The organism is Paenibacillus sp. CMM36, assembly GCF_053570945.1.
In genome coordinates this window covers 1-57,671 of sequence record NZ_JBSEDY010000007.1, presented here as the reverse complement: position 1 = coordinate 57,671, position 57,671 = coordinate 1, and the positions used below count along the sequence as shown (strand labels likewise).

Annotated in this window: 35 protein-coding genes, 11 tRNA genes, 2 rRNA genes and 1 pseudogene (1 of these 49 running past the window's edge); 3 read left to right on the top strand and 46 right to left on the bottom strand. The window is 43.6% G+C overall.

Annotated elements, in window-relative coordinates; translation table 11 throughout:
• The 17 genes and pseudogenes from ACWA2B_RS15480 to ACWA2B_RS15400 form a co-directional block, all read right to left on the bottom strand.
• Positions 1-4,648, bottom strand: partial view of an SDR family NAD(P)-dependent oxidoreductase gene (locus ACWA2B_RS15480; RefSeq protein WP_449292370.1) — the 5' end (the start) only. The gene continues 5,804 nt to the left of window position 1, outside the view; only the first 4,648 of its 10,452 coding nucleotides appear in the window; the start codon lies at positions 4,646-4,648; the stop codon falls past the left edge of the window.
• A 42-nt stretch (positions 4,649-4,690) separates the two neighbouring features.
• Complete coding sequence (locus ACWA2B_RS15475) at positions 4,691-9,322, bottom strand: type I polyketide synthase (RefSeq protein ID WP_342434394.1); 4,632 nt, start codon at positions 9,320-9,322, stop codon at positions 4,691-4,693.
• On the bottom strand, positions 9,298-12,318 hold the full coding sequence (locus ACWA2B_RS15470; RefSeq protein ID WP_449292369.1) for a type I polyketide synthase: 3,021 nt from the start codon (positions 12,316-12,318) through the stop codon (positions 9,298-9,300). Before ACWA2B_RS15470 ends, ACWA2B_RS15475 begins: the two co-directional genes overlap by 25 nt.
• The gene (gene fabD, locus ACWA2B_RS15465) at positions 12,299-14,599 is read right to left on the bottom strand and encodes an ACP S-malonyltransferase (protein ID WP_029514837.1); all 2,301 of its coding nucleotides are present in this window, start codon (positions 14,597-14,599) and stop codon (positions 12,299-12,301) included. Before fabD ends, ACWA2B_RS15470 begins: the two co-directional genes overlap by 20 nt.
• A complete protein-coding gene (locus tag ACWA2B_RS15460; protein WP_029514835.1) occupies positions 14,593-15,573 on the bottom strand; it encodes an acyltransferase domain-containing protein in 981 nt (326 codons plus the stop codon). Before ACWA2B_RS15460 ends, fabD begins: the two co-directional genes overlap by 7 nt.
• 104 nt (positions 15,574-15,677) lie before the next feature.
• Entirely contained in the window at positions 15,678-16,724 is a 1,047-nt protein-coding gene (locus ACWA2B_RS15455) for a methyltransferase (RefSeq protein ID WP_029514834.1), read from the bottom strand.
• Positions 16,706-17,440: an aspartate/glutamate racemase family protein gene (locus ACWA2B_RS15450; protein WP_029514833.1), complete on the bottom strand. Its 735-nt coding sequence runs from the start codon at positions 17,438-17,440 to the stop codon at positions 16,706-16,708. The genes ACWA2B_RS15455 and ACWA2B_RS15450 overlap by 19 nt, the downstream gene beginning before the upstream one ends.
• 87 nt (positions 17,441-17,527) lie before the next feature.
• Positions 17,528-21,316 (bottom strand): non-ribosomal peptide synthetase family protein, encoded by a 3,789-nt coding sequence (locus ACWA2B_RS15445; protein WP_449292368.1) that lies wholly within the window; start codon positions 21,314-21,316, stop codon positions 17,528-17,530.
• A 37-nt stretch (positions 21,317-21,353) separates the two neighbouring features.
• Positions 21,354-24,725 (bottom strand): condensation domain-containing protein, encoded by a 3,372-nt coding sequence (locus tag ACWA2B_RS15440; RefSeq protein WP_318627547.1) that lies wholly within the window; start codon positions 24,723-24,725, stop codon positions 21,354-21,356.
• A gap of 240 nt (positions 24,726-24,965) precedes the next feature.
• Positions 24,966-25,586 (bottom strand): antiterminator LoaP, encoded by a 621-nt coding sequence (gene loaP, locus ACWA2B_RS15435; protein ID WP_029514827.1) that lies wholly within the window; start codon positions 25,584-25,586, stop codon positions 24,966-24,968.
• 465 nt (positions 25,587-26,051) lie between these two features.
• Complete coding sequence (locus tag ACWA2B_RS15430; protein ID WP_029514826.1) at positions 26,052-26,651, bottom strand: acyl-CoA-like ligand-binding transcription factor; 600 nt, start codon at positions 26,649-26,651, stop codon at positions 26,052-26,054.
• Between the two features lie 294 nt (positions 26,652-26,945).
• On the bottom strand, positions 26,946-29,303 hold the full coding sequence (locus tag ACWA2B_RS15425) for a PEP/pyruvate-binding domain-containing protein (RefSeq protein WP_449292367.1): 2,358 nt from the start codon (positions 29,301-29,303) through the stop codon (positions 26,946-26,948).
• A 392-nt stretch (positions 29,304-29,695) separates the two neighbouring features.
• Entirely contained in the window at positions 29,696-30,166 is a 471-nt protein-coding gene (locus ACWA2B_RS15420) for a hypothetical protein (protein ID WP_069012463.1), read from the bottom strand.
• A gap of 59 nt (positions 30,167-30,225) precedes the next feature.
• Positions 30,226-30,732: a type 1 glutamine amidotransferase domain-containing protein gene (locus ACWA2B_RS15415; protein ID WP_342434397.1), complete on the bottom strand. Its 507-nt coding sequence runs from the start codon at positions 30,730-30,732 to the stop codon at positions 30,226-30,228.
• A gap of 224 nt (positions 30,733-30,956) precedes the next feature.
• On the bottom strand, positions 30,957-31,118 hold the full coding sequence (locus ACWA2B_RS15410; RefSeq protein ID WP_165150826.1) for a hypothetical protein: 162 nt from the start codon (positions 31,116-31,118) through the stop codon (positions 30,957-30,959).
• Between the two features lie 118 nt (positions 31,119-31,236).
• Positions 31,237-31,683, bottom strand: coding sequence for a D-aminoacyl-tRNA deacylase (dtd, locus tag ACWA2B_RS15405; protein WP_029514820.1), 447 nt, complete (start codon positions 31,681-31,683; stop codon positions 31,237-31,239).
• Between the two features lie 137 nt (positions 31,684-31,820).
• Positions 31,821-33,999, bottom strand: a pseudogene (locus ACWA2B_RS15400) (RelA/SpoT family protein).
• A gap of 269 nt (positions 34,000-34,268) precedes the next feature.
• Here ACWA2B_RS15400 and uraA point away from each other — a divergent pair.
• On the top strand, positions 34,269-35,579 hold the full coding sequence (gene uraA, locus ACWA2B_RS15395; RefSeq protein ID WP_029514818.1) for a uracil permease: 1,311 nt from the start codon (positions 34,269-34,271) through the stop codon (positions 35,577-35,579).
• Between the two features lie 137 nt (positions 35,580-35,716).
• Here uraA and ACWA2B_RS15390 read toward each other — a convergent pair whose 3' ends face one another.
• The 7 genes from ACWA2B_RS15390 to ACWA2B_RS15360 form a co-directional block, all read right to left on the bottom strand.
• The gene (locus tag ACWA2B_RS15390; RefSeq protein WP_239645112.1) at positions 35,717-37,774 is read right to left on the bottom strand and encodes a methyl-accepting chemotaxis protein; all 2,058 of its coding nucleotides are present in this window, start codon (positions 37,772-37,774) and stop codon (positions 35,717-35,719) included.
• 222 nt (positions 37,775-37,996) lie between these two features.
• Positions 37,997-38,509 (bottom strand): adenine phosphoribosyltransferase, encoded by a 513-nt coding sequence (locus ACWA2B_RS15385; protein ID WP_029514814.1) that lies wholly within the window; start codon positions 38,507-38,509, stop codon positions 37,997-37,999.
• Positions 38,510-38,578: 69 nt separating this feature from the next.
• Positions 38,579-40,975: a single-stranded-DNA-specific exonuclease RecJ gene (gene recJ / locus ACWA2B_RS15380; protein WP_029514812.1), complete on the bottom strand. Its 2,397-nt coding sequence runs from the start codon at positions 40,973-40,975 to the stop codon at positions 38,579-38,581.
• 33 nt (positions 40,976-41,008) lie between these two features.
• Positions 41,009-41,965 (bottom strand): cation diffusion facilitator family transporter, encoded by a 957-nt coding sequence (locus ACWA2B_RS15375; RefSeq protein WP_029514810.1) that lies wholly within the window; start codon positions 41,963-41,965, stop codon positions 41,009-41,011.
• Between the two features lie 199 nt (positions 41,966-42,164).
• Positions 42,165-43,082 (bottom strand): protein translocase subunit SecF, encoded by a 918-nt coding sequence (gene secF, locus ACWA2B_RS15370; protein ID WP_049816863.1) that lies wholly within the window; start codon positions 43,080-43,082, stop codon positions 42,165-42,167.
• Positions 43,072-44,328, bottom strand: coding sequence for a protein translocase subunit SecD (gene secD, locus ACWA2B_RS15365; RefSeq protein WP_039275022.1), 1,257 nt, complete (start codon positions 44,326-44,328; stop codon positions 43,072-43,074). The genes secF and secD overlap by 11 nt, the downstream gene beginning before the upstream one ends.
• Before the next feature lie 90 nt (positions 44,329-44,418).
• Positions 44,419-44,676: a post-transcriptional regulator gene (locus ACWA2B_RS15360; protein WP_013311570.1), complete on the bottom strand. Its 258-nt coding sequence runs from the start codon at positions 44,674-44,676 to the stop codon at positions 44,419-44,421.
• Positions 44,677-44,983: 307 nt separating this feature from the next.
• On the opposite strand from ACWA2B_RS15360, the gene spoVB reads away from it, so the two are divergent.
• Complete coding sequence (spoVB, locus tag ACWA2B_RS15355; RefSeq protein ID WP_029514809.1) at positions 44,984-46,558, top strand: stage V sporulation protein B; 1,575 nt, start codon at positions 44,984-44,986, stop codon at positions 46,556-46,558.
• A 5-nt stretch (positions 46,559-46,563) separates the two neighbouring features.
• Here the strand turns inward: spoVB and ACWA2B_RS15350 are convergent, their stop codons facing one another.
• Entirely contained in the window at positions 46,564-47,340 is a 777-nt protein-coding gene (locus ACWA2B_RS15350) for a DUF421 domain-containing protein (protein WP_029514807.1), read from the bottom strand.
• A 206-nt stretch (positions 47,341-47,546) separates the two neighbouring features.
• On the opposite strand from ACWA2B_RS15350, the gene ACWA2B_RS15345 reads away from it, so the two are divergent.
• Positions 47,547-47,936: a TIGR04086 family membrane protein gene (locus ACWA2B_RS15345; RefSeq protein WP_029514806.1), complete on the top strand. Its 390-nt coding sequence runs from the start codon at positions 47,547-47,549 to the stop codon at positions 47,934-47,936.
• Between the two features lie 87 nt (positions 47,937-48,023).
• On the opposite strand, the gene yajC is transcribed toward ACWA2B_RS15345, so the two are convergent.
• From yajC to ACWA2B_RS15240, 21 genes are all read right to left on the bottom strand, one after another.
• Positions 48,024-48,359 carry a preprotein translocase subunit YajC gene (gene yajC, locus ACWA2B_RS15340; RefSeq protein WP_029514804.1) on the bottom strand — a complete coding sequence of 112 codons (336 nt, stop codon included), beginning with the start codon at positions 48,357-48,359 and terminating at the stop codon, positions 48,024-48,026.
• Between the two features lie 34 nt (positions 48,360-48,393).
• Positions 48,394-49,533, bottom strand: a complete 1,140-nt coding sequence (gene tgt / locus ACWA2B_RS15335) for a tRNA guanosine(34) transglycosylase Tgt (protein WP_029514803.1) — start codon at positions 49,531-49,533, stop codon at positions 48,394-48,396.
• 20 nt (positions 49,534-49,553) lie between these two features.
• Positions 49,554-50,582: a tRNA preQ1(34) S-adenosylmethionine ribosyltransferase-isomerase QueA gene (gene queA, locus ACWA2B_RS15330; protein ID WP_029514801.1), complete on the bottom strand. Its 1,029-nt coding sequence runs from the start codon at positions 50,580-50,582 to the stop codon at positions 49,554-49,556.
• Positions 50,583-50,589: 7 nt separating this feature from the next.
• Positions 50,590-52,683 carry a SpoIID/LytB domain-containing protein gene (locus tag ACWA2B_RS15325; protein WP_029514799.1) on the bottom strand — a complete coding sequence of 698 codons (2,094 nt, stop codon included), beginning with the start codon at positions 52,681-52,683 and terminating at the stop codon, positions 50,590-50,592.
• Between the two features lie 229 nt (positions 52,684-52,912).
• Entirely contained in the window at positions 52,913-53,920 is a 1,008-nt protein-coding gene (ruvB, locus tag ACWA2B_RS15320; RefSeq protein ID WP_013372650.1) for a Holliday junction branch migration DNA helicase RuvB, read from the bottom strand.
• Between the two features lie 50 nt (positions 53,921-53,970).
• Positions 53,971-54,585, bottom strand: a complete 615-nt coding sequence (gene ruvA, locus ACWA2B_RS15315; RefSeq protein ID WP_029514798.1) for a Holliday junction branch migration protein RuvA — start codon at positions 54,583-54,585, stop codon at positions 53,971-53,973.
• Positions 54,582-55,085, bottom strand: a complete 504-nt coding sequence (ruvC, locus tag ACWA2B_RS15310; protein WP_029514797.1) for a crossover junction endodeoxyribonuclease RuvC — start codon at positions 55,083-55,085, stop codon at positions 54,582-54,584. Before ruvC ends, ruvA begins: the two co-directional genes overlap by 4 nt.
• A gap of 228 nt (positions 55,086-55,313) precedes the next feature.
• Positions 55,314-56,018, bottom strand: coding sequence for a BofC C-terminal domain-containing protein (locus tag ACWA2B_RS15305; RefSeq protein WP_029514796.1), 705 nt, complete (start codon positions 56,016-56,018; stop codon positions 55,314-55,316).
• Between the two features lie 115 nt (positions 56,019-56,133).
• Positions 56,134-56,207, bottom strand: a tRNA-Pro gene (locus ACWA2B_RS15300).
• Positions 56,208-56,214: 7 nt separating this feature from the next.
• Positions 56,215-56,294 (bottom strand) — tRNA-Leu (locus tag ACWA2B_RS15295).
• 12 nt (positions 56,295-56,306) lie between these two features.
• A tRNA-Arg gene (locus ACWA2B_RS15290) sits at positions 56,307-56,383 on the bottom strand.
• A 5-nt stretch (positions 56,384-56,388) separates the two neighbouring features.
• A tRNA-Gly gene (locus ACWA2B_RS15285) sits at positions 56,389-56,463 on the bottom strand.
• 35 nt (positions 56,464-56,498) lie between these two features.
• A tRNA-Lys gene (locus tag ACWA2B_RS15280) sits at positions 56,499-56,574 on the bottom strand.
• Positions 56,575-56,602: 28 nt separating this feature from the next.
• Positions 56,603-56,679, bottom strand: a tRNA-Asp gene (locus tag ACWA2B_RS15275).
• A gap of 26 nt (positions 56,680-56,705) precedes the next feature.
• Positions 56,706-56,782: transfer RNA gene (locus tag ACWA2B_RS15270), tRNA-Met, on the bottom strand.
• Positions 56,783-56,811: 29 nt separating this feature from the next.
• Positions 56,812-56,887 (bottom strand) — tRNA-Val (locus ACWA2B_RS15265).
• 10 nt (positions 56,888-56,897) lie between these two features.
• Positions 56,898-56,969 (bottom strand) — tRNA-Glu (locus ACWA2B_RS15260).
• A 17-nt stretch (positions 56,970-56,986) separates the two neighbouring features.
• Positions 56,987-57,078, bottom strand: a tRNA-Ser gene (locus ACWA2B_RS15255).
• Positions 57,079-57,081: 3 nt separating this feature from the next.
• Positions 57,082-57,157 (bottom strand) — tRNA-Asn (locus ACWA2B_RS15250).
• Positions 57,158-57,176: 19 nt separating this feature from the next.
• Positions 57,177-57,293: ribosomal RNA gene (rrf, locus tag ACWA2B_RS15245) — 5S ribosomal RNA — on the bottom strand.
• A 150-nt stretch (positions 57,294-57,443) separates the two neighbouring features.
• A 23S ribosomal RNA gene (locus ACWA2B_RS15240) occupies positions 57,444-57,671 on the bottom strand; the annotation flags it as partial.

The window sequence follows — 57,671 nt, the reverse complement described above, 5'->3', positions numbered from 1 at the left end:
GTATTGGTCCTATCCATCTTTCATCAGGTTCACAAAGCAAGACTACGTGCTTGATGCATTCCGTAGTTAGGACTGCCTGTTCAATGGTTTGCTGTTTCCATACAGGTGACAGCATTAATGTAGAAATATCGGGCTTATCCGTTACTTCTTCCTTTAAAATTCTTGAAGTAAGTCCATTCATTCGAATACAGATATTCCCCGCATCATCGCAGATATCGACATCCACTCTTAACAATGAGCTTCCTGCATCATATCCTTCACTGTAACGAATACACGCCCACATGGTAGAAGTGCAGGACTGTAAGATAAGAATTTCTTGTAAGGCAAACGGCAAAAGTGGATTGTTCCCTGTCTGTCGCTGACTAAGCAATCCGATGGTTGCCTGCAATGCTGAATCGACCACACCCGGATGCAGAACATATGCCTTCCCTGAACCACTCGTCACCAGTGGCAGACGCAGTTTCGCTAGAACCTGATCTGTCCCAGCATAGAGCACTTCAATTCCTCGATGTCCTTCACCGTAAGAATAACCCATTTTTTCAAAAGCTTCATAACAAGCTGCCCCCGTCATGCTAGTTTGATTACAGGCTGCTTGTAGACTTGAGATATCCAGTGTTTGTGTTTTGATGTTCGTGCATATTTCGATTCGGCCCTGGCTGTTTACAAAATTATCCGAACCATCCTCAGACTTTCTGTAGATGGTATAACCAATCTCTCCTCCATCCTCCATGTATAATCCGATATGTACTTCAACAGGCAGCGTATCAACCATCACCGGACTGGCCCATACCACATTTTTTAATTTGATGGTAAGTTGATCTGCTGAAGACATGTTTGTCGCCAACTCTGCGGCTTTTCTTGCCATTTCCAAATGTGCCACACCTGGCAGGACTTTATGTCCTCTGATCTGGTGATCAGTCAAAAAGAATTCCTCACCCGTAAATGTGGAGCTGTATCTTTGCTCAGTTAAATCTGATGTATTCCGGTGAAGCAACGGATGAATATAGGCCGATCCTGCCGCTGAAGAATATACGCTGTCCTTTATGTCAGTTCGGGACCGTTCGGATATCCAGTACCGTTCCTTGGCAAACGGATATACTGGAAGACTCATTCTTTTAGGAATGTCCGCTTCGTATATTTGAGTCCAATCGATATCTACTCCCTTTACCCAAAGATCCAGAAGTTTTGTGTACTTTTTCTTCTGAATCCATGCCGATACGGCTTTCTTCATATCCTCATCTGCTAATAGCAACATCACCGACTCTTTATTACGCTTGCTTCTCCCCCTATAAATATCCTTAAAATCTCCTTTTTTCTCATAAAACAACTTGAGTTTTTCTTCCAGTTCCTTGACAGAACCCACCATCAAACCCAAACGTTCCTCCATAGCCTCTCTACCTACTTGAAGGGTATAAGCCACGTTCCGTAAATGATCATCTTGAATTTGCCCTTCTTCTATAAAAGCCAGCAGCTGATGTACCTTTGCAAACAGCCTGTCTTCATTTTTTGCGGATAATACAACGATGGCTTTTTCACCTGAGTTCACATCAAATGAAGCTATGGATTCAACAGGTTCCGTAAATTCCTCCATAATTACATGTGCATTGGCCCCACCCGCTCCAAAAGAGGAGATGCCAGCGATTCTAGGATATTCCTTTCGCTCCCCATCCATCTCCACCACAGGACGGTTCCAATCCGATAATTGCCTTTGAACCACAAATGGAGTGTCTGAAAAAGGAATGTTGGGATTCAATTGTTTCACATGTAAAGTGGGTACAATTTTTCGATATTTCATTTGTAAAATTATCTTAGTCATGCCTGCCATACCAGCAGCCGCTTCCAAATGTCCAATATTACTTTTAACTGAGCCAATTGCACAAAATTGTGATTGCTTCGTAGATGCCCTAAACGCTTGCGTAAGTCCGGTAACTTCAATAGGATCTCCTAGGAGAGTTCCAGTTCCATGAGCTTCGATATAACTGATGGCTCGAGCATCTATACCCGCTCTATCCATAGCAGTCCGAATAAGCTCTGCTTGAGCAGATGGATTAGGGACCGTATATCCATTCGTTTTACCGCCGTGATTTATACTTGTTCCACGGATACAGCCATAAATATGATCTTTATCTGCTGTCGCTCTGGACAACGGCTTTAATATAAATACGCCCACTCCCTCCCCGGGGACAAATCCGTTGGCATCCTGCCCGAAGCTTTTACATTTTCCATCCACCGACAGCATGTGCTGTCCGCATAGCTGTACATAGCTGGAAGGATGCAGGTATAGATTAACGGCTCCTGCAATGGCTACTTCACATTGACCATGACGAAGGTGCTCACAAGCTTCATGTATAGCTGTCAAAGATGATGAACACATTGTATCAATCGGCATGCTAGGTCCATTCAAATTCAACAAATAAGACACCCGATTCGCTAACGAACTGAATGATGTATGCGGAAACAAAGTCTCTCCCTGCCTCCACATATCTGGCCCATACAGATTAAATCCTGTTTTGGTAATTCCCGCAAATACACCCACTCTTCCTTGGTGACGTGTCTTCAGTTGCTCGCGTGTATAAGCTGCATCCTCCAGTGCTTCCCAACAAGCTTGTATAAACAAGCGCTCCTGTGGGTCCATGCTCATAGCTTCCCGAGGAGAGATATTAAAAAACAAAGGATCAAAATCAGCAAATCCTCGGACAAATCCCCCCCATTTGCTATAGCTTTTATTTTGAAGAATTGCTTCTTCACGATCCGGATGATAAAAAGAGTCCAGCTCCCATCGTTCCTCATCCAGTTCTGTTATACAATCTTTTCCACTTACTAAATTGGACCAGAATTCTTGTAGATGATCTGCTTGAGGATAATGACCACTTATACCGATAATGGCAATTGGATCCACCTCTTTTTCAGTTGACGACGGAATTCCAATTCGGGATTTTCGCTTAGCTCCATGACGCGGCACCAGAACCGGTCCTCTCTGCCGGACATCTTTTGCTGTTTTCAAAGATTCCTCTGGAGCTGCATATGAGGAAGTCAATCCTGTCCACAGTATACAAGCTTCCCGAAAATTAGAAATGAAATAAAGGGCTAATTCTTGTAAAGTCCTACATTCATAAAAGATAGTTTTTGAACATTCCCCGAAAATACGCTCCAGCTTCTGATTTAGCTGCAAGATGAGTATAGAATCAATTCCGTAACTTTCTAATGGTTCAAAGATATCAATACGTTCTTCATCCCATTTTATTTCCTCTGCAAGCAACGACTTGAGCTTAGACACTGTTTCTTCCATTAGCCGTTCATGGTCTACTTCCACTGGCTGTTTTATAATTGCAGCTGCAGACTGCCCATCAATACCCCTTTTCAAATAATCACCTATTTTTAACCGATTCCCTTTGACCAACATTATTTGTTCCTGACCCAGACTGAATGCTTTATAGAAAGCTCGAATGCCTGTCTCTGTTGAAATGGGGAACATCCCCGTACGCTCTTCCAATATTTTGGCAATGGATTCATCAATCTGCATGCCGCCTTCTCTCCACAGTGGCCAGTTTATGGATTGCGTCCGACCATGCCGAGATCCAAGCTCCCGCAAATCATTCCGGTAGCCTGCATAGGCGTCCAGAAATGCATTTGCTGCAGCATAATCGACCTGACCGGGGTTTCCAAGCGCACCAGCCACTGATGAAAACAATATAATAAAGTCCAATTGCATGCCTTTGGTTGCCTCGTCCAAACACAATAATCCTGACACTTTGGGCGCAAGGACAGCTCTAAACTCTTCTGAATTTTTATTGACAATGTAATGATCTTGAATGATCCCGGCACTATGAATAATACCGTTAACATGACCATACTCTCTCTCTATGGTATTTATGAATTCAACTACTCCCTCTTTGTCATTCAAATCCTGGTTTTTATAAATAACATGTGCCCCTAACTTCTGAAGCTCACATATCCACTTCTCCTTATGCTCATCCAGAGGAGAACGACCCATAAGAATGATAGTGGAAGATTGTGTATTCTCCGCAATCTCTCTGGCAAAAATCTTTCCTAACCCTCCAGTACCTCCTGTCACTAAATACAGACCACCATCTCGCCATGGTGTAGCCTGTTCCAACCAATCTTGGATACCTTCGTCCTCTAATATAAATTCCCAATGCATAACCTGCCTTTTCCCATTGATATAACGAATATGACTATCTGACGGACTATTCTTATTTTCTGCAAGTTTTTGAATCAAAAGGCCCTCGTCTTCATTCGTATCCACTTCAATCAGCTGCCCAGATAGTTTTGGATATTCAAGCTGCGCCGTTTTCAATATCCCGGCAAGCCCTGTAAAAAGCCTGCCTTCACCTTCACGGCTAACTATAATTTGAACAAGGATATCCTGATAAGTTCGGTCTTGAATTAACTGCTGGATAGTTTCAAATACCTGAACGGTGTAAGCCTGATACCGCTCTTCTACGGAAGTGTGTTCGGACTGTAGAGAAATACAAGTTGTTCCGTTAAGCTGAACATCTATGAGTTCACACATAGATGGATCCATCTCACAAAGCATGACAACATGCCGAAAATGTACTGACAGCGTTCTCTTCTCTGTGATAGCCTGTTCTTTCCATCTCGGCTCAAGCATCATTGTACTTGTCATGGCCAAAACCCTTTCTATAATTGAATTCTTCCAAGAACATAATCAGAATCCGATCTGAATAGCAGGATATTCATTTGACACCGTTACCAGCCCCCTGATACGTATGCATACCTTCCCCTGCTCGTCACACATTTCTACATCCAGTGACGGTATACAATCCTCATTCCCCCTATTGGGAGCATATTGAAGCTTAGCCCACATATTGGATGTGCAGGAATGATAGATGTCAAGTTCTTTTATGGACACAGGATGATAGGATATGTCAGCATGGGAACGTTTATTTTCCATGTGAGTCTGCCATATCGCAGACAATTGGGTAATTGCATGAATCAAATTAGGATGAACCGCATATGACTGTATGGATTCAGACATATTGTGTGGTAATGACAGCCTTACTAGGATCATATCCGCACCTGCGTAAATATCCCCAATTTCCGGCAGGTGATCAACAGACAATAACAGCTGTTGATTGCAATCCATACGCGCGGCCTGTAAATCAACATAATTAAGGTCCATGCTATCTTTCAGACTGGCATAACCTTGACTAAATATTTCCATTTCTTGCTCTTGCTTTCCGGCCTGATAAATCTCAAAGCTGATTTCATCGTGATCCTCGGCATAGAGTGCGATGGTTACTTGAATAGTTGCTGTTTGAATTAAAACGGGGCTTCCCCAAACAATATTTTCCAATTGAATATATTTATGCTCTTCCGCTTGGGTTTCGGTTGACCACTTTACTGCCGCTCTTGCCATTTCTACCAAGACCTCTGCAGGAACAATCTTATAGTCGGCCCCCTGTTCTTCCTTCACAAAAAATTCCTGCCCGGTAAAAGCTGTGCAAAACCGCTGCTCCGATAAGATAGAAGTATTTTCATGCAGTAATGGATGTAGACGGGATACACGCTCTTCTTTTGTGATTTCTTCTATTTTTGTGACTGGCACCCAATATCGTTGTTTTTCAAAAGGGTACGTAGGAAGCGATACTCGCTGCGGTCTGGTATGAGAATGCAACAATGTCCACTCAATATCCAGACCTTTCACCCATAACTGGGCAAGCTTTTCCAACTTCTTTTTGCTCAGGAGCAGGTTCATAAACGCAGCGCCCTCTTCTCCCTCTATCAAAACCTGCAAAGAGGAATTACTTAACTTTACATTTCCCGTGTGAACATTTTCTATATTGCTTTTCGCTTGAAGATACAGATCTAGTTTCCCCACCAACTCCCCGATACTTGACGCAACCACAGCTAGTCTTTCCTCCATAGCTTCTCTGCCGATCTGGAGCGTAAAAGCGATGTCACCCATATTGGCTTCAGGTTTTAATAAAAATGTACGAATTTCCTCAATATAGTGACAAAGTGTGTCTTTGTTCTTGGCTGAAAACAAGAAAATTTGTGGTTCATTTGGTTTACGACCATAGCTCTGTTTATATTCTTCTACAACCATATGGGCATTTACCCCACCAAAACCAAAGGAACTTACACCTGCACGTCGAGGAATATCATATCCTGTCTTTTCCCATTTTTTCGTGTTTTCTACAATGTAGAACGGACTATTTTCCAGTTTGATATATGGGTTTTGTTCCTTATAATGTAATGTTTTAAGTAGCTTTTTGTGCTTCAAGCAAAGTACAATTTTGATTAGACCTGCGATACCCGCTGCTGATTCCAAATGACCTATATTTGTTTTTACTGTACCTATCCCGCAATGGGTTTTATCCGTTGGTTGCCGTCCCCAAGCGGTATATAATTCATCAAAAGCTTTTTTCAGTCCGTTAATTTCAATTGGATCGCCCAAAGATGTTCCCGAACCATGTACTTCTATATAGCTCACAGTGGAAGGGTCCACTCTTGATTTCGTCCATGCATCTACGATTAAATCTGCCTGTGCATTTGGATTGGGTGCAGTAAGTGAATTGGCACGGCCTCCATGATTGACCGCTGTTCCTCTAATCACCGCATAAATATGATCACCATCCCGTCTGGCTTGTGAGAGGGGCTTTAGCATCACCGCTGCACTCCCTTCCCCCCGAACATATCCATTCGCTTTCTTGTCAAATGTCTTGCATCTTCCATCTTCAGACAACATTCCGGCTTTGGCCAAAGCAATATATAGATTGGGACTCGCCAATACGTTCACGCCACCAGCAATAGCAACTTCACATTCACCACTACGCAAGCTTTCCACAGCGCGGTGTATAGCAACCAAAGAGCTTGAACAAGCCGTATCAATGGGTTCGCTTGGGCCATGAAAATTCAGTAAATATGAAATACGATTGGTTAGAATGGAGTTAAACAGTCCTGTCGGTGTGTACGCCTGCATTTCTATCTTGTGCTCTTTTAACAAATCGTCATAATCAGAGCTTCCAGCACCAACAAAAATCCCCGTTCTGCTGCCGGACAATACAGAAGCTTTGTAACCTGCATCTTCAATTACTTTCCAAACGGTCTCTAAAAATATTCTCTGACGCGGGTCCATTAATTCTGCTTCGCGGGGGGAAATACCAAAGAAAAAGGCATCAAAAGCATCTATGTCTTTCATAAAACCGCCCCATCTAATATTCGTTTTCCCCATTTCCTTGGTCGGATCGCCATCATATTCCTCCCAATTCCATCGATCTGGCGGAATTTCGGTAATCAGATCTTTTTCTGCCTCCAGATTCAACCAAAATTCGTTAAGATTATCTGACTGAGGCATCTTGCAAGCAACACCAATAATAGCAATCGGTTCATTTGCGTTCTCAAAGGCTTGAGCAGGAATATTCGATGGAATATCCGCTGGTTCTACTACTGCTTCTTTCGCGGATTCATCCGAGTGGAATGAAGAAGTTGAAGAATTGACAGTATATAAAGAAGCCACTCGTTCTGTATAGTTATCTTTTAAATAAGAAACAAAAGAGCCCATATTCACAAATTCATAGAATACAGGCGGAGTCAACTCCAAGTGAAATTTTTGATTGACCCGATTAATAAAATCAGTGGTAGAAATGGAATCAAATCCATATTCGCTGTAGTCGGTATCCATTTCAATCGTATCTTTATCAACGAATAGAATGTCCGAAGTAATCATTCGGATATCCTCGCACAAGCCACGGTAAATCATCTGTTCATCCGATTCAGAAAGTTGCCCCTTCGCCGAGAATTTCTCCTTAATACTAGAAGTGGAGTTAAACAATTTTATTTTTTTCGACGGATTCTCTTTTAAAACAATCATCTGATCTCCCGACATATGTAACGCATCTTCAAATGCTCTTATCCCTTCTTCAGTGGAGATGGGGAGAATTCCCATGGTATTCTCCATGAAAGCAAGGGTAGGGGCGTCTACTGTCATTCCACCTTCTTTCCAGAGTGGCCAATTTATCAATAAAGACTTTCCACTGCGTCCCTCCATCTGCAATATGCTTGTACGGTGATGAGCATAATAATCCATAAAGGCGTTTGCATATGCATAATCACACTGGCCTGCATTCCCTATGACCGACATAATGGAAGAGAACATTAGGAAAAAGTCCAGCTCTTCATGACGGGTCGCCTCATCCAGCCACACTGTTCCATACAGCTTAGCAGCCAGTACTTCCTCTATTTGATCAATAGACTTCCTCAAAATATACGCATCCCGCAGCACGCCTGCCGCGTGTATCACCCCATGAATATGACCAAATCTCTCTTTCGCCTTGGCAATCATTGCAATGCATTGTTCACGCAACGAAATATCTGCCTGCACATACAGAACACTTGCCCCACACCGTTCCCATTGCTTGATCTTTTGCTCATGTTCGGATGTGAGAGGCGAACGTCCTGCGATAACCAGACGAGCTTTGTACTTACTGGCCAAATATCCAGCGAAAATGGAGCCTAATCCTCCCAATCCTCCGGTAATCATGTAAGTACCTTTCTCCCTCAATGAAATGCTAGATGTACCTAATTCATTGATTAGTGACATATAACGTACAAACCGCTTTTGCTGCTGATAACGAATTTCAACCTCTTCATCATCCACAGAAAATTCACTTAACAATTGATCAAGAGATGTTTCAGCCGACTCACTAAGTTCTACAGTAGCATATATCAATGCAGGATTTTCTTTTCGAAGTGTTCTAGCAAATCCTGATACTGCCGCGTTCTGCGGCTGACCACTTCCTTGATAAACGTAAAGCAACTTACATCTCTTGGGCAAAGACTCCCTCATTAATGCTTTACTGAGGTAGAACAAAGAATAGATTCCACGCTCAAGTTCGGTTTGCAATTCTTCTTTTTCCGATACAAACCGTTGGTCCGACCAAGCGTAAATAAGGGCTTCGGCGGTCTGCTGGTTTTGTTTTATGGTGCTGAACAACATCTCATAGTGCTTCGGATTCAAAGGGTCTATTTCATAGATATCACCTTGCACAGAGCGATAGGCATCCCCTGGCTGTACAAGTACAGCCTTGATGCCGCGTTTTTTCAAGCTATTCCAAAGGCCGGTATCTGTACCGAAAACGATGACCTGTTCGGGAACTCCTCCGTCGGAATTGGGAAGACATTCTCTCCACAATGGCTGATAGTATGTGGTTGCTCGTTCCGTCGATTTCAAACTATCTCTGATTTTACGAATCTGCTCAAATCCTTTGTCTGAAGTCATCTTCCCTTCTTTGATCAAATGTAAAATCTCATCTATTGTGAATTGATCGTCTGACACCACGCATCCCCCATCTCCCTTTTGATGTCATCAATTTCCAGTTCACCTTTTTCAAGACTTTGCAGCAGTTGCTTAAGCTTCAAGTCCTCCAATTCGGAAGCATTGTTTACCAATACCTGCTCTTTTCGTCCATTGATCCGAAACGTATTCCGATCAAATGGGTACACTGGCAAGCCAATTTTATGATATGGCTTGTCTTGAAATAATCGGTACCAACGAATAGGTACACCTTTCAACCACAGCTGAAAAACACCTTGGTAAAACTGCGTAACTGTATCGATTGTTGCTCCAAAATGTATGCCAGGGTCAGCGACCGTATGGCAGCTGTCTATATATACAACCTCCACATCCGCTTGTTGTGACAAATCATGATCTACATTTTCTATCCTGCTGATCCATTCGGGATTCATAGCTACTTTCATTTCATTCTGATAGTATTTTTTCATTAATGGATATTTACGTTCAGGATGAATTTTCATCAAATTATTGTTTATAATTTCAACTGCTCGTTCTACTGTATTGGTTTGTATCATTATTTGCACAAGCGTTTCCTTGGGCAAAATCCCCTCATCTAGTAAGTCCATTATCTCTTCCAATCGTGATCCAATAATGAATTGTTGTTCCTCTAAATTCCACTTTCGATACAGCTTTCTCAGAGAACTCGCAAGCACAATCAAGAGTAAATCGTGGTTTACATTCCCTGTATTTAAAAGCTGCTCATCACACAATATACCGACAATACTGCAGCTTGTCTCTTTTTGGATGACCGATTCCCAATCGTCAATGTACCCTTTAAAGGTGTACTGTACAGGGTATAGCAGCTTGGATTTTTGGATATATGTTTGAAGTCCATTATCATTTGGTGACTTGGATACTGAAGAACCTGACTGTTCTTTTACTCCGTGTTCTGTCAAACTGATTAGATCATGGATATATGCTTCATTACATTGTAATGAAGCATAAATTTCACCTATAACTGGCTCCCGAATAGGAATAACAGGACAAGAAAACATTACGTCTTTTAGCTCGCATTTCCCCGTTTTTACAGCTAGTATATCCTCCAGTGTCAGAATGCCACTTATAGCCATCGCAACCCACCAGCCATCTTTATGTCCAGTTACGACGGACGGAGTCAGCCCAAGAGATATAAATGAAAAGGCGTATGCATACCCTGTAATTAACTGGTATAGTGATTTTTCTAGCCCAATCCAGGACTCCTGAAAGAAACCACTGCTTATTTTCCTGCCTACATGCAAGCTTCTTAATGTCTTCATGGCGTCATCGATAACCTGCTTGAATAAACTACATTCTACATATAATGGCTCAATATCTGCATAACTTTCCCAAGAGAGATTACTAATGTTCAGTTCCCATGAGCATTTCGTCGCTTTCATTTGAGGCAAATAGTCAGCCAACAGTTTCTCTTTCAATTCTTCTTTATGGTGTACCAGTATGCCACAACGATACTGGAATGCCTCTCTGCCCATTAGCAATACACTGCTTATATCGCTTAAAATGTGAGCTTTAAAATCTTCAGTGGTAACGAATGTCCTCCATGCCTCTTGTAAATTTTCCAATGCCTGAGGAGTCTTTGCAGATAAAACAAAAAATTCACTTCTATTTGTATTGAATACCTCGTCCGTCTCGGCGCCCTGATACTCCTCAAGCAATACATGGCTATTAACACCACCAAAACCAAAAGAACTGACACTGGCACGCAATGGACCGCCTTCCTCAACGGATTCCCAAGATGATAAACCATTTGCAGGGATAAACGGAGAGTTAGCCCAATTCACGATCGGATTTAGAGTCTTAAGATGGAGGGTTTTGGGGATTTTTCTGTGCTTCATCATCATTAACACTTTGATTATACCTGCTAGCCCTGCAGCACTCTCCAAATGGCCGATATTGGTTTTGACAGATCCAATCTTGCAAAATTGCTTCTTATCTGTAAATTCTCGGAACGCCCGTGTCAAACCCTCCAGTTCTATCGGGTCTCCCAATGAAGTGCCTGTTCCATGAGCTTCCACATAATTGACCATTTCGGGACGCAAATCTGCATCTTGATATGCACCTTTGATGACATCTTGCTGTGCCTGTATACGTGGAGCTGTAATCGACTGACTTTTTCCGGAATGATTGACGTCCGAACCTTTGATAATGCCATAGATATGATTTTGGTCTTTAACCGCTTCATCCAAACGCTGTAGCAAAAGAACAGCTACCCCGTCCCCAGGTACATAACCATTAGCATGGAGATCAAAAGCCCTGCACATACCATCAGGGCTTAGCATACGAGATTTTGAAAAAGAGACATATTTCCATGGATGAAGATTTAGATTCACACAAGCAACCAACGCATAGTCGCATTTCCTAAGCCTTAGAGCTTGCTTCGCTTCATGTACTGCAACAAGTGAAGAAGCACAAGCAGCATTGATAGTTTGACTGGCTCCCTGAAAGTCAAACGTATAGGAAATGCGGTTGGATAATAGGCTTTCAAAGTTGCCTAAACATGCATAACTGTCCATTCCATGCTCTGTATCTATCATCTCTTGACGATAATCCGTTGTCATAACACCTGCATAGACGGCAGTTTGTTTATGTTGAAGTGTGGCTAAAGAGATACCCGAATCTTCAATACAATGCCAAGTTTCCTCTAGCATTAATCTTTGCTGAGGATCCATATGAATAGCTTCACGAGGAGATATCTTGAAAAATTGATGATCAAAGTCATAAACATGGTTCAATATACCGCACCACTTACTTATGCTTTGGCCAGACTTGTCCATATCCATTGCATAATAAGTCTTCACATCCCAGCGATCAGGAGGAAGTTCCCGAACAGAGTCTACACCTTCTTCGAGGTTATTCCAAAATTGGTTATAATCATAAGCATCTGGAAAACGGCATGACATACCTACCACCGCGATATCTGCCTTTTTGGATCTCATCCGCCTCACTCTTCCCGATTGAACTTTACTCATAAACTGCTCCATGAAACGCAATAAATCTACGATTCAGTATTTGGGCTGTTTCTGTCATGATCTTGATGCCAATGTCATCTACATGACGATGCTGCCAGCGTTCCCATTTTGTACCTTTAACCCACTGATTAAATGAGCCCAGTGCTGGGCCGCATTGGATCTGATAATCGAGTCGATTGTCTGCTTCCCCACTGCAAGCTAAATACGACGAATAAGCAAAATACCACTTGAAAATTAAAGCCATTTTACGCTTGGGGTTTAGTTCCGCTTTTTCAATCTCCTGTTGTGGATAATGTCGTCTAACTTCCTCGTATACTTCATCAAAACTTCGCTTGAAATATTTTTCCTGAATTTGCTTCTGATCCTTATCACTAATCTCTTCCAATGAATTATATTGACGATATAGATCATAGAGCTTGTTAGCCCGTGCTGGAAAGAACACACCTTTTTTTAGAACTTGTACTTTGGCCCCTAATTCAAACATATCTCCTGCCGGAGCATAGGTCGTGTCCTGAATATTGATTTGTTCAAGCATATCTTTGGCATTATTGCTAGTACCTGCCTCCACAGTACATTGATTAATAGAACCGGTAACTATAAAATCGGCACCCAACATAAATGCAGCTGCTGCGGCTTCAGGAGTACCAATACCACCTGCTGCGCCGACCCTCACCTTTTTCTTGTATTCATACTTCTTCATCATGTCGTCACGTAACCTCGTGATAGCAGGCATTAATACGTAGGCTACTCCGCCATCTGTATGTCCTCCCGAATCAGCTTCCAGACATAGATCATCCGCCATTGCAACCTGAGCCAGCCTTTTCGCTTGTTCTTGCGTAATTTGACCAGCCTGGACCATTTTCTCCACTAATAAAACAGGGGCCGGACTCAGAAAGTTTTCCGCAACCTCCGGTCTCGATACCTTAGCGAGAACGCGGTTGCGAATCTCTACCGTTCCGTCCGGTTTATCGTATAAACCATTAGCACGATAGCGGATTAGTGACTCTGTTATATTAATAAATGCTGAAACTTCTATTTTACGTATTTCATATTTGAGATAAAGTTCCGTAAGATCTCTTTCTCTATCAAGCTTGCCGGGTGTATGTAAAAAATTCATTCCGTAAGCTTGTCCTTCATCCAACTCCTGCTGAATATATTGAATATCAGATTCAATCTGAGGAATAGACAACCCTCCAGTTCCCAAAAAGCCCATCATACCTGCTTTGCCCATCTTAACTACCATCTCTTTGGATGAAATCCCTTTGAACATAGCTCCGGTCAGATAGGCATATCTGATGCCATAATCCTTTCTAAACTCCTCAGAGCCGAGAAACTCTGGTGTAATCCCAGACACTAGCGGACTAGTAGGTGTCCTAGTGTCATTGGTTAGTTGAATTTGTTCAGACTCTTTATAATTCCATTCTTCCCGAGATAACGTAATGGGAGCAGCTCCCTGTTTGATTTTTTGCGTCAAACTTGTCAAAACATGACCTGGGCCAATTTCTCTGATTTCCACATGATCCAACCCCAAGAGAATCTGCACGGTCTCACACCATTTTACGGAACTTGTCATTTGTCGAACTAGATTTGATTTTAATTCTGACTTAGTGTAGGGTCTGGCACTAAAATTCGATATAACTGGTATTTTTAAATTAGAAAATGCAAACCCATCTAAATAAGCAGCAAATTTATTCCCTGCTTCCTCCATATATCTGGAATGAAAGGCTCCGCTCACAGTAAGTGGGATATAAGTAATGGTAGAAGTCGCCTCAAAAATCAACTTTGCCCGCCCCATATCTTCTTCTAATCCAGAAATCACTACTTGTTGTGGAGAATTCAGATTAGCTATATCTATGCCGTCCAGTCTATTCTGTGTTAAAGTTTGTTGGATATTGTTCATATCCATTCCTATAATGGCTGCCATTTTGCCACCAGCGGCGAGACTCATTAATTCTCCTCTTTTTTTCACCAACTTCAAACCTGTGGCAAAATCGAAGGCACCTCCAGCAAATAATGCATTATACTCCCCCAGACTGTGCCCTGCTACAATTTCGGGAGAAACACCACTTACTTGCAACGTTTTTAGATACATAAGTGCATTAACTGTGTATAAAGCAGGCTGTGTAAATTGCGTTTGTTGCAACTGATTGTACGCATCCACTAAACACAATTCCTCTATGGAATAACCAAGAATGGCATTAGCCTGCCGTGTAAGCTCAGGAAATTCCTCAAATAATCCTTCACCCATTCCTTTACGCTGCGAGCCCTGTCCAGGGAAAACAAATGCTAACATACGCCATTCTCCTTTGAATCAGCATAACGCCGTATAATGTCATCCAATTGATTACAGTCTTTATGAAAGGGTGTCATTATAGACAAAGCCGTTTGTTTTTGATTATATATAGGCAGATTTTTCACAATATTTACCAAGGTACCCGAAGGCCCCATATCAATATAGATGCCTTTCTTTTGTTCGTGTGTTATAGAACTTACTGCCTCAGCGAATCGGATCGGTTTACGGGCAACCTTCCAAAAGTAATCTGGCTCCAGTCGTCCAATAATTTTACCGTATACGCTTGATCCATAAGGAATCACAGGTTTATGTAGGATCTGCTCCTGCACATAGCTCAGGTATGGCTTCTCCGCGGGATCAATACAGGACGAGTGAAACCCATGCGAAACCGCGAGCCGTAAGCAGACAACTTCCTTGCTCTTAAGCAATTGCTCTACACGATCAATATTTCGGGCACTACCTGATACAATAAAATGTGATTGATGATTTACAGCTGCAAGTTCACAAAGCTCACGCAACAACGGATCAGACGAATATATATTCAAATTGTGCAGAATGGCTAACATTCCTCCTTCAGCACAGGTAGATTCAAGCAGCTCTGCTTGTCGAACGACCGCTTGAAGAGCCGTTTCCATGCTCCATACTCCTGCGGTTACCGTTGCTGCGTATTCTCCCAAGCTTGTTCCAATGACAGCATTCGGCTCAATTCCATGACTCAGAAATATCTTGGTGAGTGAGCATTCGACCATAAAAATCGCAATATGAGTGTATAACGTACGGTCAAAACGTTCTCCCACCCTACGGCCCGGGTCATAAATGATATCCAGTACTGACTCCCCGATAAGTCCGTATACCTGGTCATTTAATGTGTCCATACACACTCGAAACACATCATTATGTTTGTACAGCTGAATTCCCATGTGATAATACTGCGATCCCTGACCCGGATACATAAATACAACTGACTGATTCATACACAACACCACCTCCACTTGCAATGCATATGAAAAAAGTTATGTTCACCTTTTGATGAACATAACTTTACAAAACGGACTTTAGATTATCATAAAAACTATAATTATTGTTTTCGCTCACATTCAATAATGCAGAATTGATCTGAAGTGGGAATAACACGTGTAATTTGTAAACCGGATCGATGTATCAACACCTCGAATTCCGACTGAGTTCTAACGCCTCCACCCGGAGTGACGGCCAGAAACAGTAAATCCCGAATTACCTCTTCTTTTGTCGGATGCTTATCATCAACAAGCATCTCTATAATAATTAATTTAGAGTCATTTAACATCGCTGAACGTATATTACTGAGTGCGGACAGAACGTGCTCATCATCCCAATCGTTTAACGCTTTGCTGATAATATAGAGATTTCCACCAGCCGGAATCGTTTCAAACATATCTCCACCAATTAACTCACAACGTCCTGTCATATCTACAGAATCTATATATTCCTTTGCTCGCTCGATCGTTGATGGCAAATCATATAAAACCCCGCGACTATTTACATTTTCCTCTAGAATACCAGCCAATATTTGTCCTAGACCACCCGCAACATCCACAATGACATCAAACTCGTCAAATGAATATGAATTCAGTATTGTTGGTAAACTTACTTTTGAATATACTTCCATCGCACGGTTGACCACTTGCTGCTGCTCAATATTTATTTTCCCAGCTTCAAACCATGCGGAATTGTCGAATGCAGGCCGTCCGGTCCGGATGCTGTATCCCAAATTCATCATAGGTTCAATAATAAAATCCCCTAGCAAATAATTTGCAATGGGCTCAATCGATTGAGGGGTTTCCCCTGGTTGCAATGTAGCTCCATACGCAGTTACCTCGTAATTTCCAGATGCATCAACCTTAAGAAGATCCATGGCGACTAATGCTCTTAACAATCTTCGTAAAGAAACTGAGTCTAGCTCCAAATGAGTCGCTAACTCGTCGTTCGTTTTTTTCCCTTGCTGTAAACCTTTAAACACACCCAACTCTGTTGCAGTCTTAATCACAAACGAGAAAAAGTAACTACCAATATACCCCATAACACTAGCCTGTGGCGGTATAGATTGCGGCTTAACCTCAACTTTGTTCACATTTGTTGTTTCCATAGCGATAACTCCTCTCTAGTATTCGCACTTCCAAACATAAAGTCAATTCCACTGTCTGCATGCAATGCAGTAGTATCAAAAACAGGAACGCTGACATCCTTTTGATTAATAAGCAACGGAATCTCTGTGCAGCCCAGTATGACTCCCTGAGCACCTTCAGAGATTAATTTAAGGATAATGCGTTGGAACTTTCTCTTAGCTTCCGTGGTAAACAGGCCCAGCACCAATTCGCTGAAAATCACTTGATGTATATAATTGCGATCAGGCTGATCTGGAAGGATAACATCAATCCCTCTTTCTTCCAACTTGCGTTTATAAAATGTTTCTTTCATTGTAAAGTTGGTTCCGATAAGTCCAACCCGCTTAACGCCTGTTTCGGAAACTTTATTTGTAACTGCATCTGTTATATGAAGAAGAGGTATACGAATATGACGTTGTACTTCTTCCGCTACTTGATGAACCGAATTGCAACATATCAGCAGACAATCAGCCCCGGCTCTCTCAACTACGATTGCAGCATTGACTAATATTTCCGTAACATCCTGCATTCGATTAGCATTTACAAGAGACAAAACTTCCTCATTATTCAAGCTGTTTAGAATCAACTTGGCCGAATGAGTTTTTCCAAGCTGCTGATTAACACGCTCATTAATATACTTATAGTAAAATAACGTCGATTCATAGCTTAATCCACCGACTAACCCAATTGTTCTCATCTTCTGTTTCCTCCTTCAATGGTCTATCAGCTTCAACCACTGCACCTCCCTACCCTCGTGTCATATGTATATAAGAGTCGATAATTATCAGCTAAGGTAGCATTCGGTCTGTTGCTTCCCGATAGTTCCCCACTTAAATCCAAGACGGTCAAGTATGAGTTCTGTTCGGTCACATACACGTAAATAATTCAACCATTCAGTATTGCGGAGTAAAAAAAGATTGAGAATGACATTTATGACTTCTTTGCGAGTAGAAGGGTCATTAAACTTTTGAGTTATGATACGTATAAATAATTCATAGTCGACCAGTTCTATTTTTTCATTGATAGATTGTAGTTCTCTCCCCAACTGTCCCCAACTGATTCGATGAGGATTAAATACATGATGGTTTTGATTATGCAGAGCAGGCCGGTCGAATAGAGTAACAATAGCTTTGGCAGCTTGATCCACACCTGTCATATCCAATATTGGTTCATGCAAATCTGGAAACAGACCGATGTTATTCATTGCATTTACAAAAGAATAAAATGCGTTACTCTCCTTGTTAACCATAAACTTTCCTGTTTGAGTGTTATTATTAAGAGAATTTAAGCGATAAATTGTACAACTCAGTCCCCTATCTCTAGCGGTCCTCAACAGTGCTTCAGCTTCCATTTTACTTCTTAGAAAGTGATTATTAATATCCGCTCGAATAGGCCCTACCTCTTCAATATACTCGTCAAACAACTGAATATTACTTCCCGTACCGATGCTCATATTGGACGTAAAGTGGATGTCCTTGATATTCTTGAAAGCAGCAAAATGAAGTATGTGTCGAGTACCATCGATGTTCACTTTTTCAAATTCCGCTGCTGTGCCGTAATGTCTTGTCAGTGATGCCGTATGAATGATACAATCCACGTCCTCAGCCAATTTCTCATATTCTGTAGATTCCAATCCCAGATTCGATAGTGTTACATCACCGCAAACTACAGATACTCTTGCCCATCCTACTTCATGATGTCCTTCTAAAAAATAGTATTGAAATCTCTCTAGGAGATAGTCCTCTGATATTATTCGAGACTCACCTCTTACTAGAAGGGTAATTCGGGCATTCGATCTGTTGAGAAGCTCCTGTAGAAGATGTGTACCCAAAAAACCTGTACCACCTGTCAATAGAATATGCTTGTAGGACTTTTGCAGCGTGAGATCTCGATCCCGCCAAGCCTCCACTTTTGCTAGGTATGTCCGTAGTGCCTCCTCTCTTGATCCGAGTGACGCAACCATATCCACATCCGTATGAACAGCTGAAGGCTTCATCACCTCAAGCAAATGATGAAAATACCCTGCATGTTCAACCACGTGAAGAGACAGTTGAGCGATAGTCGGATAATCAAATAAGTCGTTAATGGAGATAGTGTATCTGTCACTCAGCAGTGCAACCATTTTGACCCCGGACAAGGAAGTTCCTCCAATTTGAAAAAAATTATCATCAATTCCTATCCGTTCAACTTCAAGCAATTGCTGCCATACTTCAACTAAAGCTCTCTGGATATTATTCATGGGTGCCCGGTAAAGTGTAGCTCCAGACAACTTCAGTTGATCCATGCTTGCCAAAGCAGATTTATCAATTTTTCCATTTACCGTCAGAGGTAGAGCAGACACCTGAGCATAGCGCACCGGAACCATATATTCAGGTACCTTCAGCTTCAAAAAGTCGTATAGGACGTTGAAGCTCAATTTATGATCGCTAATCAAATAAGCGACCAGTTCCCCAACACCATTGGGTCCTGGATTGACAAGCACAACCGCCTCACGAATATCTGGGTGAGAGATTAAAGCGGTTTCAACATCACTGGTTTCAATGCGGTATCCTCTTATTTTGACCTGACTATCAATCCGTCCCAGATACTGAATCTCCCCAGTGGGCAACCAACGTGCCAGATCGCCTGTCTTGTACATTCTTTGTCCCTCATACAACAAGTCTTCAATGAATTTCTCCTCGGTCAACCTTGGATTGTTCACATAGCCCCGCGCCACCCCGGTTCCGGCTATTACCAATTCGCCAATTGCACCGATCAGTTGCAACCGATTCTTTTCATCTACAATGTAGCATCTATAATGATCCAATGGGCGACCAATCGTGACTTGGGAAGCCTGATTCAATACAGCTGATGTCGCCAAACACGTCGCTTCCGTTGGTCCATAGACATTCACAATATAAGCTTTGGTCATTTGTTGAATCTCACGTAAAAAACCTATCTTCAATTCTTGACCGCCAATAAGAAACATTTTGATACGCTGCAGTGCTTTCGCAGACTCCTTGTGAAGCATCATCAGTTGCAGTCGCGAAGGTGTAATCATCATGACATCGATATGATGTTCTTCTACCAAACGCCCCAACTCAGCAGAATCTATATGTTCTCGTTCATTGGCAATAACGACTTGAATTCCCTTGAAAAGACCATACAAGGCCTCAGATATAAATAAATCAAAGGCTATACTGGCAGCATTAAGAATAACTTGAGGGGAAACAGGAGCGATTACTTCATCGATAGCATGTAGGAATCGGACGACAGAATTATGCTCAATTTCAACTCCCTTGGGTTTCCCGGTTGATCCAGATGTAAAAATGATATAGGCCAGCGATCCACCTGAGCTGATCATTAATAAGGGCTCTACTGCCATGACACTAAGATCATCTGTATCTACGCAGAAAACTCTTTCCAGCAATTCACATTTTGGCTTAATTCCCCGTAAAGCTTGCTTGTTAGCAGCTGTTGTTAGTGCAATGCGTACATTCCCTTCCCGAAGAATATCTGTCACACGTTCCAATGGAACAGCCGGGTCAATAGGAACAAACACGCCACTTGCCTTCCAAATCGCTAACATGGCTATATATACATAAGGTGATCTATTCATGTATACGGCAACTGCTTCTTCTGGGAGCAGTTGATGGTTTTTTACGAGATCAAAAGCCAAACGATCAGCCTGATCGTTGAGCTTTTGATACGTCCATTCTTGATGTTCAAAAATTAAAGCGGTTTTCTCAGGCTGTGCTCGAACCTGCTCATTGAATAATTGTTGAAATGTGCAAGCAGTACCGGATTGCAATTCTTGCGGCTTGTTAAATTGATACAGTAACTGATGACGATTGCTCTCAGAAAGAAGTTTAATATCTTCCAGAATTGTTTGCGTATCTTTCAATATACAGGCATAGTACAGAAACAATGCATCTGTTAGATGCTCTATCGTAGCGGCAGAAAACAATTGGGGAGAGTACTTAATTGTCAAAGATAATACTCCCTCAATCATATCAAAGTCAAAAATGATCTCCGAATGAATTTCATCTATGCTTTCCCTTGACTGAATGGGGTTAAATAACACAAGTGTTTTTATCTGCGGTCTGGTGTCATCCGAGTATACAATTCCAGCTCGCTGCGCTATAGCGTGGAACGATACATCCTGATGCCGGAATGCTTCTGTCATAGTTTCCTTCATTCCGTTGATCCAATCGCGGATCGTCATATCTGGGATAAGTTTGCTACGAAGCAAAACCCATGAGCTACCTGCCGGTTCACTTTCTTTCATTTTTAAAGCAGGTGTCCCCACAACTATATCCCGCAGGCCAGTATAGCGGGATAACAGATATTTTACGCCAGATACCAAAATCATAAAAACACCCAAATGAGAGTGCCGGGTCATCTCAAATAATCCAGTCTGTACTTCGCCAGAAAATAGACGAGTATTCAAAACTTTATTCGTCTTCAACTCTTGTCCAGTATAGTCATGAGGGAAGCCAGTCATGTCCAATTTTTTATCCAAAGTACGACTCCAAAATTCCAAGCCAACTCGATCTGCAGGTTGGTTTATTCCTTCTTTAGATATAGTCTCCATTGTTTACCCTCCTACTTGCCGATCCCAGATCAGCCATCTAAAACAAGAATTCAACATCTTCCACTATATTCACATTTTTGTGAAGACAAGGGTGCTTACCGATTGGAATATTCGGTTGGCAGATAAGCTGTGCCAAGATTTTCATGAATTCCTTCCCTAGTGTTTGCACGGTTTCTTGCTGGAACAACGAAGTGCTATACTCCCAGTTACATGAAATTCCCTCTACAGTCTCATGTACTTCCAAAGCAAGATCAACCAGAGAAACTCCGTTGTGATACGGATAATTGTATATATCATAAAACTCTGGACTTTTCAGAGAGGTGTACATGTTATGCAGAATAAATGCTACATCAAATAAAGGGTTACGGCTTCTATCTCTGTTCAGCTGTAGCATTGCCACCAAATCTTCAAATGGGTAGTCTTGATGCTCAAAACTTTGCAACGTATTTGTCCTAACCTGATTGATAAATTCATGGAACGTAATCTCTTTGCTGGAACAGTTACGCATGATTATGGTATGAACAAACATGCCAATTACAGGATCAACATCTCTATGAGGTCTTCCCTGTGATACAGAGCCGATGATAATGTCGTTTTGTCCAGTTTGTTTCTCTAACAGTAAATGATAGGCGGCGAGCAGCACAATATATATCGTTGAGTCTGTTTCCTTAGAAAAACGATATATGCTCTCTACTAACTCTGAATTCATTTGCAAACAGATTTGTGAACCTTGATAGGTTTTATGGGCTGGTCTTTCAAAATCTACAGGCAAATTCAATTGAGGGATTGGTGCAGCGCATTTGGATATCCAAAATTGCCGCATCTGTTCCTTCTCTGGAGAATGTTTTCGTTCATTTTGCCATACCACATAATCTCTAAATTGAACTGTAGGCGGCTCCAGCTCCTGATTTGATTTATAGAAGTGGATTAGCTCTTTGAAAAAAATCAATAGCGAAGTGCCATCAGAGATTAGATGATGGAAATCAAATACCAGCGCTTGTTTGCCATTTGTTAATTGAACTAGAGCTCCTCGTGCCAAAGGCGCCGTTCTCCAATTAAACGGGTTCGTGAATTTTTTCATCATCACTTTCAATTCATCTTCCTCTAATATTGAAGGATACATTTCCATTTCTATTCTCGCATCATCATGAATAATTTGGATCGGCTCTCCATCCATAACATCAAATGACGTCCGTAACGCCTCATGTCTTCTCACAATTCGATCAATAGCTATTTGTAGTCTGTTAAAGTCCATATTTCCGTCCACAATAAGGGCCAAAGGCTTGTTATACATCGTAAAATCAGGATTATACTGCATCATTACAAATATCCTGCTTTGGTCTGACGATAATGGATAATATGGTTTAACAGGGTGCTTTTTTATAGTGCTGAATGGACCAGGTACCATCCCTTCTGTATTCCTCAACAATTCAGTCAGTTGTGCAACAGACGGGTTTTTAAGCACATCCACATCTTTTAGATCGGTATGCAATATAGCATTCAATTCATTCACAATCTTGATAGCTGTAATAGAATCTCCACCTAATTCATAAAAATTGTCCGCCAATTTAATGTGAGAGAAGCCAAGGTATTTTTTAAATAATTCTAATATGATTACCTCTCTTTTCTCCCTTTCAGTGCCAATACTTTTTATGACTGGCGCGGACGAATCTATCCAACAACGCAGCTTTGAAAATGGATATACAGGCAGGCTGATCTTTTGATAATCACTATTTTTGTATATTTCATCCCAAACGAACTCTGCCCCTTGTGCATACAACTGACCAAGCTCGTTCATCGCTTTTTCACGCTCTTCATTTTTTTTCAAATATGTTTCCCTTACTTTCTCAATAACAGGTTGATGATTGTCCAACTCACTATAATATACCGCTGGTACATCCATCAGTTCTAAACTTGTTGTACATAATGCTGTCAGTTTATCTAGCATTTCCTCTTTATTCGAAGCTATAATAGCCAATCGATATCCAAAGTGTTTGCGACCAGCATTTGCGGTATAGCATAAATCACCTAACCGATATCCTTCAGATTGAGTCATCCACTCTTTGTAACTGTTTATTAACTCTAGCAAACTCGATTCGCTCTGAGCCGAAAGAGCCAACATCTCCCAATCTTGGCCTTTTTCCTCTGAGGGTGTCTTCAAGAAATTTTCTAAAATGACATGACAGTTGGCCCCTCCTCTAGAAAAGGAACTGATCCCGCACCGCAAAACTTCTTTTTTTGTCGAGAATTGGATAACATCGCTATAACATTCAGCAGAGTCATCTGGAGTGATATTAGCATCTCCCCATTGCTTGTATGCTCCTGACGGCAGTTCCTTATATTTTAAGGCCATAACAGCTTGCAATAGCCCTGCCAGACCAGAAGCATGATACAACTGTCCTATAGAGGATTTTACAGATCCCAAGAAAAGCTGACTCTGTGTTCCCCTCAAATGTGAAAATGCAGACTGTATCCCCTCTCTTTCCCTGACATATTCCAAGTTGTTTTCAATGTTATGTGTTTCTATAAATGAAATAGTTGAAGGATCGATACTTGCATTATTCCATGCTTGTACAAGCAAATCCTTATATGTACTGCTATCTCGTACTCGTCCATGATGATTCGTCGACGAGCCCTTTATAACAGCATGAATGTGATCTCCGTCCAGCATCGCCTTGTTTAAGGGCTTGATCAGGATTGCCATAACTCCTTCTCCATAATCTACTTGAGTATCGCCTGATTGTATTGGAAACAAATTAATGCGGGACGTCCCTATTAGTGCTTGTTCACACTCTCCCGCCCGTATCGATTGGCAAGCCTGATGTACTGCAACTAATGATGAAGCATCTGAAGCGTTGGTTACTACAGTGGGACCATGCCAATCCATGATATAAGCGATCCGACTAGGAATTAACGAAGATAAATTCTCCGTAACACATAGATCACCTAGGACAGGATTAACATCGGCGACCATCTGAGCATATGAATATTCCGGCAGATCACTTTCTCCGTAAAACACACCTGTTCTGGTTCCATACAATGAATCGCCACCGTACCCCGCATCTTCCAGCGTATGCCATACTACTTGCAACAACAAACGAAGAGAAGGGTCTATCACACATGCTTCTTCGAAAGAGATGGAAAAGAAAGGATAATCAAAATAATCAACGTTATACAAAAAGGCTTGGCGTGCAAATGAAATAGCTCTGTTTTCCTCTTTCCCCATGATCCAGTTTAAATAGGAATTCATATCCTGCTGTCGTTTTTCTGATAAATTATTGATAAACGCTTTCCCCTCTTTTTGATGATCCCAGAGCTGATCAATTGTAGCATCAGAGGCAAATATCCCAGATATCCCTATAATAGCGATATCATTTTGTTTTCTATGAGGATTTTCAGAACTCGACATGCACCTCAACATCTCCTTTTACTCAAAATATACGCTTCCTGATCAACCTATAAACATAATAAAAAGGATGCTTAGCATCCTCTGAATATGACCCTATATATTTAGAACTAATTAGAGAAGCCCTCTACATCAACTGTATTAATTTCGAAATGAACATAGCTTCGCCCACTCATCTATTTTTCAATAGACTACACACACAACTGCAATATGACCTCATCGCTACACCAATGTACCGAAGCATCAGTTGGCTTCACTCTGATTTTTTGGGGTAATGTTCATTTGGGCATTTTCCGATACTGAAACAATCTTAATTCCCACATCAATATATTTTTCTGCGCCATTCAGCCTCAAGATAATCCTCGCTCTTTTTTTCCGCGCATCAATCTTTTTTATTCTTTCTTCCTCACCCGTTAGCGGACCGTCACATACAACGGCCCTTGTATTTCTTAGATATAAAGACGAATATCCTATAATTTCATCTTTATCAATAAGTTGGAGAATAGGTCTCATTTCTTCGTCGTCAATTTTTGAGAACGAATAGGACTCAATTCTATCTTCCGGATTCACTCTTATTTCTTTAGACTCTATTTGATGATAACGATGGTTAAAATTATTTAGAAGTCGATAGCATTTAGGAAGCCGCCTAAGATCATTATAAGTTTTTGCATTCATCTCCGTATTTACAAATACATAACCTGGAAAAATCGTTCGACAAACTTCATAGATGTGGCCCTGTCTTTTCTCTAACAGCCTACGTTTGGGAACTATCGCATACATTGACGACGGATTGTAGAATTTACGTATCATCGCTCGAACCACATTTTCTTGTCCGGTTTCGACATGCAGCACATACCAGCTCATAATCGCTGTCAATCCCTTCTCAGTAGAGACGCAGAAATATTTCAATTTTAAATATTATATTTATTCCCTTTTATAGTTATATTATGAAGTAGATATTATCAAAAGGAAAAACATTAATCAACAACTAATTTCATACAAATTTCGACACCTATCTATTTTTTATCCAATTAAATCATTTCCTGATATCATACGGTATCATGAATATATAACAGCTTTACACTAATATCATTTGTTGAATTTATGCATTTAATTTTACTATACATAAAAATTATACGAACAGGATGGTCCATCACTACCATGAAAAAATCATAAATTGATATAATCAGTATATTTTATGTATTGTGAACCCAAACAAGCTGCCTCCGACCAGATACCGAAGACAGCTTACCGCTTGTTTATTTAATATTATGAAATGAGATTTAAGGAGGCAAACAGAAGCCTCTTCTTAAACATAGGCTCAATTGTTTATAGTGGAAGGCCAGTCTCCAAGAGATTTAATGCTTCAGATAATAATTCAGAAAAATTTTCAGTTGGATTTTCCGCATAATGCAACATAACAGATATGTTAACACCTATGACGGCGCCTGCAAAAGTTCGAATCTGCAAGTCTCCAGGATCTCGTCCCACCCGTTTGGAAACCATCTCAGCAATCATATGCATTGTATCAGTCAAATTATTCAAGGTTGCAGCCCGGAGTTCCGGTACTGACATCACGAGTTGGTTACGCTCACGTGTAGTAGACATTTCGTCGCCGGACATGTCAGACATGGTTGCTAACATAGCATTACGCACAGCTTGAAGTGGAGTTAAATGAGCTGGCTGTTCTTCAAATGCAGATATAAGCAGGGGATCATAGTTATCTGTAACAATCACATCCTCCTTGCTCGAAAAATAGCGAAAAAAGGTGCTTGGTGAAATCTCCGCTGCTTCTGCAATCTGTTCCACAGTAGTTTCGTTATATCCCAGTTCGCTGAATAGGCGTAACGCATGCATTTGAATCGATGCAATGGTTTTTGCTTTTTTTCGCTCCCTCAGCCCAAGATTTTGCTGGTGTTCAAGTGACATTTGTTTCACTCCTCAATAGATTGCTCATTCAAGTTTCACTCCTCATCGAGCAATTTGCTTCAGCATATATTTTTGACCACATGCACACTATTGCCCGATTTTGCGTTTACACTCAGTTTATCATGATCCTTTGTACTTCACGATACCCAGGATTGTATTATTCCTGACTGTAAAGCAATACATCAAAACTTGAAACCACTCCAATATCAGCTTTTATAGGCGAATATGCGGCGTACAGAAGCTGATAGGTTGAATCAGGTTGGTTCTATTGAGAAATTCAAAAAATTTATCTCCTCACCTCGTTAGTACAATTCCCTGCCCACCATCAACAATAACCCTGTCGCCGGTTTTCATTCTTGTAGTAGCATTTCCACATCCTACAACAGCTGGTATGCCTAGCTCTCTGGCTACAATAGCAGCATGAGAGAGTGGTGCTCCTATATCTGTTACAATCGCAGCTGCTTTTGGAAAAAGTGGAGTCCAGCCTACATTCGTTGTCGAGGTCACCAGTATTTCACCAGGAAGGAGCTGGTGTCCATCCTCAGGATTCCTCAGTACACGTACAGTCCCCTCAATTCTACCTGCCGCTCCAGCAACTCCTTCAATGATTTCGGAATGGATAGAGCTATCTAATGGTATATATGGATCATAATAATCTACTCTGCGATTGGGATCCTCCATCCATTGTAAAGGTTCAAATCGCCCACGTATAATCGAGGGGAACGCAGGCAGTTGCTTATATTTTAAATAGTTCACTTTTCTGGTCGAGATTCTCTCCTCAATAACACTTCCTCCTGCAAGCCAGCCCAATATCTCATCTACATATAAAAAAAATACATCTTCTCCTATGCCAATCAACTCGCCTGCTTTCAGCGCGAAAGAGCGATTTAATCTGAAGACACGCGTCCATTCCGAACGAACAGCTTCCCTTAAATGCGGTCCTTCAGAAATTTTTGCTATGACACGTTTCAACTTATTTATCTTGTATGGAAAACGCTGCTCCAATCTTCTCCAAACCACTTCATTTTGTTCACGTTGTTTATACAATAAATCGTCAACATTTATTCCAGATTTCTTTGTTTCTTGGATTTGCTTTTCCAGCCAACTCGGTTCTTCTCTTGGATCAGGTATCGATAGCTCAAACTCATGTGGGCCTCGATGTCCATATTCCAATAGATAATCCTCCTGACTCATTTCACCTTTCACGACTGAAGATATACCAACAACAGGTCCCAAGCTGGCCAAACCTGTACTTCCGCTCAGATTAGATAGAAGTACACTAGCATCATCACGTCCAAGCCATTTCTCCAACTTTTCCTTCAATCGAACAAAATTTTGCATCTTGCTACTAGGTCCTTCCAGTGCAATCCACATCGCTTCAATATTTTTAGGCCAAAGCTGCTCACGCCATAATGTAATCAATTCTTCCTTGGACTGGACATTGCCAATTAACTCTTCCGTTTGAGTGCACCAGGCCGCTGTTTCTTTTATGTGCTGTGGTAATAATTTCATCGCTTTTCGGGTCTGTTTAAAAGCATACAGCATCTTGGGGAGCATTATTTTAATGAGCTCTTTCCTAGAAAACGAATATATAGGAATTTGGATTTCATCTGGAATTTCCCCAAAAACATTGCTCATTTTTTTTAATATTGACTTTTTATTCCACCCAAATGCAAAAAAAACGGACAATGGTACACTCACATTGGAGTATACTCTTCCACAGATATTACCAGACATTAAATAATGACCAGGAATCACATTATGTTCTTCGTCCAAAGCACGAATAATAGACCAACTTAAGGGAGTAACAACATCTGAAATGGATTCACCTACATTAGTATTCGTCCAAAGAAAATCACCTGATAAAGAATCATTCCATTCAAATGTATCCATATTTCCAGGGCTTAAAGTAGTAACAGGTCGTGCTTGTAAAAAAAAGAGTTGGCCATTGGCAATGGCCCATTCAATATCCTGTGGTTCTCCCATCGCTTTTTCCAGACGGGAAGCATACCAATATAGCTTTTTGATATAAGGAAGTAATTCTTTTGGCCCTTTATATCGACCTGAGGGTTTAAATAAGGAGAAAACACGAGCATTTCCTTTACCAGATACCAGTTGCTCCCCTAACCCGAACACAAAATTTCCAGACATTACTGAACGATTGCCCGTAATAGGGTCTGCTGTAAAAAGAACACCCGAGATTTCAGAAGGAACCATGATTTGGACTACAATCGCCATTTGGTGTGCTTCTTCAAAACCCTTAACTGCACTGTATGCCCGCACCCTCTCACTGTATTGAGAATGGTGAACCACATACAAGGCTTTCAGAACGTCCTCGTTTGTTTGTACTTCTAAGACACTTTCAAACTCTCCTGCAAAAGAAGCTAAGGCTGAATCCTCGCTCAAGGCTGAAGACCTTACTGCAAATGAGACATTAGGGTAATCCTTACGAAGCTTTTCCAAATACCTGATCATTTCTTTCCATGTCTTTTCCTTAAGTTTTTCCCCTTGAAAGGCCTGTGGAAAAACAATAAAACCATTAGGAATCGGATAACCAGCTTGAAGCATCCTAGCAAGCATCCCTCCTTTGCCTCCGGTCCATTTCCGCAGCTCAGGAGTTATCTCTGCAAACCATTTTATTTCATTACCCATTTTGACACTTCCTAACTTTTTCAGTTGTAATATTTCGGTCCCGTAATTGGAAATGGGTATATTTATTGTTTATATTTTTATTATTTCGGGACTTAGTATCTTTTTACACTTTATACAAAAAGACAGTCAGTGTCAAATTAAATAATCTTTCACTTTTTTTGTATCCTGTATCGTTAGCCTCATAGCAACTTACTGTACAAATAAGTCCTAAAAAAGAAAATAGCCTGCGGAAACGGTCCGCAGGCTCAAAAAGATATATCAAAAGGGGGTCATGCTGTTATTATAAACTGCTAATATTAAGGAATGATGTTTCGAATATTACAATTGTATTACAGTCACTCTTTTGTAGCTAAATTCTCAAGTATCGACAATCTTGTGCCGTGCTCTCAACTTTAATCCAACTGCGATACATATCCACGATTGGAACGCAGCTTATAAATGACCTCATCATAATCGGCATCATTCACCTTTGCAGATAATACATACCGTAATTCATCTTGATCACCGTTAATATACACATCTGTTGCACGGAGCAACCCTCCGTCATGATTCGTTGTTCCGCTCCGATCTTCATCCAGATCCCTTTGGGCTGAGCCAGAGTTAATCTGGCCATCCTTCACATCTGGTAAAATATTCTCGCCATAAGCACCCGCCGCAGGGATTGCCGCACCCGCTGAGCCTCCTGTGCTCACAGAGCCAGTATTGTTATAAGGGACCAACGGAATTAAAACCCTCGTCTCCCGACCGAGCGTCTCATCCAGAGCACCTACTTCCAAATGTTCAGTTCTATAAGCCTGAAGCGAAGCTCTAGCGCCCTCAGCTTCATCTTCTGTGCGAAAATAAGCCTGAATCTGTTTAGCCATATCAAATCCTCCTCGTTAGGGAATTGTACTGGCATAAATCTAGGAAGCATTCACGGAAATTACAATGCCTTTAACAACTCACGCACAAAAGCGGGCTCATCCTTAGGGGTCCGAGACGTAATAAAGTTACCGTCCACAACCGCCTCTCGATCCTCAAAATAAGCACCCGCATTAATCAAGTCATCTTTCAATGGAGGATAAGCTGTAATCGTCCGGCCTTGTAACAAATCGGCACTCGCCAAAATTTGTGGCCCGTGACAGATAGCGCCAATCGTTTTTTTGGACTCATTAATTTCAGTTACAAATTTCAGAACATTTGCATCCAAACGGAGATTTTCCGGAGATGATCCACCAGGAATAACAACTGCATCATAATCACTTGATTTCACATCTGCAATGGCTTTTTCAATAGTATAGCTTACTTTACCTTGCTTACCGCTCACTTTCTCACCTTGCTTCAGCCCAACAATATCCGCCTCATGTCCAGCCTTTTTTAATTCATCATAAGGTACCTTCATTTCGGAATCTTCAAATTGGTCAGCCAATAAAAATGCAATTTTACTCATGAATGTTCAGATCTCCTTTCCGGTTATCCCTGATACAAGTTTAAAATTAAGTTTATTTTTCTACCACGATTTGTTATTACCCGCTTGATCTGTTTTTATAACAATTCGCAGCGGTGGAAAAGAAAAAGGAGCCTTTCGGCTCCTACACTAATTCAATACTACATATTTTATTTTGACCTCTTTGAGCTTCGGGTAGCACCTCATTAACGCTCCATTTAACCCAATTACCTGCGCGGCAAAGCGCCGCGTCCTGGCTTGTCTATGGCTGTTGCAACATGCTGTAATAACGTATCAGCATTACGAGTAAGGCTGATTGCCTCCTGCATACTACCGGGAAAAAGCAGCATAGTGCTTCGATGCCCGTCCATTTTTGGGGTTTGACGCATAACTTCGTCTCTCCTGTCACCCTTAGGCTATCCGCCTGGCTAATCACCAATCGGGATGACATTATGGTCCCTCTGAACAGCTATTTTATTCTACTCAGACCACGCCGTGAATGTATAGTCACGAACGTTCGCTATCCAAAATCAGTGTGACTGGGCCCCAGTTCGTCAATGAAACATCCATCATAGCCCCAAAAATTCCCGTTTCTACCTTCAGGCCCTTGGCTCGAAGCTGACTGTTGAAGAAATCATACAGCTTCTCCGCTTCCTCAGGTTTGGCCGCCCCCATAAAGTTAGGCCTTCTTCCTTTACGGCAGTCACCATACAACGTAAATTGAGAGACAGACAAAATGGCTCCACCGACATCCAGAACGCTGTCATTCATTTTGCCTTCAGCATCATCAAATATACGTAATCCCGCCGTTTTATCCGCCAAATAAACGGCATCGGCTGCTGTATCTCCCTGACCAATACCAACCAGCAGCATTAATCCGGTTCCAATCTTGCCAACCACCTTTTGATTCACCGTTACCTGAGCGTCTTTACAGCGCTGAATAATGATCTTCATCGACTATCCGATATCTCCTTTAACCTTCCCTTTTAAAAGGTGCTCACAGACGTACTACGGCTCTTTTAGCAGCCTATGGGTCTTTCTACCCAAGATATGTTACAAAGGCTATAAACCTATCTGTACGCTTCATAAGATTATTGCATAATCCGATGCACAGTGTATACATCCTTCACCCGTTTAATCCGTTCGACAACAGAATGCAAATGATCCGTGTTGCGAATGAGAATCGTGATGTGAATCATCGCCATTTTATTTTTATCTGTACGACCTGTAACGGCCGAGAAGCTGGTTTTGTTCTCAGAAATGGCCTGAAGCACTTCATTCAGCAAACCGTTGCGATCATGGCCCGTAATCTCAATATCGACACTGTAATTGACTTCCGCTGCTTCTTCCCACTCTACTTCAATCACACGCGCCTGGTCTTCGCCCGTACCCGAAGGAATATTCGGGCAATCCGTCCGGTGAACGGATACGCCGCGTCCACGTGTTACATAGCCAATGATGTCATCTCCCGGTACGGGATTACAACATCGTGCAAAACGAACGAGTAAATTATCGACGCCTCTGACGCTGACACCGTTGGTCGGTGTTTTTTTTCCGTTCGCCCTGCGGCTTGTACTCCTTGACCTCGGTCGTCAATTCGATCAACCGTGCCTCTTCTTGTTCCTTACGCAGCTTCTCTGTCAAACGTGTACAGACCTGCGCTGCGGTTATACCACCAAAACCAATCGCAGACAGCATATCTTCGGAATCGTTAAAAGAGAACTTCTGCGCCACTTCCTGAAGCTTGTCGTCGCTCATCCACACCGATGGCTCGATATCGCGTTTTCTTAGCTCACGTTCCAGATTTTCACGGCCTTTTTCAACATTCTCCTCACGCTTTTCTTTCTTGAACCATTGTTTGATTTTACTGCGCGCGTGAGAGGACTGAGCAATTTTGAGCCAGTCCTGACTAGGTCCATAAGAATGTTTGGACGTCATAATTTCGACAATATCCCCAGTTTTAAGCCGATAATCCAAAGGTACGATTCTTCCATTTACCTTAGAGCCAATCGTTCGATTGCCAACTTCGGTATGAATACGGAAAGCAAAGTCCAGCGGAACGGATCCGGCTGGCAACTCAATGACCTCTCCCTTAGGAGTAAACACAAACACAAGGTCTGAGAAAAAGTCCATTTTGAGCGATTCCACAAATTCCGACGCATCCTTCGCTTCATTTTGCAGCTCCAGGATTTCTCGAAAAAAGGTGATTTTATCCTCAAAGTTAGTGTTGTTTGCTCCGTTGCCTTCTTTATAGGCCCAATGGGCCGCAATCCCGAATTCAGCGGTACGATGCATATCCACTGTGCGAATTTGCACCTCGGTAGGCTCCCCGTTAGGACCTACTACTGTCGTATGAAGGGACTGATACATATTGGCCTTAGGCATAGCGATATAATCCTTAAACCGCCCCGGCATCGGCTTCCACAACGTATGGATAATCCCCAGTGTGGCGTAACAGTCTTTAATGTTATCCACAATAATTCGAATCGCCAGCAAATCATATATTTCATTGAACTGCTTGTTCTTCGTCGTCATTTTTTTAAACACACTGTAAATATGTTTAGGGCGTCCGGACAGATCAGCCTGAATGCCCATCTCTTCCAGCTTTTCTCTGATACGCTGTATGACATTATCAATAAACTGCTCCCGCTCTGCCCGCTTCTTATGCATCAAATTAGCAATGCGATAATACTGCTGAGGATTCAGATAGCGCAGAGCAATATCTTCCATTTCCCACTTAATGGCTGAAATACCCAGTCGGTTTGCAACCGGACAGAAAATCTCTAACGTTTCATAAGCAATCCGACGCTGGCTTTCCTCTGACTGATATTTCAAGGTACGCATGTTGTGCAGACGATCTGCTAACTTAATGACAATGACACGAATGTCCTGCGCCATAGCAATAAACATTTTTCGATAATTTTCGTTCTGTTGTTCTTCCTTGGAACGGAACTGGATACGCTCCAGTTTCGTCAGACCATCGACAAGCATCGCACATGTATCGCCAAAATGCTCGCGAATCTGCGCCAAAGACACCGTCGTATCCTCCACAACGTCATGTAAAAGAGCGGCGATAATGGAGATGGTATCCATCTGCATATTAACGACGATATCAGCAACCGCAAGCGGATGCAGAATATAAGGTTCACCGGACTTACGAGTCTGGCCGGAATGGGCCTGTTCGGCAAAATCATAGGCGTCCCTGATGCGGATAAGATCTGCTTCTCTGGTATAGGCCCCGGCCTTTTTAAGTAATTGCTCTATCCCCATTCTGCTCTATTCCGTGTCCTTTCTATGCAAAATGGAACCCGCCGATCAATGTCGCGCAAAGGTTCCCTTTTAAAAGTGATTTCCTACAATTATGACGGTTAGCACGTCACACGTCAACTATTACAGGTTTGGCATTGTAGCATTATTCTGTCACACATGGATAAGTAAAATGAGGAATGTTGACGAATTGAAACGAATTATATTGAAAAAATTACGAAAAGTAATTAATGTATATAAGAATAATTGAAAGAACTAAGGAGTGAACTGCGTTGCAACGCGAAATTCAAGTTAATGAAAAGCTACCGGCAGGACCTGGTTTCCTGCTCAGCGTACAGCATTTGTTTGCCATGTTTGGCAGCACTGTGCTGGTGCCGAATATTTTCGGCGTCGATCCCGGTATGATTTTGCTAATGAACGGTATTGGCACATTGTTGTACATCTGGATCTGCCGTGGCAAAATTCCCGCCTATCTCGGCTCCAGCTTCGCTTTTATCGCTCCAGTCAGTCTTGTGCTTAAAAACAATCCCGGCGGCAACGGCTATGCTATGGCCCTCGGTGCTTTCATCATTACAGGTATTATTTTCTGCCTCGTCGCACTGGTGATCAAATATGCCGGAACCCGTTGGCTGGACGTCGTATTTCCTCCAGCTGTTATGGGCTCCATCGTAGCCTTAATCGGTCTGGAGCTGGTTCCGGTTGCAGCAGGCATGGCAGGCATTATCAATGCCGATCCTACTAAAGCTTGGACTCCAGATCCCAAAACGATTACTCTTTCGCTCGTTACACTCGGGGTTACTGTTCTGGGTGCGGTGTTGTTTCGTGGGTTTGCCAAAATCATTCATATTCTGATCGGTATCGTAGTGGGCTATGTGCTTGCTTATTTTATGGGCATGGTCAATACACAGGCCATCGCAGACGCTCCTCTTTTCGGACATCCTGCAATTACCACTCCAGTTTTTAATACCTCTGCTATGCTGACGATTCTTCCTGTTGCTCTGGTCGTCATCGTAGAGCATATTGGTCACTTACTTGTGACTAGCAACATTGTCGGGCGTGAGTTGTCCAAAGATCCTGGTCTCCACCGCTCTCTGCTGGGTAACGGTATTTCCACCGTCATTTCGGGTTTTGTCGGTTCTACGCCTAATACGACTTATGGTGAAAATATTGGTGTCATGGCATTAACTAAAGTGTACTCTGTATGGGTTATTGGCGGAGCGGCTATCATTGCCATCCTGCTGTCCTTTTCAGGCACGTTCTCAGCGATTGTTTCTAATATTCCAGCTCCAGTTATGGGTGGCGTATCCTTACTATTATTCGGTGTCATCGCTGCCTCCGGTCTAAGAATCTTCGTTGAGCAAAAGGTTGATTTCGCCAAGCCAACTAACATGCTGCTTGCGACCATCGTGCTTGTTGTCGGAATCAGTGGTACTACGCTCACTTGGGGCGCTGTAACCTTGAAAGGTATGGCATTGGCTACAATCATCGGCATCATCCTCAGCTTGTTCTTCAAGCTGATTGACGTGCTCGGCTGGTCCAACGATAAATCACAGGAACCTTTAACCGAGAAAACACCAGATTGATATCTTTTTTTCAACTTTAAAAGGCCGCTCCATGTTAGTTATGGATCAACACGCTCAGGCTGTATAGACAAGCGTGTAAAGATCCATATCTCAATGGAGCGGCGTTTTTTTATGCACGGCCTTTTTTTCTAAAGATATCACACACGAAAGCGAGATACGACCTGATTAAGCGTATCAGAGACACCTGTAAGTGTCTTGACAGAGCTGTCCATACCTTCCAGATCCTTAAGCTGCCGTTCGGATCGTTCCGAGGCTTGCTCTGTACGTTTAGCTGAAGCTTTCGCAATGTCTGCAAGATATCCAATAGAGGCTGCAACTTCCTCTGAACCTGCCGACATTTCTTCTGAGGCAGATGAAACCTCCTGCACTTCTATCGCCACCTGCTGAATATCTTGATTCATCGCAATAAAACGTTCTTCCACCTCAAGTAAAATAGATACTCCTTCATCCATCTCCAGAGCACCCTGCTGCATTCCTTCCAAAGCTAATTTGGTTTCTTCCTGCATGGATCGGATTCGACTCGTAATTTGTTCCGCAGACTCGCTCACGTTTACAGCCAGCTTGCCGATTTCTGAAGCCACCACAGCGAACCCTCGGCCATGCTCCCCTGCACGTGCGGCTTCAATGGAAGCATTCAGTGATAGCAACTTGGTCTGCCCACTAATTTCCTGAATCATTCCAATTATGCTGCCAATTTGGGCGGACCGCTCATTCAATGAGCTTACTACCCTGCCTGCCTCATCCATAGATATTTTCGCTTTATGCATTCCTTGGTTGACCACGGTCAACCGTTCATTTCCTTGTTGTGCCTTATGTTCAATCTCAGTGGTAGCCTCGGATACATGCTGGATAGATTCAGCAATACGCTGTATGCCAACAGCCATTTCTTCCATCGCAGTCGCACTCTCTGCTGCTGCGACCAATTGAAGCTCGGCTCCTTCCTTCACCTGTGCCAGTTCTCCTGCATTATGCTGCGCATCTTTAGTAGCCCCAGAAATCTCTTGGGAAATTTTTATAGATACGCCTGAGATAACATCTGACTCTTCGCTCAAACGTGATGCCATTCCTCTGGTTGCCGCAATCACCTTATTGATCCCGTCAGCCATTTGGCCAAATTCATCCTTACGTTGTTGTGTTAGTTCAACGCTGTAATCCCCATGAGCCATACGATTGGTTATCTGCATAATTTTTTTAATCTCTTTGATCATACCTGAATTGTTAATTAATAACGCTCCCATAATTAGCAAGATGCCTATAACACTAACAATAAGAAGAAGTTTAAGCATTTCGTTCGCAGAGCGGTTCAAATCGGATTCTGGCAGTAATACGCCGATTTTCCATCCGGTTTGTGGGAGTGTTTCGTACATTATCCGGTAGTCCTCACTATCAATGGGTACGGATAGTTGTCCGGACGTACCACTTTGAATAGATTGTGCTGCTTCCGCATTCATCGTTTTTGTTAACGGCTCGCCTGCTTTTAAGGACGGAAGACCGGATGACAAAATGGCTCCATTCTTATCCATCAAGATCGCACTACCGTTAGCACCAAACTTCATTTTTTCAATAAACGTTTGAATGTTTGTCATATTCAGGTCGCCAGTAATGACACCTAACAGCTTCCCTTCCCTGTCATAAAATGCTTTCCCTGCAGTAATCATATTGACTTTCAGTCTGCTATCGTAAAAAGGCTCCGTAAAATTTATTTCCTTACCACGTTCCACGGCTTCTGTATACCATGGCTGTGTTAAGTAGTCATATTGTGGATCATCATATTCAACCGTTTGCTTCACTAGCTGGCCATCTCTATGCACATATATGGAACGGTAAGTCACTCCCGGATCATACGCACCTTTAGCAAAATAAATGCCCAACCCGTATGACATATCATTTAAAGCCAACTCTTGTTCAAAAAAACGTCCATAACCCTCAATGTTCATTCCTGCTCCCAGTTGTTCCGCACTCTTAGTCAGCATCGAAACAAGTAAAGCATGACGATCTACGTTAGCTGCAATATCCGTTTTAACCCTCGACAAGGAATGAGCAGCATTTTGGCTTATTTCCGTATCTAGCTTCTGCTTGGCAAAAAAATAAGACAAAAAGCTGATTAAAATCAGCGTTATAAGTACAAGCGGAATCAAGGTAGAAAATGTCCGTGCCTGTAAACTCTTAAATCGAAATAAACCCAATATGACCACCTCTGCTCCTTTTTAATTATTTATCGACATTTATTTTAAATTTTTTATAACTATTCCCAATAAAAACAGTGGTAATTTGCACCAATCAAACAAAGTCACACCTAAAACGCTTCTAAACAAAATAGCCCGATGGAGCAACTCTTTAGATAAAGAGATGTTCCATCGGACTATTTAGGCAATCCATACATAATTATTTCCCGGGAAACCCAGGTTTCGAAATACTTAATACGTAATCAGGGTGAATACATCTACGTCAGGCAGCTTCGCCCGACCGTTTAGATCAGACAGCTCGATAAGAAAAGCAGCCCCTGCCACATTGCCACCAAGCTGGCGTACCAAGTTCACGGATGTAGCAATAGTACCACCTGTAGCAAGCAGGTCATCAGCAATCAAAACATTTTGGCCTGGCTCTATAGCATCCTTATGCATCGCCAGCGTATCTTTACCATACTCCAAACCGTATGCTTCCTCAATGGTTTCCCCAGGGAGCTTGCCACTTTTGCGGATCGGAATAAAACCAACGCCAAGCGCATAAGCCAGAGGCGCACCGATAACGAATCCGCGTGCTTCTGGACCTGCAATCAAATCAATTTTTAAATCCGATACCAATTCCTTCATATCGTTGATAGCCTTGCGGTACAGTTCACCATTTTTCATTAGGGTTGTAATGTCTTTAAAACTAATCCCTGGTTGTGGAAAATCGGAAATCACCCGAATATATTCTTTGTAGTCCAACTTAGTTCCTCCTACTGTAAACTTCAAATTAGTATATACATTTTACAACATAAATTACGAAATAGTATCTCAAGACGCACCCTTCATAAGCGACATAATCCAGCTCGTCATCTGGGTGGTGTCCGCATCCAGCAAATACCGCTCCATTTCAGCCATATTATATAATTCCTGATAGCGCGGAGAAGCAGTTAAATCCCGCTTGGGCGGATTGGATACAAAACGGAATTGGCCATCTGTACGCGTCATAAACTCAAGCTCTTCGAAGATGTCCAATACTTTGGATAACATGCGTACTGAACAGGAACACTGTCGGCTAAGAGCAGGCAGCATTGCCTTTTCATCAATAGGCTGTGTTCCCAATCGGGAAAGCACAACGTAAATGCGCTTGAACAGCTCTCTGTCTGGGCTTACGAGACGACCGCCACGCTCACTGACCGAATGAAGGAGAAATACGTTTTCTACATTTTCAAAGGTAGACCATAATGCCTGAAACTGATCCGGTGTATCCGGTGGCTCCAGTACGAATAACGACTTCACAGAGTGCTGTGCATCTCTTTGACCATCACTGGGAATAACACTGCCGTCTTTATCGTATAGCCATAAGGATTCAGTGTCCACGGAGCTCGATGGACGAAGCCTAGAAGAAGGGTGGATCAACACCGCAACGTCTTTCTTTCTTTCCTCTATGCGTGGATGAAAGATCTTCAGTCCCCGCTCTAATTCGGCAAAAGGGTCCGACACTCCACGATAATCAAAAATTTGCGGCGCCTGCACTCGAATGTCCTGCATCATGAGCTGGAGAGACCTTTTACCGTTCCATTCGTTAATTGACAATTCACCCAGCAGATCTATCTCCGTTTCTTGCTGTAAAAAATCAGCCAAATCGCCACGACGGAAGGCAATCGCGTCCAGCGATAAACCGTTCTGCTCCAGCAGGAGCTTCACATGATTTTTCTCACGTCCCATTTTACGAGCCTCACGCAATTGCAGACCCTGTAATACGAATCGTGGAGATGGATTCCCCATACCAAAAGGCTGAAGCAACTCCAGTTCTTCAACCACTTGCAAAGATACCTCGTCCAAACGACAGACCATATCAGCCTCAGCTACAGGAATGAGATCGTCTGGTGTCAAAATGGAACCCGCATAGCGGTTCAGCTGCTCTTCAAACAATTCCAGATTATCACAGGACAGCGTCATACCCGCTGCCGAAGGATGACCACCAAAATGCTCCATAAGCTCATGGCTGTCCGTAAGAGCACTGTAAATATCCAATGCAGGAACAGAACGGGCGGAACCTTTGCACATACCTGTCTCAGCATCTATACCCAGAATAATGGTCGGTCGATAATAGCGATCCAACAGCTTGGATGCCACAATTCCGACAACGCCGACATTCCAGCCTTCACCAGCCAATACAATAACTGACGGTAGCTTGCCTCCGTTCAGTTTGGATGCCAATTGTTGCTCGGCTTGCTCCACAATACGTTCGACCACCTGTTGACGCTCACGATTGAGCAGGTCCAGCGCATGCGCAAGTTGGTCTGCTTCTTCCTCTTTTTCTGTCGTCAGCAGAGAAACGGCTCGTCCCGCATGATCCAGGCGCCCGCTGGCATTAATCCGCGGAGCCAAGGCAAATGCGATGTTGACTGAAGTCACTGTAGATATATCTACGCCCGCTACATGGAGCAACGCACGAATCCCCGGAAAAGCAGAGTTTCTCATGGATTGAATCCCTCTGCGTACCATCGTCCGATTTTCACCATGTAGTGGCATCAGATCGGCTACCGTGCCGATAGCGGCGATTTCAAACCATTCCTCCGGCACTTCACCCAACAGCGCCTGAGCGAGCTTCAGGGCAACACCAACACCTGCAAGACCTTTAAATGGGTATGGGCAACCGGGGAGCTTCGGATTAATCAAAGTATATGCCTCGGGAAGTACTGCAGGCGGCTCATGATGGTCCGTCACAATAACGTCTATCCCCAAGGAAGTTGCATAAGCAATTTGCTCTACTGCACTAATTCCCGTATCTACCGTAATGACCAGTGTAACTCCCTGCTGATGTGCCCAATCAAGGGCATGGTTATGCAGACCATATCCCTCGTTAGAACGATGAGGAATATAAATATCATAGGAAGCCTTTAGAAAACGCATGAGCTGAATCATCAATGATGTACTGGATACGCCGTCCGCATCATAATCTCCATAGATTAATATATGCTCGCCACGTTCCAGAGCCTGACGAATTCTCGGCACAGCCTCTTCCATACCAAGAAGCAAAAAAGGGTCGTGTACATCGTCCACACTTCCGTACAAAAAGCGGTTTGCTTCCCCGGCGGTAGTGACGCCCCGGTTCACTAAAAGCCGGGACAACAATGGTGAAATCCCCAGTTCCCCTGTCAACAGCTGAGCCGCTTCCAGGTTAGCCTCTGGGGTCTTCCATCTGTACTGCGAATGAAGCAATCCTATTCACCTTTCTTTCATAGTCGTCCTGCCCTATTGAAGCAACGACGACACATCATTATCTGGCAGTTCATGATTGGATTTGTATGGATATCCGGCTTGATAAGAAATGAACTGCATTTGTACATGGGTCACCTGTGGAAAACGGGCTAACAGTAAATTTTTGGCTCGATCGGCGATTTCCTGCGCTTCCTGTACCGTAATCCGCGGGTTCACACTTATCGTTACATCCACTGTTATGAAATGCCCTGTTTCCTGGGCATGTAAGTGTTCAACCGTTACAATACCATACACCCGTTGAATCGTCTCCATAAAGCGTCGGGAGTCTTCCTCCTGCAAGGGCTGCGCAGGAACCTGGTAAGCGGTATTCATTACCATCAAATATCCTTTACGCAGCACCAGACAGGCTACGAGCAAAGCTGCGGTTGGATCAAGATATAATAATGCAGGCCATTCCATTGCTTCGCCAGTCATTGCGCCGATCATGCCAATCAATGCAATCAACGATGCATACAGCGAGTAACGTTCATGGTTTGCGTACCGATCTGCTTCCTCTTTATGACCATGTTTAATCGAGTAGCGATATTGAAACTGAAATAGCGCTTCTCTCAATACCAACGCAATAAATACGGTAATTAATGCATACAGACCGGGTGCCTGCGGTTCCGAACTGCTTAATGAACGAACAGCCGAGATAGCTAGCTGAAGACCGCTCATCAGCACTAAAATAGCCAGTACCACAGATATGACCGTTCGAACCTTTTCACCGTTTCGCAACCGTGCCAGCATTCCGTGCCCTGTAGCACCCTTGGAACACAGAAGCTCCTGCAAACGGGAAGCACTATCTGCAGCCGTGTGCAGTGCATCTCCCAACAACGCCTTGCTGTTTGCCGCATAACCGACGGCTCCCTTTAGAACAGCCAGCGCGAGATTACCTACAATCCCGCTCAACGCCGCAGTTTCCAATGATCGGCTGCGTTCGCTATTCACAACGTTTCCCCCTCAATCCTGAACTAACCCTTTCCCAATAAAGCTCAATCTAAAATAACCGAATTTCTCAAAATCAAAAACCATTCACATTTAAGTGCCACTACTGAGCCTTACTTAAGGTAAATCTTAAAACCTTAGAAAACCGCGCCCAAGCAGACGCGGCTTTCTCTTTAATTTATACTACTGGTATTTGCGTAACTTAAGACTTTGCAGTTTTGGCCGCGCCCCCGCCAGCTGTCGGAGATTTTTGTTTTCCTTTCAATGCCACCCACAGCGGGCTGGCAATGAAAATGGAGGAATAAGCACCAAACAACAAACCAATGACCATTGCAAGTGAGAACATACGGATCGATTCGCCGCCAAATATGAACAAACATACGGAGGCAATAAACACCGTAAACACGGTTGCAAGTGACCGAGTCATTGTCTGCGCAATACTGTGATCAACTACCTGCTCTAAGTCGTCCCTGGACTTCTTCTTCGCAAATCGTAGATTTTCCCGAATACGGTCAAAAATAACGACGGTGTCATTAATGGAGAAACCAACAATCGTCAGAATTGCCGTAATAAAGGTCAAATCCACCTCAAGCCGGAAAAGCGAGAAAATACTGATAACGAGGAAGGCATCATGCAACAACGAAACGATGGCTGCAATGGCAAACCGCCATTCAAACCGGATCGAAATATAGACCGCTATGGCTACACATGCTAGCAAAATCGCCCATATTGCATTCTGCTCCAGTTCTTGTGCCATTTCCGTATCCACTGTATTGACCTCAAACGAAGCCTTCGGATCCAGCTGTTTATTAAAAGAAATCTTAAAATCATTCACTTGCTGATCCGTCAACACCTGTGAGAAGCGAATGCCGAAACGCTCTTTCCCCGGTGTATAATCTACCTCTTTACCGATTTTCTGCTTGTCCAGCAAAGTTTGGATCTGTTCCTGTGTAACAACCTTAGTCAAATTGACATCCACATTGGAACCGGAACGAAAGTCTACCCCGTAATTCAAGCCGAATATTGACAAGCTTAGAATACCAAGCAGTGTGATAATAATCGAGAACGTGTAAAACCACTTGCTCATCTTAATATATTTCAAGTTCCAATTAAAGCGCACTGATATCACTCTCCTTCACACCAAAATACTTGGCCTTCTTCACAGCATCCGCTTTAACCAGCAGATTGAGTAAGAAGCGGGAGAAGAAGATATTCGTCAAAATACTGGTGACAATATCAACGATGAGCACCAAAGCGAATCCTCGAACGGAGCCTGTTCCCAGACCAAACATAACCGCTGCCGCTATAATTGTCGTAACATTGGCATCCATAACGGTACGGAACGAAGCCTTACTACCTGCAATGACAGAAGAACGAATCGTTTTGCCTGACTTGATTTCTTCTTTAATCCGTTCATACGTAATGATGTTGGCATCGACCGCCATCCCGATCCCGAGCACAAAGGCGGCGATACCTGGGAGTGTGAGTACAAATCCACCCAAGTAGAAAATCGCAAGCACTACCCAGGTATGAACGATGAGACAGAAACTGGCCACTAATCCCGGTACACGGAACATTGCAATCATAAATACCAGAATAATGATCGAGCCGATCAATCCAGCACGAATCGTCTGATCCAGTGACAATTGACCCAGCGTAGCACCTACACTCTGAGAATATTTTTCCGTCAGTTTGAGCGGAAGGGCACCCAGATTAATCGTATCCGCCAGTTTATTCGCTTCATCACGAGTGTAGCTACCTGTGATTGACGCGCTACCGTCCGTTAATTCCCCACGCACTGTGGGTGCAGACAGCAATTCCTGATCAAGGAAAATAGCTAATTCTTTATTCAGAAGCCGCTTTGTGATTTCTGCAAATTTAGCTTTGTCCTTGACTTTGATACTAATCTCAGGTTGATTCAGCTGATCATAGCCTACAACAGCGCCATTCTCCACAAAATCATTACCGCGGAGCTCAATTTTGCTGTATTGACCTGGCTTCTTAGCATCTGCTGCCGTTGCACTGCGAAACGTTAATTCTGCAGGCTTTTTCAGCATGGAGCGAACTTCTGCCTCATTAGTGACACCAGCAAGCCGCACGCGAATACGGTTGCTCCCCTCTGTTGTTACTTCCGGCTCAGTCGTACCGAGCGCATTAATCCGTCTCTCCAGACTTTGAGCTGTTTGTATAAGAGACTGTCTGGTTACACTCTGCCCGGCTTCCAAAGGCTGGGCTTCATATAAAATTTCAAAGCCTCCCTTTAAATCGAGGCCTAATTTTAAACTGTTCAGTAGGCCCGGGCTTGTCCCGATCATAACACCAGTAGTTATGAGCACGACCACGATGAAACTTAGAATTCTCTTCATTCCGTCCCATGTTCCCCTTTCATTCTCAATATTCCTATTATAGCTACCCCTCAAAAAGCAGTCAATTTGAACGCAAAAAAAGACCCCCTTCTATTCGAAAGTGGAGCCCCGTAATGCGGACATAGTCAAATAGTTCATAAAGCTCGTCGCTTTAAGGGAAAGTATATCGTTAACGAGCTTGTGCAGCGGAGGAATACCCTCCTTTTCATATTTATGGCTGACGCAATTCCACACGTCCTTACTTGTGACATGCTCATAGCCTACGAGAATCAACTCGTCCGCCTTACTTTGACAAAGCATCTCAATTGCGTCATCCCAATCCTGCTCATCCAGCTCTTCCATACCCACGATGGCCGTTCCTCCTCCCAGCGACTACCGGTTCCGCAGATCAGCAATTAGCGGGGTTATTGACTGCTTTGTAGAACATTTCTGTCCTGATCCTGGAAAACCCTTCTTCTCGTTGAAAATAGCCTTAAATCAACAATATATGCAATCATTTCGCTCGTCAATAGCAGAATTCACCACTCTCCCTCTTGTTGTCTAAATCACTTTGTTTCTGAACGGAAAAGCTTGTCATGAAGATGGACAGGTCCAGCATATCTTCTAAAGTAATGTATAGACGCAGAATTACATTTTGGGGAAGAGGGAGTTGCGATTGAAAAAGCAGACATTCATCCATGGAGCAATTATTTTATTGGCAGCAGGAATTATCAACCGGATACTAGGTTTTATTCCCCGAATCGCACTCCCGCGTATCATCGGCCCCGAAGGAGTTGGCTTGTACCAACAGGGGTATCCCTTTTTTATCGTTCTGGTGACGCTTATTACAGGGGGAATCCCTCTTGCGGTAGCCAAGCTAGTAGCCGAAGCCGAAACGGCGGGACAGCCCGAAATGTCGCGGCGTATTTTGCACACCAGCCTGCGCTTAACCATTACACTCAGTCTGATCGCCATGGTGCTCTGTCTTGTGTTCGCGCCTTGGATCACAAGCCATCTTCTGACCGACAGCCGCGTGTATTATACATTCGTGAGCATGAGCCCAATGATTGTCATTGTAGCTGTTTCTTCAGCTTATAGGGGCTATTTTCAGGGAAAGCAAAATATGATTCCTTCCGCTAGTTCCTCGATTGCCGAGACCGTTATGCGCATTTTTTGTGTCATTTGGTTTGCTTACTTGTTACTTCCCCATGGGGTAGCCTACGCTGCTGCAGGTGCCATGCTCGGTGCTCTGGCGGGCGAATTCATTGGCATGATTGTGCTTCTATGGCAATACGTGTGTAACCAGCGAAAAGATCGCATCCTTCAGCCGAATTCGCCTGGCCCCTCCTCTGAGGTTTATCCCGAGCAATCATCTGTTTTGTCACGTCTTATGTCTATATCCGTTCCCGTGACTGCTGGAAGGCTTGTCGGTTCCTTATCCTATTTGCTCGAATCTATCTTGTGCATGCGCAGCCTTGCCGTAGCAGGCATTGCAACTGGCGTGGCAACCGCACAATATGGAGCCATGCAGGGCATGGTCATTCCTGTGTTATTACTACCTGGGGTTCTGACCAGTTCATTAGCTGTTTCACTCGTTCCTTCGTTATCCGAAGCAGCGGCTAAGGGGCATATTATAGCCATTCACAAACGTCTACATCAATCGCTTCGGCTCGCTTTGGTTGCAGGAGCCCCATTTGCCGTGATCATGTATGTATTGGCGGAACCTCTGTGTCTGCTACTCTACAATAATGGCGATATTGCAGGAATGCTTAAGCTCATGGCACCTTTTGCTCTTTTTATGTACATTCAGGCCCCGCTTCAGGCAGCACTTCAGGCGTTAGACCGTCCTGGAAGTGCCTTATTAAATACCTTTATCGGAGCCGTTATCAAAATTGTGCTGATCGTCTGGCTTGCATCCCAACCTCAGTACGGTATCTACGGAGCTGTCATCGCCATTTGTATTAACAGTGCCATTGTTACTCTCCTTCATGGCTTCAGTGTCAGCAGGCTACTTCGCTTCCGCGTACGTTTGCTCGATTTCTGGAAGACCGGGATAGGCATGATCATCATGGCAGCAGCAGTGTTATATACCTACAGACATTTAACGATGTTCGACCAAATGTGGCTCCAATTTATTTTTGCCGCAGGCTTGGGAATTATTCTGTACCTTTTCCTGATGACCTTGATCAAAATGATTGATTGGGACAACCTTACACGCATTCCAATCCTGAGAAGATGGTTTAAAGCATAAGAAATCTAATCCGAAGATTTTCCATAGGCCGGTGGTGTAATGTACACATCACCTCTATGGTTAACCGAGCATAAAAAAACATCCTTAAAATCTTTGTGTCCCTTCGCTTGAATTTGATTTTTAAGCCAAAACCGGTTCATATCCATTCGTTCCAAATTTCGATCCAGCACCTTACCATCCATGATTAATGGAATAGGCAGTCCCTCATATCTAAACTTTCCACCGATTTGTGGAGAAGGATGGACTTTATCCACCTGTAGCTCTTTGTTTGCCAAATCTGTTCCGTTTAATTCCTGCTTCATTTTTTCGTGTTCCACTCCGACGTTATCATCCTTACCTATAACCGTTAGCTTACCTGTCGTTTCCAAAATAACATATTCAACTTCGTCCAGACTTTCTATATTTTGTTCACGAAGTTGTAACAGCAAGTCATCCAAATTGTAACGTTGTTTCACCATTTCGTCCTTGTTTAATTGTCCATTAGAGTACAATACACTGGGCCTACCATCAAATAGTAAGCGCAGTCGCCGACTTTTCAGACTGAAATAGGAAATCCCAATTTGCAAAATTAACAGCACTCCTAAAGGAATCAATCCTTCGTAAAGTGGACGTTTTATGTCCTCCAGACTGAATACAGCAATTTCTGCAATCATAATGGATATGACGAGATCGAAAACAGACAATTTACCGATCTCCCTTTTACCCATCAAGCGCATCACCAGATATACAATAAAATACATGAGCAGCGTCCGAAAAATATGAGCAAAAATATCGTGACTCAATATGTTCGCCTCCTCCCCTGTACTTGCAATAAGACATGAGTCGTTCATTGTACACGTATTCTGACCGTTCCTCACTTGGCTCATACAAAAAACAAAAGGCTAAATTATTGAAATAAAGAGAAAGACTGCTTGCGACTTGGTACTAAGCCGCGAGGCTTGGCCATAGAATGATAATAGTTCAAACCTTGGTACAGGAGGAATTATCAATGGAGCTCATTCGCCGCTGGTGTTCGTTTCGTCTGGCCCATCCTATTTTATCCGGCTTATTCTATGCTTTTGCATGGATGCTGCTTGGCGCATTGATTCTTTCACTACTCTTGTGGCTGACACAGATGCAGGAACAGGACTTATCATTGTATACGTACATCGTCCATGCATTCGCCATGCTATCTGGTGGCTTCGTCGCCGGTAAAAGATCAGCAAACAAAGGCTGGTATCAAGGCGGTATTACAGGTATCCTGTATGGACTAATCGTTCTGCTGGTCGGTTTTCTGGCATTGGATGCGGGCATGGTCGGCAAGGACCTGTTACACTTAGGTTTCGCGTTTGTCATAGGCGCAGGTGGTGGGATGTTTGGCATTAATCTCAACAAGTAATCAAAATGTTTGTACCCATGTAATAAAACAACACAAAAAACCGAGCCTCCTCAAAGGCTCGGTTTTTGTATAACGGTCACCAGCATTTTACGATTTGGAAACAACTTCCTCAGATGCCGTGTCTTTTGCAATCGCGTTGCTGATTGCACTGCGGTCAAAGGTCAGCTTCGTGACATCATTCACACGCAAAACTACTACATCATCCGTAATCTCCATAATTGTACCGTGAAGACCTCCGATTGTAATGACTTTATCTCCCTTTTTCAAAGCTTGAAGCATCGTTTGACGTTGCTTTTGTTTTTTCTGATTCGGGCGAATCAGCAAGAAATAGAAGATTACAAACATCAGAGCCAGTGGCCAGATCATTTGAAAAAGTCCGCCAGTTCCACCGGGTGTAGCAGCGGCTGTAGCAAAATGAAACATGTTAAATCCCCCTTTCGTATACTCTCCCTAAAACTTAAAATCCTTTATCATTATCATGAAGACCGTACTGCTCAAAAAATTCATCTCGGAAATCAAGCAGCCTGTCATCCATAATCGCTTGTCTGACATTACGCATCAATTGTATTAAGAAATGCAAGTTATGATACGTTGTCAGTCGGAGCCCGAAGGTTTCATCCGCTTTAATCAAATGTCGCAAGTAAGCACGTGAATAATTGCGACAGGTATAACAATCACAAGCAGGATCGAGCGGGCCAAAATCACTTGCATATTGGGCATTGCGAACGACAAGACGACCTTGGCTGGTCATCGTTGTCCCGTTGCGAGCAATTCGGGTTGGAAGTACACAATCGAACATATCCACACCACGGATAGAGCCTTCAATCAAAGCATCAGGCGAACCCACGCCCATCAAATAACGTGGCTTGTTGGTGGGAAGCAGAGGAACCGTATAATCGAGCACTTCATACATCAAATGTTTCGGTTCACCTACGCTCAGTCCACCAATAGCATACCCCGGGAAATCCATGGAAGTCAAATCCGCAGCGCTTTGCCTGCGCAGATCTTCATGCATGCCTCCCTGAACAATGGCAAACAGACCTTGATCATGAGGACGCGCGTGTGCCTCTAGACAACGCTCAGCCCAACGGCTGGTGCGTTCCAGTGACTTTTTCACATACTCATATTCAGCCGGAAACGGCGGACATTCATCGAAGGCCATCATAATATCTGAGCCAAGCGAGTTTTGAATTTCCATCGCCACTTCTGGTGAAAGAAACTTCTTATCTCCATTTAAATGAGAGCGAAAATGAACACCCTCCTCTGAAATCTTGCGCATTTCACTTAAAGAAAACACCTGGAATCCGCCGCTGTCCGTTAAAATAGGGCGATCCCAATTCATAAACTTGTGCAGTCCACCCGCTTCACGAATAATATCGTGGCCAGGACGAAGAAACAAATGGTACGTGTTACTCAAAATAATTTGAGCATCCATCGCTTTCAGTTCCTCAGGACTCATCGTTTTAACAGTCGCTTGAGTTCCCACAGGCATAAAGGTTGGTGTCTCAATAACTCCGTGAGGAGTGTGTACACGCCCGAGACGGGCTCCCGATTGCTTGCAGGTTTTGATATGTTCGTATCTTATTGCTGGTGCCATATTTTCTCTACCATCCTTAATTAATAAATGAACATTGCATCCCCGAAGCTGAAAAACCGATATTGTCGGTCAATCGCCTCCTGGTAAGCATGCATAATATTCTCCCTGCCCGCCAGTGCGCTGACCAGCATAACCAAGGTGGATTTGGGCAAATGAAAATTCGTAATCATCGCATCCACCACACGGAATTCATAGCCTGGATAAATAAAAATCTGTGTCCAGCCACTACTGGCCTCTAATACTCCATCACCAAATTTATTACCCACCGTCTCCAGCGTCCGGCAACTGGTCGTCCCCACCGCCACGACTCTTCCACCGCGCGCCTTGGTTTCATTGAGCACATCGGCTGTTTCCTGTGACAATGAATAGTATTCTTCATGCATTACATGCTCTTCAATCGTATCCACAGACATCGGTCTGAACGTCCCTAAGCCAACATGAAGTGTGATAAAGGCAACGGTAACGCCCTTCTTTTTAATCTGGTCCAGCAATTCTTCTGTAAAGTGCAGCCCTGCCGTTGGAGCCGCAGCCGAACCTTCATGCCGAGCATAAACGGTCTGATAGCGCTCGCGGTCATCCAGTTGTTCCTTGATATACGGCGGAAGCGGCATTTGGCCCAAGCGGTCCAATATCTCCTGGAAAATACCGTCATATGAAAATGACAGTACCCTGCCGCCCATATCTCCTTCTTCCTCAATTACTGCTTTCAGCTCATCACCGAAAACGATAACAGCACCCTTTTTCAGCTTTTTACCAGGTTTCACCAATGCTTCCCATCGGTCCCCTTGCAGTTGCTTAAGCAACAAAACCTCAGCCTTAGCTCCCGTGTCTTCCTTGATGCCAAACAAGCGTGCAGGAATCACTCTCGTATCGTTTAATACCAACGTATCCCCTGGTTGGAGATACTGCACAATATCCGAAAACGTATGATGGCCCACTTCACCGTTATTTTTGTTTAATGTCAGTAATCTGGAAGCGCTCCGATCAAGCAAAGGCGTCTGTGCAATTAATGTTTCAGGCAGTTCAAAATCGTAGTCGTTTACGTTCATATATTGGTCAGTCCTTAACTATATCCACATTTTTATAATAGTGTTGCAAAATTTTCTTGTAATCATACCCCTGCTCGGCCAAACCATTGGCACCCCATTGGGATAAGCCCAAACCATGACCATTTCCTTTACCTGTAAAAATAAAGCTTTGTGTTTTGTCAATGACTCGTGCATGACGATCTTCATTCATGACGATCACCCCGTTACCACTTGAAGTACTGCTGCCAGATGCGGACAGGATTTGAGTGCCTTGTGTACCACTTACATGAGAAGTAGCCCCATCAGCGCCTAATACAGTATAACTTCCGGTACTCGCAATATCAAACAGTGTGCTCGGGAGTCCGCCCATTGCTGAGCGAAACATATCCGGATACTTCACTTTCAAAGGGGATCCGTTCGCTTCAACCTCCAACACTCGCCCTGATGGACCACGTTTGGTGACATCGAGGTGATTAATAGAGGAAGGCACTGTACCCGTTACTTTTCCTTGCAGGGATTTAGCAAGCTGAGCTGACGTAAAGGGCCCCCTCACCCATGCATAGTCTCCGGACTGAGGCACCTTTTCTAATACAATGATCTCTTCACCCGGCTGCGCCTTGGCTATTGGTGTAACCGTCGATTGAATTTGGGGAATAGGACGCACATTTGTATTTTCCGCAGTGACGGTGATTTTGTCTAACCCCGCTTCTGTGACACCCTCCAGTTCCTTAGCATTATCCTCACGAATATACCCTGTCTTGCCACTGGAGAGAAGTACATGATACCATTCCTGTGCTCCTTTTTGCGCCGAAGTATCCCCCGAGCTGTCTACGCTAGCAAAGGCTTCGCCACCACTGTTCCACACCTCAGAAGCATCTGCTGTCACACCGCCCGCATTAGATGAAAATACAGCTTCGACCACTTTGCCGCCACTTTTAATGACTTCACCAGCTGTTGCATCTACAGCCTCATTGACATTGGCATGTTCCGAGCTCTTCCCGTTGTAAGCCTGGCTTAACGTGCCATCTACCACATTGCCGATCTGAAACCGATTGCCTTGGGCAAGCGCATAGCTACGAGCCGCTACCGCTTGAGCCTTGAGCGCTTCATCTGGCCATGAGGAATAGACCTCTGCTCCTACCACGGAATACAAATACTGCTCCAAAGGGACTTCGTTCACAAGCGCCAGCTGGCCTGACGTCATGCCAACCTCCATCTCGCCACGATATGTACGCTGTGATCTTTCCATCACTTGTACTCCATTATTACCGCCGTTGACAATTACCTTGCTATTATCAGAACCACTTAGCATGTAATGAGACATCACCTGCGAGCCGGTCGTGACTCCTGCTTCCTGTCTTATAATGAGGCCGGCTTGAGTAGCATTAACTTTAGACAACGTGAGTCTCGGTTGCTTGCTCTCCAACTCAGTTTTCAAAGCCAACAGCTTGCTGTCATTACTTTCTTCTCCAACCCACACAGCATACTGACCTCTTGATTGAATCACAGTAAAAGCATCAAAGCCCGCCGCAGCAATTGTCGTTCGAACGAGATTAGCTTCCTGCTCGCTTCCGTAGCTTCCAGTGGACCAATGCTTGTTTCCCTTCACCTCGGCCTGCGCTCCGGTTGCCGAGGAAATCCGCTGTACAGCAGCCTGCGCAGACTGTTCACTAGCATATATTCCCGCGTACACTTGATACACAGAGCTACCATTTTTTGAACCGATAAAAACCGTAGGTTTATCATTAGTCTTTTGCAGGGCTTGCGCCGCTTTTATCGCCGCTGCTTCATTTCCTTCAAGTACCTTCACCCGATAGCTGTCTACACTAAAACGAGCTGTACTGTCTGGCAGTCCCATCCAAGTTTGAAAGCTGCCTCCACTGTTCTGTCCAACACTCAGACCTCCTGATGATTTCAAGGTTACAGCGGGGACTGTCGCTTTATATTTGCTACCTAGATCCGCAAAAATCACTACACGAATATCCTCTTGGGCAGCGGCAGCGTGAACGCCTGAAGACCAAGGTATGCACACTGTAGCTAATACCATAATCGCTGCTGCTCGTTTGGCCCGGCCCATCCATGCACCGAAAATACTTTCTCGGTTAAATGCTTTTCCACTCATTTCTGGCTCCCCCAATCTAGCTGCCTAGCACTTATATTTGCGTAATTTATCGGGCTCTCGATCCTTGTCTGTCCCTTTAAATACATCGGCGGAATAAACCAAAATATAAACCCGCCAAAATCTTACTTATACTCTCATTCCCTCAGTCATCCGTCAGCCGATATCGTATTCACCATACTGCATGTAACCATGCAATAATTTTTTAAAAAAAGTGCATCATGTTTCCTAATCACCGTGGATCCGTTGGCATGGGGATTCCAAGGTGGGCATATGCCGCCGGAGTCACTGTTCGTCCCCGAGGTGTTCTTTGTAAAAGACCAATTTGTAACAAATAGGGTTCATACACGTCCTCAATAGTCTGACTCTCTTCACCAATGGTTGCAGCAATTGTGTCCAATCCTACAGGCCCACCCCGGAAAGAATGAATCATGGCCTTAAGCATTTTATGATCAATTTCATCCAGCCCGAGTGGATCTATTTGAAGTCTCTTTAGCGCCTCTGCAGCTAACTCAGAATGAATAATACCGTCTCCGGCAACCTGGGCAAAATCACGCACCCTTTTTAACAGCCGGTTAGCAATACGCGGGGTCCCCCGTGAACGCAATGCGATTTCCTCCGCCGCATCCCCAACAATCTCAATCTCCATAATATCCGCATTTCTGGACACGATGTAAGCCAGCTCGTCTGTCGTATAAAACTCTAATCGACTAATAACACCAAACCGGTCACGCAATGGCGCAGAGAGCAGTCCAGCACGCGTAGTGGCCCCTATAAGGGTAAAGGGTGGCAAATCCAGGCGGACCGAACGCGCACTCGGGCCTTTACCAATCATAATGTCCAGCGCAAAATCCTCCATCGCCGGATACATGACTTCTTCCACCGTACGATGAAGGCGATGAATCTCATCAATGAACAAAACATCACCCTCTTGAAGATTGGTCAGCAATGCTGCCAAATCTCCCGGTCTTTCAATTGCAGGACCTGAAGTCGTACGAAGATTAACCCCCAACTCATTGGCGATAATGTTAGCAAGAGTAGTTTTACCCAACCCAGGCGGTCCGTACAACAGTACATGATCCAACGCTTCTTTACGCATTTTGGCCGCTTCAATATATACTTTCAGATTTTCCTTAACCTGATTTTGCCCGATATATTCATTTAGATAACGGGGGCGAAGGCTTAGCTCCGCCGTCTGGTCTTCCATCATCAAATTGGCGGAAATAATCCGGTCATCCATATTCCATCGCTCCTCTTTTCACCAGACACTTGTTAACGGACATCCGCGTCCTATCCGGCAAACAACAGTTGCAAAGCCCGCTTCATCAAAATATCGGCAGATTCATCAGGTTTTGCATCTTTCTTCATTCTGCTCCATACCTTATCCAACTCAGTATCAGTATAACCGAGGGCCTTGAGCGCCTCACGGGCCTCGCCCCAATATGAACCTTCGCCTTCTTCTACGACAGGCTCAGCAAACAATCCGGTTGCCATCCCTAACGAGCCAATACCGTCCAGCTTGTCTTTCAAATCCAGAATCATACGTTGTGCCGTCTTTTTACCGATCCCCGGTAACTTGGTGAGAAATGTGATATTCTCCTGATAAATCGCCGTTACCACATGAGCAGGCGTACCGCCTCCTAAAATACCAAGCGCAACACGCGGTCCAATACCAGATACATCAATCAGTTTACGGAATAGCTGCTGCTCCTCACGGGTCGCAAAACCGAACAGTAAAATAGCATCTTCCCTTACATGATGGTGAATATAAATAACCACTGAACCTTCAGTTTTGGCGAACGCGTAAGGATTCGGACAAAATACCCGGTACCCTACACCCTGTACATCTAAAACGACATATTCATTTTCCAAATGGGCCACAGAACCACGCAAGAAATCTATCATTTTCGCAATACCTCATTTAATTTTGAATTTAGTCCATAGGAGTGCGCATGACAAATAGCCACCGCCAAAGCATCCGCTACATCGTCCGGTTTCGGCACAGTTTGAAGCTTTAGAAACATTCTAACCATTTCTTGTACCTGTTTCTTCTCAGCCTTACCATACCCTACAATAGCCTGCTTTACCTGCATCGGCGTGTATTCACCTATAGGCAAATTACGTTGTTTTGCAGCCAGCACCAGCACCCCACGTGCCTGACTTACAGACATAGCGGTTGTAACGTTGCGATTAAAAAAGAGCTTTTCCAGTGCTACCGCATCAGGCTTATATTTATCTATTAATTGCAACATGCCTTCATACACATGAAGCAGCCTTTCTTCTTCCGGTGTATGAGCCTCCGTCTGGATGCAGCCATACTGCACAGGCACCACTTTACTGCCAATCTTGTCTACAAACCCGAAGCCCACAATAGCAATACCCGGATCAATTCCTAGAAAACGCAAAAAAATCTCTCCCCTATCGCTCAATCATGGCGTAACTAATCAATAGCCAGCGTTATCCTGAATATACTCACGGTCAAATACCATATAAAGCGAACATATGTGTCGTTCTTTTCATTATAACAAAACTTTGTATCTAATAGAGGAAAAAATTTAAACATGAGTAAAAACATAAAAAGAGACGCTTCAAGCCTTACCTCATGGGCAAAGCCTAACGTCTCGCAGTTGTAATCAATAGTGCTGTTTTAATACCCTCTGTGTTCGCTCCACGGCAAAGTCACTAAAAGTGGAAATTACACTGTTATACTCATTTATATCCTGTACACGGATTCCCTGCTGAAGTTGTTTATACACCCCTTCTGGCAAGGCCGTCTCCATGGAACCCACATCCAATTGAAAAAAAGTGCGGATTACTTTTTCTCTTTTAGGCAGCCCTTCATACAATGTAAGCTGGCCGTCAGTGCTCAAACCCATGTATCCACGCTCTTTGCATGACTCTGACAAGTCTTCCACCCTGCGTTCCAGCCACACCTCTCCTTTGGTATTAAGTCGTCCCTTCCAATCGGGATGTTGCTTCAGTAAGGTCTCTAGCTGCTGTGAACTTAGCGTTCCCAAGGAAAGTGTTTCCGTACCACATACGTAGGTGGTTAACAGACGGGTCTTCCTGCTTATACCGGAAGCACGAATACTTTGTAATAGTTGCATATGTGAGGAGTGATCTTCAGTTGGACCCAGATGTGAAGCCTCCTCCATGCCCTCCTCTGCCATGACGGTAGTAGCGAGTGGCTGTGACAACATAGCCTGCATATAATTCGATAACAGAATACCCAACCCTGCCAGCAAACAAGCCGCGCCCAAAATGCTACAGGCCCACACTGTTCTTCTCCACTGTTTCCAGCGCCGTTTCATCTGTTTTTTCCAACTTAATCGCTTCACAGTAATCCCTTCCGTCCCACTTTTTGTGTTAGTGTGACCTGGCGATTACTGATTTATACAAAAAGATAATTAATATAACAAAAAAGCCGCTGCTTCCAGCGACTTTCCTTTTGAATCGGGATGACACGATTTGAACATGCGACCCCCTGGTCCCAAACCAGGTGCTCTACCAAGCTGAGCTACATCCCGAAATACATGCCGGTGAGAGGACTCGAACCTCCACGGTTTCCCTCACGATTTTGAGTCGCGCGCGTCTGCCAATTCCGCCACACCGGCTTATGAAGTTAATGGCGCGCCCTGAGAGATTCGAACTCCCGGCCTTTTGATTCGTAGTCAAACGCTCTATCCAGCTGAGCTAAGGGCGCAAATATGGAGCGGACGACGGGAATCGAACCCGCGACCCTCGCCTTGGCAAGGCGATGCTCTACCGCTGAGCCACGTCCGCAATATCATTATATCCATGACATATAAGTGCATGAATGGTGAGCCATGAAGGACTCGAACCTTCGACACCCTGATTAAAAGTCAGGTGCTCTACCAACTGAGCTAATGGCTCCCAACAGGGTAACATAACTTTGTGAAAATGGCGGAACTGACGGGATTCGAACCCGCGATCTCCTGCGTGACAGGCAGGCATGTTAGGCCTCTACACCACAGTTCCATAGCAGTTTACATTCAAAAGTTAATTGGTTGCGGGGGCAGGATTTGAACCTGCGACCTTCGGGTTATGAGCCCGACGAGCTACCGAACTGCTCCACCCCGCGATAATATTAGGGACTGCTATTTAAATAAATGGTGGAGGCTGAGGGGCTCGAACCCCCGACCCTCTGCTTGTAAGGCAGATGCTCTCCCAGCTGAGCTAAGCCTCCATACTACTTATGACCCGTAGGGGATTCGAACCCCTGTTACCTCCGTGAAAGGGAGGTGTCTTAACCCCTTGACCAACGGGCCATACAATAAAATAATTATGGCGGAGAGAGAGGGATTCGAACCCTCGAGACGCTTTTGGCGCCTACACGATTTCCAATCGTGCTCCTTCGGCCAACTCGGACACCTCTCCATATGGCTCCCCGAACAGGACTCGAACCTGTGACAACTCGATTAACAGTCGAGTGCTCTACCAACTGAGCTATCAGGGAATAATAATCATAAAGCTCTGCTTGGCGACGTCCTACTCTCCCAGGACCCTGCGGTCCAAGTACCATCGGCGCTGGAGGGCTTAACGGTCGTGTTCGGGATGGGTACGTGTGGAACCCCTCCGCTATCGCCACCAAACATGAATTTGCTACGCAAATTCTTCCGTACGGCTATTCAGTTCATCACTTATCGTGTGAATGAATAGCCATGCGCTTGTTGTATGTCACTTGTACATACCTTCAAGGTTACACCCTGAAAACTGGATCCGAAACTCATTGCGTCTTATCTTAGGATAAGCCCTCGACCGATTAGTATTGGTCAGCTCCATGCATTACTGCACTTCCACCCCCAACCTATCTACCTCGTCGTCTTCAAGGGGTCTTACATACTGGGAAATCTCATCTTGAGGGGGGCTTCACGCTTAGATGCTTTCAGCGCTTATCCCTTCCGTACATAGCTACCCAGCGGTGCTCCTGGCGGAACAACTGGTACACCAGCGGTACGTCCATCCCGGTC

Bases quoted from the DNA above. Each gene is read 5' to 3' on its own strand.
- ACWA2B_RS15470 (WP_449292369.1), bottom strand. From the start codon at position 12,318: ATGGAGCAGTTTATGAGTAAAGTTCAATCGGGAAGAGTGAGGCGGATG.
- fabD (WP_029514837.1), bottom strand. From the start codon at position 14,599: ATGTTAGCATTTGTTTTCCCTGGACAGGGCTCGCAGCGTAAAGGAATG.
- ACWA2B_RS15460 (WP_029514835.1), bottom strand. From the start codon at position 15,573: ATGAATCAGTCAGTTGTATTTATGTATCCGGGTCAGGGATCGCAGTAT.
- ACWA2B_RS15455 (WP_029514834.1), bottom strand. From the start codon at position 16,724: ATGGAAACAACAAATGTGAACAAAGTTGAGGTTAAGCCGCAATCTATA.
- ACWA2B_RS15450 (WP_029514833.1), bottom strand. From the start codon at position 17,440: ATGAGAACAATTGGGTTAGTCGGTGGATTAAGCTATGAATCGACGTTA.
- ACWA2B_RS15445 (WP_449292368.1), bottom strand. From the start codon at position 21,316: ATGGAGACTATATCTAAAGAAGGAATAAACCAACCTGCAGATCGAGTT.
- ACWA2B_RS15440 (WP_318627547.1), bottom strand. From the start codon at position 24,725: ATGTCGAGTTCTGAAAATCCTCATAGAAAACAAAATGATATCGCTATT.
- loaP (WP_029514827.1), bottom strand. From the start codon at position 25,586: ATGAGCTGGTATGTGCTGCATGTCGAAACCGGACAAGAAAATGTGGTT.
- ACWA2B_RS15430 (WP_029514826.1), bottom strand. From the start codon at position 26,651: ATGTCACTTGAACACCAGCAAAATCTTGGGCTGAGGGAGCGAAAAAAA.
- ACWA2B_RS15425 (WP_449292367.1), bottom strand. From the start codon at position 29,303: ATGGGTAATGAAATAAAATGGTTTGCAGAGATAACTCCTGAGCTGCGG.
- ACWA2B_RS15420 (WP_069012463.1), bottom strand. From the start codon at position 30,166: ATGGCTAAACAGATTCAGGCTTATTTTCGCACAGAAGATGAAGCTGAG.
- ACWA2B_RS15415 (WP_342434397.1), bottom strand. From the start codon at position 30,732: ATGAGTAAAATTGCATTTTTATTGGCTGACCAATTTGAAGATTCCGAA.
- ACWA2B_RS15410 (WP_165150826.1), bottom strand. From the start codon at position 31,118: ATGCGTCAAACCCCAAAAATGGACGGGCATCGAAGCACTATGCTGCTT.
- dtd (WP_029514820.1), bottom strand. From the start codon at position 31,683: ATGAAGATCATTATTCAGCGCTGTAAAGACGCTCAGGTAACGGTGAAT.
- secD (WP_039275022.1), bottom strand. From the start codon at position 44,328: ATGAAGAGAATTCTAAGTTTCATCGTGGTCGTGCTCATAACTACTGGT.
- ACWA2B_RS15345 (WP_029514806.1), top strand. From the start codon at position 47,547: ATGGAGCTCATTCGCCGCTGGTGTTCGTTTCGTCTGGCCCATCCTATT.
- yajC (WP_029514804.1), bottom strand. From the start codon at position 48,359: ATGTTTCATTTTGCTACAGCCGCTGCTACACCCGGTGGAACTGGCGGA.
- tgt (WP_029514803.1), bottom strand. From the start codon at position 49,533: ATGGCACCAGCAATAAGATACGAACATATCAAAACCTGCAAGCAATCG.
- queA (WP_029514801.1), bottom strand. From the start codon at position 50,582: ATGAACGTAAACGACTACGATTTTGAACTGCCTGAAACATTAATTGCA.
- ACWA2B_RS15325 (WP_029514799.1), bottom strand. From the start codon at position 52,683: ATGAGTGGAAAAGCATTTAACCGAGAAAGTATTTTCGGTGCATGGATG.
- ruvB (WP_013372650.1), bottom strand. From the start codon at position 53,920: ATGGATGACCGGATTATTTCCGCCAATTTGATGATGGAAGACCAGACG.
- ruvA (WP_029514798.1), bottom strand. From the start codon at position 54,585: ATGATAGATTTCTTGCGTGGTTCTGTGGCCCATTTGGAAAATGAATAT.